The organism is Lactobacillus johnsonii ATCC 33200, assembly GCF_000159355.1.
GTDB lineage: Bacteria > Bacillota > Bacilli > Lactobacillales > Lactobacillaceae > Lactobacillus > Lactobacillus johnsonii.
Window position 1 is genome coordinate 114,702 of the sequence record NZ_GG670121.1, and the last position, 53,949, is coordinate 168,650.

Annotated in this window: 61 protein-coding genes and 2 tRNA genes (1 of these 63 cut by a window edge); 3 read left to right on the forward strand and 60 right to left on the reverse strand. The window is 36.1% G+C overall.

Annotation, left to right across the window (positions count from 1 at the left end):
• From HMPREF0528_RS09590 to HMPREF0528_RS05655, 7 genes are all read right to left on the reverse strand, one after another.
• On the reverse strand, window positions 1-467 hold the 5' portion of the coding sequence (locus HMPREF0528_RS09590) for a transposase (RefSeq protein WP_004895798.1). The gene continues 34 nt to the left of window position 1, outside the view; the window shows 467 of its 501 coding nt (coding positions 1-467); its start codon is at window positions 465-467; its stop codon lies off the left edge, out of view.
• Window positions 468-554: 87 nt separating this feature from the next.
• Complete coding sequence (locus tag HMPREF0528_RS09595; protein ID WP_004895801.1) at window positions 555-917, reverse strand: IS110 family transposase; 363 nt, start codon at window positions 915-917, stop codon at window positions 555-557.
• A gap of 262 nt (window positions 918-1,179) precedes the next feature.
• Window positions 1,180-2,115, reverse strand: coding sequence for an AAA family ATPase (locus HMPREF0528_RS05635; protein WP_004895804.1), 936 nt, complete (start codon window positions 2,113-2,115; stop codon window positions 1,180-1,182).
• Window positions 2,116-2,224: 109 nt separating this feature from the next.
• Window positions 2,225-2,902 carry a 2,3-bisphosphoglycerate-dependent phosphoglycerate mutase gene (locus tag HMPREF0528_RS05640; protein WP_034525268.1) on the reverse strand — a complete coding sequence of 226 codons (678 nt, stop codon included), beginning with the start codon at window positions 2,900-2,902 and terminating at the stop codon, window positions 2,225-2,227.
• A 21-nt stretch (window positions 2,903-2,923) separates the two neighbouring features.
• Entirely contained in the window at window positions 2,924-3,166 is a 243-nt protein-coding gene (locus HMPREF0528_RS05645) for a hypothetical protein (RefSeq protein WP_012845665.1), read from the reverse strand.
• Window position 3,167: 1 nt separating this feature from the next.
• Window positions 3,168-3,425, reverse strand: coding sequence for a hypothetical protein (locus HMPREF0528_RS05650; protein WP_004895810.1), 258 nt, complete (start codon window positions 3,423-3,425; stop codon window positions 3,168-3,170).
• Between the two features lie 63 nt (window positions 3,426-3,488).
• Window positions 3,489-4,373, reverse strand: coding sequence for a cation diffusion facilitator family transporter (locus HMPREF0528_RS05655; RefSeq protein WP_004895812.1), 885 nt, complete (start codon window positions 4,371-4,373; stop codon window positions 3,489-3,491).
• Between the two features lie 95 nt (window positions 4,374-4,468).
• On the opposite strand from HMPREF0528_RS05655, the gene HMPREF0528_RS05660 reads away from it, so the two are divergent.
• Complete coding sequence (locus HMPREF0528_RS05660) at window positions 4,469-4,795, forward strand: ArsR/SmtB family transcription factor (protein ID WP_004895814.1); 327 nt, start codon at window positions 4,469-4,471, stop codon at window positions 4,793-4,795.
• Between the two features lie 26 nt (window positions 4,796-4,821).
• Here HMPREF0528_RS05660 and HMPREF0528_RS05665 read toward each other — a convergent pair whose 3' ends face one another.
• Entirely contained in the window at window positions 4,822-5,511 is a 690-nt protein-coding gene (locus HMPREF0528_RS05665) for a histidine phosphatase family protein (protein WP_004895816.1), read from the reverse strand.
• Window positions 5,512-5,773: 262 nt separating this feature from the next.
• Between HMPREF0528_RS05665 and HMPREF0528_RS05670 the strand changes: the two genes are divergently transcribed.
• Entirely contained in the window at window positions 5,774-6,358 is a 585-nt protein-coding gene (locus tag HMPREF0528_RS05670; protein WP_004895818.1) for a DJ-1 family glyoxalase III, read from the forward strand.
• 233 nt (window positions 6,359-6,591) lie between these two features.
• On the opposite strand, the gene HMPREF0528_RS05675 is transcribed toward HMPREF0528_RS05670, so the two are convergent.
• From HMPREF0528_RS05675 to rpsL, 40 genes are all read right to left on the reverse strand, one after another.
• The gene (locus HMPREF0528_RS05675; RefSeq protein ID WP_004895819.1) at window positions 6,592-7,458 is read right to left on the reverse strand and encodes an NmrA family NAD(P)-binding protein; all 867 of its coding nucleotides are present in this window, start codon (window positions 7,456-7,458) and stop codon (window positions 6,592-6,594) included.
• 195 nt (window positions 7,459-7,653) lie between these two features.
• A complete protein-coding gene (gene rpsI / locus HMPREF0528_RS05680) occupies window positions 7,654-8,049 on the reverse strand; it encodes a 30S ribosomal protein S9 (protein WP_004895822.1) in 396 nt (131 codons plus the stop codon).
• A gap of 13 nt (window positions 8,050-8,062) precedes the next feature.
• Complete coding sequence (gene rplM, locus HMPREF0528_RS05685) at window positions 8,063-8,506, reverse strand: 50S ribosomal protein L13 (protein ID WP_011161528.1); 444 nt, start codon at window positions 8,504-8,506, stop codon at window positions 8,063-8,065.
• A gap of 102 nt (window positions 8,507-8,608) precedes the next feature.
• Window positions 8,609-9,400, reverse strand: a complete 792-nt coding sequence (truA, locus tag HMPREF0528_RS05690) for a tRNA pseudouridine(38-40) synthase TruA (RefSeq protein WP_004895826.1) — start codon at window positions 9,398-9,400, stop codon at window positions 8,609-8,611.
• A 3-nt stretch (window positions 9,401-9,403) separates the two neighbouring features.
• The gene (locus HMPREF0528_RS05695; protein ID WP_004895828.1) at window positions 9,404-10,201 is read right to left on the reverse strand and encodes an energy-coupling factor transporter transmembrane component T family protein; all 798 of its coding nucleotides are present in this window, start codon (window positions 10,199-10,201) and stop codon (window positions 9,404-9,406) included.
• A 190-nt stretch (window positions 10,202-10,391) separates the two neighbouring features.
• Window positions 10,392-11,549: an RNA-guided endonuclease InsQ/TnpB family protein gene (locus HMPREF0528_RS05700; protein WP_004895831.1), complete on the reverse strand. Its 1,158-nt coding sequence runs from the start codon at window positions 11,547-11,549 to the stop codon at window positions 10,392-10,394.
• 142 nt (window positions 11,550-11,691) lie between these two features.
• Window positions 11,692-12,555 carry an energy-coupling factor transporter ATPase gene (locus HMPREF0528_RS05705; RefSeq protein ID WP_004895833.1) on the reverse strand — a complete coding sequence of 288 codons (864 nt, stop codon included), beginning with the start codon at window positions 12,553-12,555 and terminating at the stop codon, window positions 11,692-11,694.
• Window positions 12,531-13,379 carry an energy-coupling factor transporter ATPase gene (locus HMPREF0528_RS05710; protein WP_004895835.1) on the reverse strand — a complete coding sequence of 283 codons (849 nt, stop codon included), beginning with the start codon at window positions 13,377-13,379 and terminating at the stop codon, window positions 12,531-12,533. Before HMPREF0528_RS05710 ends, HMPREF0528_RS05705 begins: the two co-directional genes overlap by 25 nt.
• 185 nt (window positions 13,380-13,564) lie before the next feature.
• Window positions 13,565-13,948 carry a 50S ribosomal protein L17 gene (rplQ, locus tag HMPREF0528_RS05715; RefSeq protein ID WP_003649454.1) on the reverse strand — a complete coding sequence of 128 codons (384 nt, stop codon included), beginning with the start codon at window positions 13,946-13,948 and terminating at the stop codon, window positions 13,565-13,567.
• Window positions 13,949-13,974: 26 nt separating this feature from the next.
• A complete protein-coding gene (locus tag HMPREF0528_RS05720; protein ID WP_004895837.1) occupies window positions 13,975-14,913 on the reverse strand; it encodes a DNA-directed RNA polymerase subunit alpha in 939 nt (312 codons plus the stop codon).
• A 45-nt stretch (window positions 14,914-14,958) separates the two neighbouring features.
• Window positions 14,959-15,348 (reverse strand): 30S ribosomal protein S11, encoded by a 390-nt coding sequence (gene rpsK, locus HMPREF0528_RS05725; RefSeq protein WP_003647813.1) that lies wholly within the window; start codon window positions 15,346-15,348, stop codon window positions 14,959-14,961.
• 24 nt (window positions 15,349-15,372) lie between these two features.
• Window positions 15,373-15,720 carry a 30S ribosomal protein S13 gene (gene rpsM / locus HMPREF0528_RS05730; RefSeq protein ID WP_003647814.1) on the reverse strand — a complete coding sequence of 116 codons (348 nt, stop codon included), beginning with the start codon at window positions 15,718-15,720 and terminating at the stop codon, window positions 15,373-15,375.
• A gap of 33 nt (window positions 15,721-15,753) precedes the next feature.
• Window positions 15,754-15,870: a 50S ribosomal protein L36 gene (rpmJ, locus tag HMPREF0528_RS09085; RefSeq protein ID WP_003647815.1), complete on the reverse strand. Its 117-nt coding sequence runs from the start codon at window positions 15,868-15,870 to the stop codon at window positions 15,754-15,756.
• Window positions 15,871-15,884: 14 nt separating this feature from the next.
• Window positions 15,885-16,106, reverse strand: coding sequence for a translation initiation factor IF-1 (gene infA / locus HMPREF0528_RS05735; protein ID WP_003647816.1), 222 nt, complete (start codon window positions 16,104-16,106; stop codon window positions 15,885-15,887).
• A gap of 73 nt (window positions 16,107-16,179) precedes the next feature.
• Complete coding sequence (locus HMPREF0528_RS05740; protein ID WP_004895847.1) at window positions 16,180-16,833, reverse strand: adenylate kinase; 654 nt, start codon at window positions 16,831-16,833, stop codon at window positions 16,180-16,182.
• Window positions 16,834-16,844: 11 nt separating this feature from the next.
• Entirely contained in the window at window positions 16,845-18,140 is a 1,296-nt protein-coding gene (gene secY, locus HMPREF0528_RS05745; RefSeq protein ID WP_004895849.1) for a preprotein translocase subunit SecY, read from the reverse strand.
• Window positions 18,140-18,580: a 50S ribosomal protein L15 gene (gene rplO, locus HMPREF0528_RS05750; RefSeq protein WP_003649460.1), complete on the reverse strand. Its 441-nt coding sequence runs from the start codon at window positions 18,578-18,580 to the stop codon at window positions 18,140-18,142. The genes secY and rplO overlap by 1 nt, the downstream gene beginning before the upstream one ends.
• 25 nt (window positions 18,581-18,605) lie before the next feature.
• On the reverse strand, window positions 18,606-18,791 hold the full coding sequence (gene rpmD / locus HMPREF0528_RS05755; protein ID WP_024273012.1) for a 50S ribosomal protein L30: 186 nt from the start codon (window positions 18,789-18,791) through the stop codon (window positions 18,606-18,608).
• Window positions 18,792-18,800: 9 nt separating this feature from the next.
• Complete coding sequence (rpsE, locus tag HMPREF0528_RS05760) at window positions 18,801-19,325, reverse strand: 30S ribosomal protein S5 (protein ID WP_003647820.1); 525 nt, start codon at window positions 19,323-19,325, stop codon at window positions 18,801-18,803.
• A gap of 17 nt (window positions 19,326-19,342) precedes the next feature.
• Window positions 19,343-19,702 carry a 50S ribosomal protein L18 gene (rplR, locus tag HMPREF0528_RS05765; protein WP_004895852.1) on the reverse strand — a complete coding sequence of 120 codons (360 nt, stop codon included), beginning with the start codon at window positions 19,700-19,702 and terminating at the stop codon, window positions 19,343-19,345.
• Window positions 19,703-19,729: 27 nt separating this feature from the next.
• A complete protein-coding gene (gene rplF, locus HMPREF0528_RS05770) occupies window positions 19,730-20,260 on the reverse strand; it encodes a 50S ribosomal protein L6 (RefSeq protein ID WP_004895854.1) in 531 nt (176 codons plus the stop codon).
• Between the two features lie 24 nt (window positions 20,261-20,284).
• Window positions 20,285-20,683 (reverse strand): 30S ribosomal protein S8, encoded by a 399-nt coding sequence (gene rpsH / locus HMPREF0528_RS05775; protein ID WP_004895856.1) that lies wholly within the window; start codon window positions 20,681-20,683, stop codon window positions 20,285-20,287.
• Between the two features lie 24 nt (window positions 20,684-20,707).
• Window positions 20,708-20,893, reverse strand: a complete 186-nt coding sequence (locus HMPREF0528_RS05780; RefSeq protein WP_003647824.1) for a type Z 30S ribosomal protein S14 — start codon at window positions 20,891-20,893, stop codon at window positions 20,708-20,710.
• 14 nt (window positions 20,894-20,907) lie between these two features.
• On the reverse strand, window positions 20,908-21,450 hold the full coding sequence (gene rplE, locus HMPREF0528_RS05785; protein WP_004895859.1) for a 50S ribosomal protein L5: 543 nt from the start codon (window positions 21,448-21,450) through the stop codon (window positions 20,908-20,910).
• Window positions 21,451-21,464: 14 nt separating this feature from the next.
• Entirely contained in the window at window positions 21,465-21,704 is a 240-nt protein-coding gene (gene rplX / locus HMPREF0528_RS05790) for a 50S ribosomal protein L24 (RefSeq protein ID WP_004895861.1), read from the reverse strand.
• A gap of 20 nt (window positions 21,705-21,724) precedes the next feature.
• Window positions 21,725-22,093: a 50S ribosomal protein L14 gene (rplN, locus tag HMPREF0528_RS05795; RefSeq protein ID WP_003647826.1), complete on the reverse strand. Its 369-nt coding sequence runs from the start codon at window positions 22,091-22,093 to the stop codon at window positions 21,725-21,727.
• A 33-nt stretch (window positions 22,094-22,126) separates the two neighbouring features.
• Window positions 22,127-22,393: a 30S ribosomal protein S17 gene (gene rpsQ / locus HMPREF0528_RS05800; protein WP_003647827.1), complete on the reverse strand. Its 267-nt coding sequence runs from the start codon at window positions 22,391-22,393 to the stop codon at window positions 22,127-22,129.
• Between the two features lie 22 nt (window positions 22,394-22,415).
• The gene (gene rpmC / locus HMPREF0528_RS05805) at window positions 22,416-22,613 is read right to left on the reverse strand and encodes a 50S ribosomal protein L29 (protein ID WP_003647828.1); all 198 of its coding nucleotides are present in this window, start codon (window positions 22,611-22,613) and stop codon (window positions 22,416-22,418) included.
• Window positions 22,603-23,040, reverse strand: a complete 438-nt coding sequence (gene rplP, locus HMPREF0528_RS05810) for a 50S ribosomal protein L16 (protein ID WP_004895865.1) — start codon at window positions 23,038-23,040, stop codon at window positions 22,603-22,605. Before rplP ends, rpmC begins: the two co-directional genes overlap by 11 nt.
• A gap of 2 nt (window positions 23,041-23,042) precedes the next feature.
• Window positions 23,043-23,711, reverse strand: a complete 669-nt coding sequence (rpsC, locus tag HMPREF0528_RS05815; RefSeq protein WP_004895867.1) for a 30S ribosomal protein S3 — start codon at window positions 23,709-23,711, stop codon at window positions 23,043-23,045.
• Between the two features lie 14 nt (window positions 23,712-23,725).
• Window positions 23,726-24,079, reverse strand: coding sequence for a 50S ribosomal protein L22 (gene rplV / locus HMPREF0528_RS05820; RefSeq protein WP_003649465.1), 354 nt, complete (start codon window positions 24,077-24,079; stop codon window positions 23,726-23,728).
• 20 nt (window positions 24,080-24,099) lie between these two features.
• Window positions 24,100-24,387: a 30S ribosomal protein S19 gene (rpsS, locus tag HMPREF0528_RS05825; RefSeq protein WP_003647831.1), complete on the reverse strand. Its 288-nt coding sequence runs from the start codon at window positions 24,385-24,387 to the stop codon at window positions 24,100-24,102.
• 21 nt (window positions 24,388-24,408) lie between these two features.
• Window positions 24,409-25,245 (reverse strand): 50S ribosomal protein L2, encoded by an 837-nt coding sequence (gene rplB / locus HMPREF0528_RS05830; RefSeq protein WP_004895870.1) that lies wholly within the window; start codon window positions 25,243-25,245, stop codon window positions 24,409-24,411.
• Between the two features lie 19 nt (window positions 25,246-25,264).
• Entirely contained in the window at window positions 25,265-25,561 is a 297-nt protein-coding gene (gene rplW / locus HMPREF0528_RS05835) for a 50S ribosomal protein L23 (RefSeq protein ID WP_004895873.1), read from the reverse strand.
• Entirely contained in the window at window positions 25,561-26,178 is a 618-nt protein-coding gene (gene rplD / locus HMPREF0528_RS05840) for a 50S ribosomal protein L4 (protein ID WP_004895875.1), read from the reverse strand. Before rplD ends, rplW begins: the two co-directional genes overlap by 1 nt.
• Window positions 26,179-26,192: 14 nt before the next feature.
• Window positions 26,193-26,822: a 50S ribosomal protein L3 gene (rplC, locus tag HMPREF0528_RS05845; protein WP_004895877.1), complete on the reverse strand. Its 630-nt coding sequence runs from the start codon at window positions 26,820-26,822 to the stop codon at window positions 26,193-26,195.
• A 26-nt stretch (window positions 26,823-26,848) separates the two neighbouring features.
• Window positions 26,849-27,157, reverse strand: a complete 309-nt coding sequence (gene rpsJ / locus HMPREF0528_RS05850) for a 30S ribosomal protein S10 (RefSeq protein ID WP_004895879.1) — start codon at window positions 27,155-27,157, stop codon at window positions 26,849-26,851.
• A 271-nt stretch (window positions 27,158-27,428) separates the two neighbouring features.
• On the reverse strand, window positions 27,429-29,525 hold the full coding sequence (gene fusA, locus HMPREF0528_RS05855; protein WP_004895883.1) for an elongation factor G: 2,097 nt from the start codon (window positions 29,523-29,525) through the stop codon (window positions 27,429-27,431).
• A 29-nt stretch (window positions 29,526-29,554) separates the two neighbouring features.
• Window positions 29,555-30,025, reverse strand: a complete 471-nt coding sequence (gene rpsG, locus HMPREF0528_RS05860; protein ID WP_004895884.1) for a 30S ribosomal protein S7 — start codon at window positions 30,023-30,025, stop codon at window positions 29,555-29,557.
• 23 nt (window positions 30,026-30,048) lie between these two features.
• On the reverse strand, window positions 30,049-30,456 hold the full coding sequence (gene rpsL, locus HMPREF0528_RS05865; protein WP_003647838.1) for a 30S ribosomal protein S12: 408 nt from the start codon (window positions 30,454-30,456) through the stop codon (window positions 30,049-30,051).
• Window positions 30,457-30,622: 166 nt separating this feature from the next.
• Here rpsL and HMPREF0528_RS05870 point away from each other — a divergent pair, with 166 nt between their 5' ends.
• Window positions 30,623-31,294 (forward strand): prepilin peptidase, encoded by a 672-nt coding sequence (locus HMPREF0528_RS05870; RefSeq protein WP_004895887.1) that lies wholly within the window; start codon window positions 30,623-30,625, stop codon window positions 31,292-31,294.
• Between the two features lie 74 nt (window positions 31,295-31,368).
• Here HMPREF0528_RS05870 and rpoC read toward each other — a convergent pair whose 3' ends face one another.
• The 12 genes from rpoC to HMPREF0528_RS05930 all read right to left on the reverse strand — a co-directional run.
• Window positions 31,369-35,040 (reverse strand): DNA-directed RNA polymerase subunit beta', encoded by a 3,672-nt coding sequence (gene rpoC, locus HMPREF0528_RS05875; RefSeq protein WP_004895890.1) that lies wholly within the window; start codon window positions 35,038-35,040, stop codon window positions 31,369-31,371.
• 17 nt (window positions 35,041-35,057) lie between these two features.
• Window positions 35,058-38,696 carry a DNA-directed RNA polymerase subunit beta gene (gene rpoB, locus HMPREF0528_RS05880; RefSeq protein WP_004895892.1) on the reverse strand — a complete coding sequence of 1,213 codons (3,639 nt, stop codon included), beginning with the start codon at window positions 38,694-38,696 and terminating at the stop codon, window positions 35,058-35,060.
• Between the two features lie 174 nt (window positions 38,697-38,870).
• Window positions 38,871-41,327 carry an ATP-dependent Clp protease ATP-binding subunit gene (locus HMPREF0528_RS05885; protein WP_034525269.1) on the reverse strand — a complete coding sequence of 819 codons (2,457 nt, stop codon included), beginning with the start codon at window positions 41,325-41,327 and terminating at the stop codon, window positions 38,871-38,873.
• Between the two features lie 163 nt (window positions 41,328-41,490).
• Window positions 41,491-41,564: transfer RNA gene (locus HMPREF0528_RS05890), tRNA-Pro, on the reverse strand.
• A 40-nt stretch (window positions 41,565-41,604) separates the two neighbouring features.
• A tRNA-Gly gene (locus HMPREF0528_RS05895) sits at window positions 41,605-41,679 on the reverse strand.
• Window positions 41,680-41,781: 102 nt separating this feature from the next.
• Complete coding sequence (gene lysS / locus HMPREF0528_RS05900) at window positions 41,782-43,326, reverse strand: lysine--tRNA ligase (RefSeq protein WP_004895895.1); 1,545 nt, start codon at window positions 43,324-43,326, stop codon at window positions 41,782-41,784.
• 14 nt (window positions 43,327-43,340) lie between these two features.
• Window positions 43,341-44,348 carry a tRNA dihydrouridine synthase DusB gene (dusB, locus tag HMPREF0528_RS05905; RefSeq protein ID WP_004895896.1) on the reverse strand — a complete coding sequence of 336 codons (1,008 nt, stop codon included), beginning with the start codon at window positions 44,346-44,348 and terminating at the stop codon, window positions 43,341-43,343.
• A 59-nt stretch (window positions 44,349-44,407) separates the two neighbouring features.
• Window positions 44,408-45,283 carry an Hsp33 family molecular chaperone HslO gene (gene hslO / locus HMPREF0528_RS05910; protein ID WP_004895898.1) on the reverse strand — a complete coding sequence of 292 codons (876 nt, stop codon included), beginning with the start codon at window positions 45,281-45,283 and terminating at the stop codon, window positions 44,408-44,410.
• A gap of 53 nt (window positions 45,284-45,336) precedes the next feature.
• Entirely contained in the window at window positions 45,337-47,979 is a 2,643-nt protein-coding gene (locus tag HMPREF0528_RS05915) for a YfhO family protein (RefSeq protein WP_004895900.1), read from the reverse strand.
• A 62-nt stretch (window positions 47,980-48,041) separates the two neighbouring features.
• Window positions 48,042-50,717: a YfhO family protein gene (locus HMPREF0528_RS05920; RefSeq protein ID WP_034525348.1), complete on the reverse strand. Its 2,676-nt coding sequence runs from the start codon at window positions 50,715-50,717 to the stop codon at window positions 48,042-48,044.
• Between the two features lie 82 nt (window positions 50,718-50,799).
• Window positions 50,800-52,926: an ATP-dependent zinc metalloprotease FtsH gene (ftsH, locus tag HMPREF0528_RS05925; RefSeq protein ID WP_004895905.1), complete on the reverse strand. Its 2,127-nt coding sequence runs from the start codon at window positions 52,924-52,926 to the stop codon at window positions 50,800-50,802.
• 83 nt (window positions 52,927-53,009) lie between these two features.
• The coding region (locus HMPREF0528_RS05930) for a PP-loop family protein (RefSeq protein ID WP_034525270.1) at window positions 53,010-53,949 on the reverse strand (940 nt) is incomplete at its 5' end.

Sequence of the window (53,949 nt, forward strand, 5' to 3'; positions counted from 1 at the left end):
AGTCCTAAAAACACATTGAGTTGCTTATAATTATCAAAGCGAGAGATATCTCCTGCAAAGCCCAATAATAAAGCACTATTTAGCTGACCAGCTCCAGGAATACTAGAGATAAATTTAAAATTATCCAAAGAAGCAGCTGTTTTAATCAATTTATTTTGAATATAAGCTATTTCCTTATTGTAGTTTTCTATCTCATCACAATATTCTGAAATAATTTCAACTTCTAGAGAATCTGCTGGAACAGCAGGATAAGAGTTTTTAGCCGTTAACCAAACTTGAGCACAATAATTCTGAATTACATCCTTGTGTATTCGCTTATTAACTGCCTGATAAACCCTGTTAGTCATCTCCTTAAGAGTTAGTCCTACCAAAAAATCAGGATGACAATACATTCTAAACATTTGAAGAGCCAAAACTGCATAAGCATTTTTAAAAATTTGATTTAATTCTGGAAAAGTAATTTCCAATCCAGACCGAAGAAAATTGATTATTCTAGTTCTACACTTAATAAGTTGTCTGTATCTCAAAGACAAAATCCGCAATGAATCATATGGCTAAGTAGATTGCTTATTACAATGATTCTTTATTTCTGACAATTGCGTTGCACCTAATAACGCTAATTTAAAAGAATCATTCTTATCAGTTTTATTTCGTCTTAAAGAAGCCATTCTTAATTTGGCTTCTAAGAGATTTAGTTCATAAAATCGAACCTTTTTACTTTTTAGATAAGCAGTTAATTGTGCTGAATAAACACCTGTAGTTTCAAATATTATTACAGTATCAGACTTAATGTACGAATTTAATATTTGAAAACCACTTTTATTATGTTCGAATTTAAAAGTTACTTTTTCCACTTCTTTTGATATCAAGGTCGCATGATTTTTACCTTGACTAACATCAATACCAATAATATTCACCTAATCACCTCATTTTAAATTAATTGAGGCAAATATTTATTTTTAGCTTAATTTCTTGATTATACGATCTCTCAGATCCACACCCTTAATCTAGTTTTATTAAAAATAAATATTAATGGGCCCGTTTGACAATCGAATTTAACATTCCTTTCTGTTGTCGACCTCAACCTCAATCTAAGTATAAGAAAAAAGGTAGATAAAAACATCGTCATGTTTCTATCTACCTTTATACTTTAGGGTGTTTGACAAAGAGCCTTTTTTATTACCAAATATGTAGCAAACGTGTGGGATCAATCTTACTTAAATTAAATTGATGAACATGCTGGTGTTCATTCTCTGGAAATTCTTTTACAAAATCAGCAATATTATATAGCCCAGTTGAATAAGACCAAACTCCCTTTACTTTTCGAATAGGATCTAACATTTCATTTCGAATTGGATATGCAGAAATTAAAAAGTGCTTATGGTGAAATTTAAATACAAAATATGGAAGCCTAAATTTTTCGATTACTTCTTCTCTAGTTTTACCTAAAGTTATAACGTTTCTATATGTTCCGTATTTCTTAGTAAATTCATCATTAAAAGAAAAGTAAAAGTTAGAAATATGCACATGTGGAAAATCTTCTGGTCTTACCTTATCTGGTACACAAATCACATGTGAATACTGATCTAAATTCTTTTCTTTTTGACTTAAGGCCCGTTCCATTCCATTCGGTAAAATTGAATAAGCCCAAGACGGAACTTCCGGATGAGCTTTATATTGCTCATACATCATTTTAATTACGTCAGGTTTCACCCAATCATAGTGCATTCTAACCTGATTACGCTGCAGTAAGCTTTCTAAAGTGTTATTTTGCATTAAATCGACTACAAATAATTCATAGCGATATTTTTCAACCCATGGACGAAAATGTTCAATTTTATCTGGCGTGATATGAGTTCCATCAACAATGATAGTTTCTCCATAGGCCATCTTATGCTGTACCAAATTATCAACCATTTGCTCTGTACGTACAGTAACATGACGTGGAATAACTTGATGCAGGTGATCTGTACTTTCCTCATAATAAACCGTCAAATCAGCTAATAGCAGCCTAATTTCATCACGAGAAATAGCGTAAGGCTGCAAGTGGTGACGAGCAATAAAGGAAGATTTTCCAGATCCAGGTGCTCCTCTTAGTAAAAATATTTTACGCATTATTTTCTCCTACTCTACAAGAATTTGTTCAAATATACTCGTAAAAAATTTTACCATAAAAATACCTATACAAACTATTAAAAAAAGAGTAGACTAGTCGGCTACTCAATCAATGTAGAATTTCTTTCTTTATAATATGCAAATTAGTATCAAAAGTATAAACAATTGGCTCTGCATTGGGCACCTCTACTTTTACAATATCCTCATTACTGATATCTTCAATTTTTTTAATCAAGGCACGTAAACTTGAGCCATGGGCTACAACCAATTGATCATGACCTGCCATTAATTCAGGTGCAATATGATCCCAAAAATAAGGCATTAATCTCTCCTGCGTTTGATGTAGACTTTCTCCTTGGGGCATTAGACGCATATCATACTTTTGATATCTACGATCTTGCACGGGCTGCGTTAATAAAGGGGGCACACTGTCAAAACCACGTCTCCATTCTAAGACTTGCTTAGTACCAAAAATTTTCTTTGAAACATCCTTATTAATACCGCGAAGTGCTCCATAGTGACGCTCATTTAAACGCCAAGTCTTAGTAATAGGTAAATATAAAAAGCTGCAAACATCCGCAATAATATTAGCTGTCATAATTGCACGCGATAAGACAGAAGTATGAATATGCGTTGGCACAAATCTGGCTATTTTTTCCACCTTAAGACCTGCATTTTTTGCCTGTTCAATCCCCTTTTTACTTAAAGGCACATCATTCCAGCCCGTATAAACATTGTCACGATTAGCTATACTTTCACCATGCCTAACTAAAACTAATTTGGCCAACTTTCTTCTCACCTACTTCATTTAAATCATAAAAAACAAAACAATTCCGGTAATGGTAAAAACGACTCCTAATATTGTAAAGGAAATGATATCAGCTTTACTATCAGATGGAATACCAGTAAGCAATTTTTTTGTTCCATTAATAGAATCACTTTGAATTTCTTTCGTTGCTACTTTATGTTTTTGATAACGATTGTAGGCAGTGTATAAATCCCATAATCCAATTAATAAAACTATGACTGCAACCCAAATATTTACCTTCATTTTATTTATCATCCTTGTGTATGCTTGTGCCATTTACTTTTTGGTCTAAGTTTCGAACTGCTTTCTTAAAAGCTTTAACCGAATTCTGATAAGCTTTGCCACCGTTTTGTTTCAAAAAATCCCCAGCTTGTTGTCCTTTTTCAGTTAAGTGGTCTTTGATATCGGGCCAATCATTTTCAGCAAAATCTTTAAATTGGTCTGTAGCTTTCTTTTGATAATTTTTTAGATTTTCTTTTAGATCATTAGTATCGAATTTCATTTTTTCTCCTTAAAATAAAAGGCTTTGCCCCTATTTTACCAAATAGCAGCAAAACCAGATTAACTAATCTTCTTTATCATCAAAAATCATTTTATCACTAATTCCACGTGTGCATTCTGCTTGAAGTGTCACATGGTTAATTCCAAGCGGCTTTAATTTTTTTGCAATTTCTGTGTATATCTTTTCTAATTGCACAGCATCTAAATTTTTATCCACATTAATATGTGCATCTAACATCGTCACATTATCTGAATATTGCCAAACATGCACATGGTGAATGTTATTCACATGTGGACAAGATAAAACTAATTCATTTATCTTATTTAAATCAATGCTAGGATTCGTTTCCATTAAAATATTAGCTGCTTTAATAGTAACTTCATAAGCTTCTTTAAGTAAAAAGACAGAAGCTGCTATCGTTAAGAATGGATCGACCCAGTAAATTTTCCAAATTGAAATCACAATCGCTCCAATTACAACTGCTACACTAGTTATTGCATCTGAAAGCATATTTAAAAATGTAGCTTTTGCATTAAGACTCGTCTTAGCTTCCTTCATAACTACTAGCATAGAAATTAGGTTAGCAGCTAAGCCAATTAAAGAAACAATTAACATGATTTTTCCTTTAATCGGTTCTGGATGACTAAAGCGTTGAATTCCTTCGATAAATAAATAAATACTGATTACTATTAAAATTATCCCATTAGTAAAAGCTGCTAGTATTTCCGCTCGATCATAGCCAAAAGTCTTGCTATTATTTCGCTTTCTCTTAGCAATTAAATTAGCAACAAAGGCTAAAATAATTGATCCAACATCGCTTAAATTATGTACGGCATCCGAAAGCAGAGCAAGTGAGCCTGAAACTGCTCCACCGATAAATTCCGCAATTGTAATAATAATATTTAATAAAGTTACCCAAAAATAACGTAGTGATGATTTATTCTTCATATTTTTTCTCCATAAATATATCGAATTTGGTATACTTATTACAGAAAGTAATAATATTCCATTTTCGATATATTGTCAATAAGAGGTGCTAAATTATGACACAAACAGATACAAATTTAGTCAGTGAAGCAGCCAAAATCTATAAAGTTTTAAGCAATGGTAGACGAATTTCAATTTTATTTTTTTTACGGAATGCTTCAAAAGAAGTCGACGTCTCAACAATTGCCACTACTCTCGACCTTGCGCAGCCGGTTGTATCAAAACAATTAGGTATTTTAGAAAAATACAATTTGGTTAAACATCATAAACATGGAACTCATGTCTTTTATTTTTTAAATGACCCTGACGTTTTATCAATGATTGATGCCATGATTGAACATGTAGAACATACTGCCAAAGAACATCCCACAAACTTATACTAAAAAAGATGCAACTTGATAGCTGCATCTTATAAATTTGGAATGTCAGTGTTTTTTACACCATAATTAATTATTTTAAATTTTCCATTATCATCAATTATTCCACGTGTCACACTGCCATTATCTGGAAAGGGAATATCGTGATCATGTGTAGTTTGATCCCAGTATTTAATTCCCAAAGTCTTAATAAAGTCTCCGTGAGACACAATTAAAACTCGTCCTAGCCCTTTTGTTTCTTCAGCTAGTTGGCTAACAGCTTGGTCCATTCGATTATTGAGGGCTTCTGCATCTTCTGCTAAATGACGTGGATCAGCTTTCTTAGTTGCTTCACGAAAATCATGGATTCCTAGGGTTTGAATGATTTTTACCACATCATTTGTTGGTTTCATCCCTCCAGCTACAGCAACTTTTTCCCAAGTTTCGTCAATATCGTCACCTTCAAAAGTACCAAAGAATACTTCACGAAAAGCTGGAAGTTTTTTTATTTTACCAATCTCAGAAACTTCATTTGTATCAGCAATTAAGTGAACTGTATCAATGGCTCGTTTTAAGTCAGAACTATACATTTTATCAAAATGAACCTGAGATAAATTAGATGCTGTTATTTTTAAGTCATTAATTCCTTTTACAGTTAGTGGAGAATCAGCCCAGCCTTGAACTTTATTCAACTGATTAAACATTGTTTCCCCATGTCTTACTAAATAAACTTCAGTAGCCATTTTTACCCTCTTTTCTTAAATTGTTTCACAAATTTTCTTTCAATTATCTCAATGTTAACAGAATATTGCGTTAATTCAAGTATTTTTAAAAGCAACCCTATATTTAGTGTTTCACAAAATTCTTAGTACAACATATCTTAGTTTTATCTATAGTTATATACGCAATTGTATGTTTATTTTTTTAATCTTTAAATTAAAAAATACTATTTTAATGGGTTAAAATAAAAGTTGTATAGTACTTAATAAAAAGGAGGACTTTTTTATGACAAAAGTTGCTGTTGTCTTCGCAGATGGCTGTGAAGAAGTTGAAGGACTTAGTGTCGTTGATGTACTACGTCGTTTAGATATTGATTGTGACATGGTCGGTCTTGATAAAAAAGAAATTAACGGAGACCATCGTATCTTACTAACCTGTGATAAAGTTGTGGATGATTCACTTTTAGAGTATGACTTAGTAGCTTTTCCAGGTGGAAGAACTGGAGCTTTAAACCTTAGAAACAATGAAAAACTAGCTAAGCTTATGATTCAAAGAAATAAAGAAGGCAAATGGGATGCAGCAATGTGTGCCGCTCCGATTGCTTTAGGTCACTACGGCTTGCTAGAAGGAGCTAACTACACCTGCTATCCTGGCTTTGAAAAAGAAATTGAAAAAGAATGTCCAAACGGCCACTTTAGCACTGATATTACAGTTGTGGATAAAGAACACAAAATCATCACCAGTCGTGGACCAGCTACAGCCTGGGCATACGCTTATACAATTGCTCAAACCTTAGGTTATGACACCAAAGAATTAGAAAAAGCAATGCTTTATGATTATCTAGCCAAAAATATTAATCAAAGCCTCTAGTTAACCACATCGAAAAAGAGACCAGATTTTATATCTGATCTCTTTTTTCGTATATAACAGCTAAAATAAGCAAATAGCTTTTAATCTATCACTTAAATTAAAAGCTTGTGTAGTTAATATCAAGCTTACGGTCTTGTCTCAGCACTGCACTACACTTAATTACAATTAATTTTTCTCTAAGCACTTATTATACTTAATGTAATATCTTTTATTTTAGATTAAACTAATTTATTTTATAAACGTGCGATTTGATAGCCATTTCTTAAAAAATGCTCCATTTCTTCTGGTTCTCTACCAGTTAAGCGATGAAAGTCATCAGATGTTGCACTAAGAAGTCCCTTAGCTCCTCCAGCATACATTGATGCAAGTTCTTTTCCATCGCCTTCAGCAGCATAAATCTTTGCAAATTCATCAGTTGTTACAGGTGCATAGCCAATTTTATGGTCAGTGATTCGAGACATAATATATGATAATTCAACCATATTATAATTTTTATCCATACTTAACAGATAAGTTTGCCCTTGATCTCGCATTACTGGTTGCATGGCTAAACAAGCAATTGCATGAGCACTATCATTTCTTGTAATAAAGGATAATGGTTCGGCCCCAACTGGATAAATAATATTTTTTCGTTTAATTAGTTCTTCTAGATATGGGACCAGTGGATCCGCATACAAACTATTTTTTATAATACTGTATTCAATTCCTGAGCTAGCAAGTCTTCTTGGTACATATGCATAAAATGGAGACATTACAAATGGATTATTTTCTTGATCTGCAAAAAAACTTACAAAAATCAATTTAGATTTAGCTTCTTTTACAACTTGTAAGACATTTTCAAATTCTGTAATTATTTTCTGCAAGTTATAAGTAATGCTGGGGATATAAATTACCAGATCCATGCCAGCAACTGCTTCTTTAAGGGTGTTGATATCAAAATAGTTTAATTTTACTTTTTCTACCGCAAGATCACTAAATTTATTAGTCTTTTTTAAGTTATGGATTCCAACTCGGATATTCGTTTCCGGAGTCATTGTCCTCAGCCAACGAGTAACTTTTTCTCCTAAATTGCCTGTTGCGCCTGTAATTAAGTATTTCATATAAATAACATAGAACCTTTCTTAAGATTAACTTTCTATATTATTATAGTTCAAAACCTTTAGAAATTCTTAATGTTAGTTTAAATATATAGTTTTAGTTATTGGGCTATTTATTATAAGTTATTGAATTTTAAGCATATAGTAAAAAAGACATCCCTTTCGAGATGTCTTTTGCACAAAACGTAATATAAAATATTAACGCTTTGAGAATTGTGAAGCTTTGCGGGCTTTCTTCAAACCTGGCTTCTTTCTTTCCTTCATTCTTGGGTCACGAGTTAACATGCCAGCCTTCTTAAGAGGACCACGGAAATCTGGGTCAACTTCAAGAAGTGCACGTGCAATACCTAAACGAATTGCACCAGCTTGTCCTGAGAAACCACCACCGTTAACGTTAACTAAAATGTCGTATTGACCTTCAGTTTCAGTTAATGCTAATGGTTGCTTCATATCTTGAACCAAGTTAGGGTATGGAATGTACTTAGTTACGTCTTCTTTGTTAATGGTAATTTGACCGTTACCTGGTACTAAACGTACGCGGGCAACAGAATCTTTACGACGACCAGTTCCAGCGTAAGCTGCTTGTTGTGCCATTATTTAAAACCTCCTAGATTAATTCGTTGATGTCTAACTTTTCAGGCTTTTGTGCTGCGTGTTCGTGGTCTTCACCAGCGTAAACATGCATCTTCATGAATTCTTGGTGACCAAGAGTATTCTTTGGCAACATGCCTTTTACAGATAATTCAACTAATCTTACTGGGTTCTTAGCTAATAATTCACCGGCAGGAGTAGCTCTTAAGCCACCACGGTAATCTGAGTGGCGGTAGTAGATCTTATCAGTTGCTTTTTTACCAGTCAACTTCAATTTAGCTGCGTTAACAACAATAACATAATCACCAGTATCAACATTTGGTGTATATTGAGGCTTATTCTTACCTCTTAAAATTGATGCTACAGCAGTTGATAAACGACCAAGTGAAACATCAGTCGCATCGATAACATACCACTTACGTTTAATATCACTAGTTTTAGCTAATGGGGTAGTACGCACTTTAAATTCCTCCGTTTTTCTTCTGTTTGACAAACAATAAGTTTCCGGGGCCTATCGTGGACAAACATACGTATACTAATTTACGTCGTTTTGCCTGAAAAGTCAATCCTTTTTAAGGTCCAAACGATATTTTTTAGGAATATTTTCATAAAAAACATGTTGTAAATATAATCCACTGGCTGGTGCAGTAGTTCGAACTTCTTGTCGGTCTTTTGTCTTTAAAACTCTTGGTATATCATCAACAGGTCTTTTTTGATTGCCTATTTCTAATAGAGTTCCAACTAGAATTCTTACCATGTTATATAAAAAGCCATTTCCAATAAAATCAAAAATGATCTGCTTTTTATCCGGGTCTGGCGTAATATTCACATAGTAAATTGTTCGCACCTTATCCACAATTTGTCCACCGCTAGCAGCAAAACTAGTAAAATCGTGTTCACCAATCAAATCTCTAGCTGCCTGCTGCATTAATGAAATATCTAAAGGATATGGATAGTGGCCTGTATAAAAACGATTAAAAGGGTCTGTAAAACGATGTTGATCCACTACATATCGATACCATTTTCCTTTAGTTGAATATTGAACATGAAAATCTTCATCAACAATTTCACTTTCAAAAAAAACTGTGTCAATCGGCATGAGGGCATTTAAGGCAAGCATCATATTTTTAGCTGGGATTTCTTTTCCCGGATAGTCAAAGTGAATAACTTGTCCTTTAGCATGAACACCAGCATCAGTTCTTCCAGATCCGTGCACTACCACTCTTTTTCCTTTAGTCATCTTTTTTAATGCTTCTTCAATCACCCCTTGGACAGTTCGTTCATTCGGTTGAATTTGAAACCCATGAAAAAGATGACCATCATAGGCCATGGTTAATTTATATCTTGTAGTCATTAATTAATACGTCCTTGTAAGTAATAAAATTAGCGTCAATAGCGCGAAATAGCCTAAGTTAATCCAATCATACTTTGACCACTTTAAAACGCGATAGCGGGTTCTTTTTGCCCCTTCTCGATAACCTCTTGCTTCCATAGCCGTAGCCAAATCAATTGCAACAGTTAAGGAACTAATAAATAAGGGAATTAAAATTGGGATAATCGAATGAATTCTCTTAATTAAGCCTCCACTATTAAAATCGGCTCCACGTGCTCTCTGAGCATTCATAATTCGTACTGCTTGGTCTAATAAAGTCGGCACAAAACGAAGAGCAATAGACATTACAAGAGCAATTTGAGCTACTGGAACTTTTAGGTAGCCAAGAGGTTTTAAGATCCATTCCATTCCATCTGCAATTTCTAATGATGTGGTCGTCAGCGTAAGAACTGTCGAAGTCAGAATAATCATTACAAAACGAATAAAGATAAAAATAGAATTCTGAATACCATATTCACTAATGTTGAAAACTCCCCAGTGCCAATAAACTTTTCCACCTGTAGTAAAAAATAATTGCAAAACTGAAGTAAATAGAATTAACCAAATTAATGGCTTTACTCCATCCCAAAATACTTTAGGCTTTAATTTTGTTGCCCAAACAGCAAGTAAAGTAAATATCGATAAAAAGAAGTAGGACAACCAATTATTAGCAAGAAAGATAATAACAATAAATAAAAATGTGGCAATTATCTTTCCTCGAGGGTCCATTTTATAAACAATAGAATTACCAGGAATATAACGTCCAATAATAATTTTACTCATCCATGTCTGCTATACAAAACATAGAAATATGTAGAAGAATACGAATTTTCTACATATCAGAAAGATATATTTTTCCTTTCTTTGTTTCATTTACTGTCGTCTTCACTAGTGTTCTGATATTCCAAATAGGAGTAATCACATTGACCAGCTCTTACAGTTTAAGGGCCTAGCCAGCCCCATTTAATTTTCTTTATTTTGCTAAAGCTAAAAGGTTTAAAACCGCATTTTCATCTCGATCATTACTATAGCCGCACTGATAACAAATATACTCATTATGCTTTGTACCATGCTTTTTATTGCCTTGCAAAGTGATTTTTTCATCACCTTTTTTGACATAACCGCATTTAGCACATCTTTGAGTTGATGGGTATCTTTTATCAGCCAAGATCAATTCTTTGCCATACCAATCACACTTGTAAGTTAAGATCTGCCTGAATTTACTAAATAATGATCGCTGCATACCTTTGGAAGCTACATGTGTCATCATCATTTCTTTGACTGCTAAGTCTTCAACTACAATTTGGTCGTAATTATCCACGAGCTTAGTAGTAAATTTTTGTAACAGATCGTTTTGAATGTTGGCTACTTTGCGATAATCTTTTTGCAGTTTGGTTCTCACTGCAAAATAATTATTTGATTTAATAGCTAACTTACCGTTAACTTCTCTTTTACGTGCTAAGACTCTTTGATAATGTTTGATACGCTTATAAAGCTTTTGCAATTTAGCTGGCAAAACATTGATTTGCCCCTCGGTATAGTTAAAATGACCAACATTAACATCAACTGCTGTCTCTTGATGAGTTTTAGCTTTACTTGAAATCTCTTCTTCATAAGGCAAAGCAGCATAATAGCTCCCTTTTTCTTTGAAGATACTTACTACTTTGACTTCACTCATCTTTAAAGACTCATAACTTACTAGATCAAACCAAGACTCTTTTGAGATGCTTCTTGGTTTATCAAGGCAAAGCTTGCCATTAACAATCTTAGCTCTGTCAGTTTTAAAGCCTTGTCTGGGAGCCTTTTTTGATTTAAAACTAGGTGTTCCCCAATCAGGCTGAGCTTTATCAAAGAAGTTCTTCCAAGCATTCGCCAAGTCTTTAACAGCTAGTTGCAAACATCTAGCAGACAAATCATATTGCCAGTCAGCTTTATTAGCAACTAGTTCATCACGGACTCTGCGTTCATTGGGACTTAGATTATCTTGCTTGTTCAAGCTATGGGCTTCATACATTAATTGCCAAGTTTCAAGTCCTTTATTCCAGCAGTATCGGCGATAGTCGCATAAAGCATCAAGATGCTTTTGCATGGTCTTATTAACTTTTAGCTTAACTACTTGAGTTTTAATCATTGCTTCACCTCCTAAAATACAAACATAAGTTTATCTAAGGAAGGAAAGCAAAACAAGTAAGTATTGAATTAAAGCTTATTTTCCATGTTTAGCTTTCTAAATAAGCCTAATCTTCTATAGATTTCTATATTTTGGTTAACAGTTAATTAGCTCCTTTCTTCTTTAGCTCATTTGCAACTTTACTTACTAACGACTCAATAGTTAGTGGCATCTCTGAAAATTGAAAACCACCTTTTTGTAGCTCCCGGGTTAGTCTACTAGTTGCTGGTTCATCGAGATAATGTTTTTTTACCCACTCCTGATCAGAAAAAATCTCTTGTGGGCAAGCATGTTTTATTAAATGACCATGCTCAAGGACTAACATATCATCTGCATATTCACTAATATCGTCCATATTATGTGAAATTAGAATAACTGTATGGCCAGCTCGTTGGTAATCCTTAAATATCTCAAACATTTGCTTCTGTCCTTCAGGATCTAGTCCAGCTGCAGGTTCATCGAGACATAAAATTTCTGGTTCATATGCCATCACACCTGCAATTGCCACGCGACGCATTTGACCTCCAGAAAGTTCAAAAGGAGATTTATCCATCATATCTTCAGAAAGGCCTACTTTTTTAATCCACTCTACTGCTTGCTCTTTTGCCTTTTGTTCTGAAAAGCCAAAATTAAGTGGACCAAACATCACATCTTTAAGCACAGTTTCTTCAAATAGTTGATTTTCAGGAAATTGAAACACTAAGCCTACTTTTTTTCGAATTGCTTTTAGTGACTTGCTTGAAGTATTTGCATTAATCTGCTCACCCGCTACAGTGATTTCACCCTTACTTGGAAGCAATAAGCCATCAAAATGCTGCATGAGAGTAGACTTTCCACTTCCGGTATGACCAGCAATTGCGACAAATGATCCTTTTTCTATTTTAAAAGATATATCTATCAATCCTTGAGTTTGAAATGGAGTTCCAGATGCATAAACATAATCTACATTTTTGAATTCAATTGACACAAATACTTCACCAACTTTTCCTCACTATTGACTTCTCGAGGGATATGAATTTCTTTTTTTATAAGTTCATTTTTAACCTTATAAAATAAAGGGAGCTCTAATCCAGCACTTTTTATTAAAATCTCGTTTTCAAATATCTCTCTTGGAGAGCCACTAGCCAATAATTTTCCTTTATCTAAAACTAACATCTGGTCTGCTTGTACCGCTTCATTAATATCATGAGTAATAGAAAAGATAGTCAGACCATTTTTATTTTGTAAATCTCGTATAAGGCTAAGAATCTTCATTTTACCTGCTGGATCTAACATACTAGTTGATTCGTCTAAAATTATTAATTTTGGTCCAATCGCTAAAATGCCAGCAATAGCTACTCTTTGCTTTTGACCTCCAGACAAATATTGAGGTTCGCTTTTTTGAAAGTCAAGCATATTCACTTGCTCAAGCACATCATGAACAATAGTCTGCATCTTAGAACGAGAAACTTGACGATTCTCAAGACCAAAAGCTACATCATCTTCTACGGTAGCACCAACAAATTGATTATCAGGATTTTGGAATACAATTCCTACACGGTCTCTAATATTCCACATGGTTTTCTCTGTCAGCTCAATACCATCAACGTTAATTACCGTCCTAGGATTATCATTGGGTAAAAAAATGCCATCCAATAAACGGGCAATTGTTGATTTTCCGCTCCCATTATGACCTACTAAAGTAGTCCACGATCCTCTCGGAATTGAGAAACTAATATCATTTACAGCAGGTGCTTTACTATCTTTATAGGTAAAAGAAAGATGCTTAACCGTTACTATATTATCTTTCATAAATATTCACTGCTCTTTTTCCATAATATGTCATTATATCAATTATATATAAAAAAAGAGCAAAAAAAAATCATCCACAAAGAGGGATGATTTAACATCTAAGCTAGACTAGGCAAAAGCCACCATCATCACGCTTATTCTCGCTTTTGTGAAAGATTTATAAAATAATATTATATTTTACCTAATTAAACTAATTCAATGATTACCATTGGAGCAGCGTCACCCTTACGTGGGTTAGCTAACTTGTACATTCTGGTGTAACCACCATTACGATCTTTGTAACGAGGTGCAATGTCACTGAAAAGTTTTTGAAGTGCTGATTTTACAACAACTGCATCTTTTTCTTCATGAATATCAGCAATTTCATTACGAACAAAAGCAGCTGCCTTTCTTCTAGCACTTAAATCACCGCGTTTACCTAAAGTAATCATTTTTTCGGTAGTTTTGCGGATTTCTTTAGCACGGGTTTCAGTAGTAACAATGCGTTCGTTCATGATCAATTGAGTAGTCATTTCTCTAAGCATTGCTTTTCTGTGTGCACTATCGCGACCTAATTTACGGTATGCCATGAGTTTTCCCTCCTTATTATTCCTACTTAGTCATCTTGACGAAGTGATAGACCAAGATCGGCAAGTTTATTCTTTACTTCTTCTAATGACTTACGTCCTAAGTTACGTACGCGCATCATATCTGCTTCAGATTTATCAGTTAATTCTTGAACAGTATTAATTCCTGCACGTTTCAAGCAGTTATAGGAACGAACAGACAAATCAAGCTCTTCAATCGTCATCTCAAGCTTCTTTTCGTTCTTATCGTCCTCTTTTTCTACCATTACATCATCAAACTGCGCATCCATATCAGTAGACATAAATACTTTGAAGTGTTCTACAAGAATCTTCGCAGCGAAACTAAGGGCATCATTAGGTGTGATTGAACCATCAGTCCAAATTTCTAAAGTTAATTTGTCATAGTCATCTCTCTTACCAACACGAGCACTTTCAACTTGGTAGTTAACTTTTTTGATTGGTGAGAAGAGTGAATCAACGGGGATGACACCAATAGGCATGTCATCTGTCTTGTTTTCACTTGCGGGAACATAACCACGACCAGTCTTGATCGCAACGTTCATATGCAAATGGCCACCATCAGCAATACTACAAATATATTGATCTGGATTTAAGACCTCAATATCAGAGTCGACCTTCAAATCAGCAGCAGTTACAATTGCTGGTCCAGTTACATCGATTTCAGCAATTTTTTCTTCATCTGAGAGTGACTTTAACTCTAGTTTCTTCAAATTAAGAATGATCTTCGTGACGTCTTCTCTAACGCCAGGAATTGTTGAAAATTCATGTAACACACCATCAATCTGAATGTAAGAAAGTGCCGTACCTGGAATAGAAGTAAGTAAAACTCGACGGAGTGAGTTACCTAAAGTAGTCCCGAAACCGCGTTCCAGTGGTTCGACAACAAACTTACCGTATGCCTCCTCTTGGTCTACTACGGTAATATTTGGTTTTTCAAATTCAATCATTACTGGGCCCCTTTCAAAACGTAATGTCCTGCACGCAGGAATAAACTAGACACGACGACGTTTTGGTGGTCTGGAACCGTTGTGCGGCACTGGAGTAACGTCGCGAATAGCAGTGATTTCAAGACCTGCAGCTTGAAGTGCTCTAATAGCAGCTTCACGACCTGCACCTGGGCCTTTAACTGAAACTTCAACATGCTTCATGCCTTGATCCATTGCAGACTTTGCAGCTGCTTCTGCGGCCATTTGAGCAGCAAATGGTGTAGACTTACGACTACCCTTAAAACCTAAAGCACCAGCGGAAGACCATGCGACTGCGTTACCTTGTACATCAGTAATCATGACCAAGGTATTGTTAAACGTAGAATGAATATGAGCAACGCCGCTTTCAACATGCTTCTTTACACGGCGTTTACGTGCTGTTTTCTTTGCAGCCATTAACTTAACCTCCTATTTAATAAATTATTTTCTCTTTGAACCCTTACGAGTACGAGCATTATTCTTGGTATTTTGACCACGAACTGGTAAGCCACGACGGTGACGAATACCACGGTATGAGCCAATTTCAACTAAACGCTTGATGTTAAGGCTAACTTCACGACGAAGATCACCTTCAACACGGTACTTGTCTACTTCGCTACGTAATTTTTCTTGATCTTCTGGAGTCAAGTCATTAGTACGAATGTCTTCAGAAATACCAGCATCTTTACAAATCTTTTTTGCAGTTGGTTCACCAATACCATAGATATAAGTTAATGCGACTACAACTCTTTTATTTCTGGGTAAGTCAACACCAGCAATACGTGCCATTAAATTGCACCTCCTAATAAAAATATCTAACTATTAACCTTGACGTTGTTTGTGCTTAGGGTTTGCAGAGCAAATCACCATAACACGACCATGTCTTTTGATAATCTTGCAATGTTCACACATTGGTTTAACAGATGGTCTAACTTTCATGTTTGCCTCCGTAATTACTTAATAAAACGATACGTAATCCTACCCTTAGTTAAATCATATGGTGATAATTCAACTGTTACTCTATCACCAGGTAAAATTCTAATGTAGTGCATTCTAATTTTACCAGACACATGAGCTAAAATAGTTGCACCATTTTCTAATTCAACTTTAAACATAGCATTAGGTAAGGTATCGACTACCTTACCCTCAACTTCGATGACATCTTCTTTTGCCAAAATTGTTCCTCCACATGAACAAATAGTCACACTTAGGCATTATAACACGGAATTGTAAAAAAACAATAACAGACTAGTCTTTACTTAAAATTTTGTCAATGTCTTCAAATACTTTTTCCGGAGTTTGTTCACCGTTAACAGTTGAAAGAATTCCTTTTTCTTCATAAAAATCACGAAGAGGAGTATTCATTTTCTTGTTAACTTCTAAGCGATTTTTAACAACTTCTGGCTTGTCATCCTCACGTTGGAAAAATTCATGTCCTCCGCAACGATCACAAGTACCTTCTACTTTAGTTGGATTTGAAATCTTATTGTAAGTTGCACCACATTTTTTACAGATGTAACGTGCTGATAAACGTTTGATCAAAACATCTTCATCAACATCAATTGCAATTACATTAGTTAACGGTTTTTCCAACCGTTTAGTTATATCTTCAAGAAGTTCTGCTTGAACAGTGGTTCTTGGAAATCCATCCAAGATGAATCCGTTCTTAGTGTCGGGTTGCTTAAGTCGTTCTTCAACTAACTTAGCTGTAACTTCATCTGGGACCAAATTTCCTTTATCAATATAACTTTTAGCTTCCAAACCAACAGGAGTTTCATTAGCCATAGCTTCTCTAAACATATCACCGGTAGAGATATGTGCTAAGTGATACTTATCCACAATGCTTTCAGAAGCTGTTCCTTTGCCTGCACCAGGCAAACCTAAAAGAATTAAATTAATCATTTTTATCCTTACTATCTAATAAATCCAACGTATTCGCGTTTCATTAGTAACCCATCAACTTGACGAGCTAATTCTAAAACAACACCAATAACGATTAAAAGACTTGTTCCACCAAGACCAATTGAACTTGGTAAACCAAAAATATTTGTAGCAAGTTGTGGTAACAAGGCAACTAGACCTAAAAATACCGCACCTACTGTAGATAATCTAATCAAAATTTTAGATACATATTTTTGTGTATCTTTTCCTGGCCAAACGCTAGGAATATAGGCTCCTTGCTTTTGCAAGTTCTCAGCCAACTTTTCTGGATTTACTTGAACAAAGGCATAGAAGAAAGTGAACAAAATAATCAATAGTGTATAAATCAATGCACCAGGGGTAGTTTGTAAACTAAATATTTGATTACAAATCTTAAACCATTGTTCATTTCCATGGGATCTTTGGAAAGCCATCAAAATTGTAGCTGGTGTAATAATAAAGGAACTGGCAAAAATAACTGGAATAACTCCAGACACGTTAACCTTTAATGGTAGGAAACTTTCGGAGCCACTTGTTGCTGCTCTACGAGTATATTGAATAGGTACTCGTAAATCAGCTTGTTGAAACCATGTAACAAATTGAGTTACTAGTAAAATGGCAATAATGATCGCGATGAAGAACAAAATCCCTTGCCAACGATCGCTAGCACTATTATTAATGATGAAATCTTTATATAGTTGATAAATTCCATTTGGAAGGCGAGCAATGATACCTGCAAAAATAATAACAGATACACCATTTCCCAGCCCCTTATCAGTAATTTCATCACCTAGCCAGGTCAAAAGCATTGTCCCAGCAGTCATAATAATGGCAATCTCAATATAGGTTTGGGGAGTTTGCGTTTTAACCAAACCCATTTCAGTTAAAACGTTAAAACCAAGAGTAATTCCTAGACTTTGAACAAAAGCAACGACTAAAGTAAGATAGCGCGTTACCTGATTTGTTTTTCGTCTTCCGACTTCTCCTTGTTTCCCCCACTCAACTAACTTAGGAACAATATCCATTTGGAGTAATTGAATAACAATTTGAGCAGTGATATAAGGTGAAACCCCTAATGAGAAGATTGAATAAGTATCTAATCCACCACCGCTGACTGTATCCAACATTGGGACTAAACCAGTTTGTGCAACCCGTGTAATAGCTTTTGCATTAACACCCGGAACCGTAATATTAGCTCCGATTCGATAAAGCAATAGGATAAAGAGAGTAAAGAAGATTTTTGATCTAATATCTTTATCCTTAAAGGCGTTCTTCAAGGTCGAGAACATTAGATCACCTCAACAGTTCCGCCAGCGGCTTCAACAGCTTTTTTAGCAGCTTCTGAGGCTTTGTTAACTTTTACAGTTAACTTAACCTTTAATTCACCGTTAGCTAACAACTTAACTCCTGCAAGTTCTTTTTTAACTAAACCTGATGATTTTAATGTATCGATAGTTACTTCACTACCATCATCAAATCTGTTTAAATCATTTAAATTAATAATAGCGTATTCTTTGCGGTTAACGTTCTTGAAACCACGCTTAGGCATTCTTCTGAATAATGGCATTTGACCACCTTCGAAACCTAAACGAGTCTTACCACCAGTACGAGCTAATTGACCCTTTTGTCCACGACCAGCAGTTTTACCGTAACCACTAGAAGTACCACGACCAACACGTTTTCTGTTGCGACGTGAACCTTCATTTGGTTTTAATTCATTAAGCTTCATTAATTGGCACCTCCTTGGATTCTAATTACTTATTAACCTCTTCAACTGAGATCAGGTGAGCAATCTTCAATAAAGCGCCACGAGTTGCAGCGTTGTCTGGAAGAACAACAGTGCTATTTACCTTACCAAGACCAAGAGCTTTAACAATTTTTCTTTGTTTTGGAAGACGGTGTGCGACGCTTTTAATTAAGGTAACTTTTAAATCCATTATTTAATCTCCTTAATCTTCTAAGCTTTTTGCTGACTCACGAAGCTTCAAAACATCTTCACGAGTCTTTAATTTACTCAAACCGTCCATAGTAGCACGGATAACATTGATTGGTGTATTTGAACCAAGTGATTTAGAAGTAACATCTGAAATACCAGCTAAATCCATGATAATACGAACAGCACCACCAGCAGCAACACCAGAACCAGCTTCAGCAGGCTTCAACATAATGTTACCAGAACCGTAATGGCCCATAACTTCATGTGGAATAGTAGTACCAACAGTAGGTACCTTAATCATTCTCTTTTTACCAGCTTCAACAGCCTTGCGGATAGCTTCTGGGACTTCTTGAGCCTTACCAGTACCAAAACCTACATGACCTTTTCTATCGCCGACGATTACAACAGCAGCAAATCTCATGCGACGACCACCCTTAACAACCTTGGTGATCCGGTTAATTGCTACTAATTGATCTTCAATATCGTCTTTTTTACGATCTTTACGAGAATCTCTACGAGAATCGTTGCGGTTTGCCATTAGTTAATTCTCCTTTCCTAGAATTCTAATCCGTTTTCACGTGCTGCATCAGCAAGAGCCTGAATACGACCATGGTATAAGTAACCACTTCTGTCAAATACAACACTCTTGATGTTCTTCTTAGCAGCAGTTTCAGCTAAAGCTTTACCTACTTCAGCAGCTTGTTCCATCTTAGAACCTTCTGCTGAAATATTTTTATCATTTGTTGAGGCACTTGCAAGCGTTACACCCTCTACATCATCAATTAATTGAGCGTAGATGTTTTTGTTTGAACGGAAAACACTTAAGCGTGGGCGCTCAGCAGTACCAGAAATCTTTCCACGAATACGTTTATGACGCTTTAAGCGTAATTTGTTTTTATCTGGTTTAGAAATCACAATTTCACCTCAAAAATTTTCTATTTATTATTTACCAGTCTTACCTTCCTTGCGACGTACATATTCGTCTTCATAACGAATACCTTTACCCTTGTAAGGTTCTGGTGGACGAACGTCACGAATTTCTGCCGCAAATTGACCAACAACTTGTTTTGAAATACCTTCGATTTCAATTGAAGTTGCTGATGGAGTTTTAACAGTAATACCTTCTGGTGCTTCAAATTCAACTGGGTGAGAGTAACCAACATTTAAAGTTAATTTCTTACCTTGTGCAACTGCACGGTATCCAACACCAACTAAAGTTAACTTCTTAACATATCCATCACTTACACCTTCAATCATGGAAGCAAGGTTTGCTCTTTCAGTACCGTGAAGAGCTTTGTCAGCTTCACTTGAACGACTAAAATGAATTTCTCCATCTTTTTGTTCAAAGGTAATGCGTGGATCAAAGTATCTAGTTAATTCACCTTTTGGTCCCTTAACAGTGATGTCGTCACCATTCTTGGTAACTGTGACCTTTTCAGGAACCTCGATGACCTTTAAACCAATTCGGCTCATTAATAGTTCTCCTTTCTGTCAAAATTACCAAACGTAAGCAATAACTTCGCCGCCGACGTTCTTTTCTCTAGCTTCTTTATCAGTAATCACACCTGCAGAAGTAGAAATGATAGCAATACCAAGACCATTAAGAACTTTTGGTAAGTTTTCAGCACTTACATAGTTTCTTAAACCAGGCTTAGAAATACGCTTTAAACCTGAAATAACGCGTTCGTTATTAGGACCGTACTTCAAGAAAATCTTGATCATACCTTGTTTGTTATCATCTTCAACTTGGTAATCGCGAATAAAGCCTTCGTTCTTTAAGATTTCACTAAGTGATTTCTTCATTGATGATGCAGGAATCTCAACAGAAGTATGTTTTGCCATGTTGGCATTTCTAATTCTAGTCAAGTAATCTGCAATAGGATCTGTCATGACCATTTAATTTGCCTCCTTTACCGTTAATTACCAACTTGCCTTTTTAACACCAGGAATTTGACCCTTGTGTGCTAAGTCTTTTAAGCAAATACGGCATAATTTGAACTTGCGGTAAACAGAGTGTGGACGGCCACATCTCTCGCAACGAGTGTATTCACGAGATGAAAACTTAGCAGGACGATGATTTCTGACGATTTGTGATGTTTTAGCCATTAATGTCCTCCAAATTATTTAGCAAAAGGCATACCAAACTCAGTAAGAAGCTCACGAGCTTCTTCATCTGTCTTGGCAGTAGTTACAATAACAACGTCCAAACCTCTAACACGGTTTACCTTGTCGTAATCAATTTCTGGGAAAATTAATTGTTCTTTGATACCTAAAGTGTAGTTACCACGACCATCAAATGATCTAGAACTAATTCCACGGAAATCACGAACTCGAGGAAGAGAAACGTTGATTAATTTGTACAAGAAATCGTACATTCTATCGCCTCTAAGAGTTACCTTAGCACCAATAGACATACCTTCACGTAAACGGAAGTTTGCGATTGATTTCTTAGCTTTAGTAATCAAAGGCTTTTGACCTGAGATTAAAGTCAATTCTTCTACAGCTTCATCAAGATTCTTTGCATTAGAAACTGCATCACCGACACCCATGTTTAAAACGATCTTATCAATCTTAGGAATTTCCATAACTGAATCGTAATTAAACTTTTTGTTCATAGCTGGTGCGATTTCATTTGAGTATTTTTCTACTAAACTGTTTGCCATGTGCGTCCTCCCTCCTATTTGTTGTTATCTTCTTTTTTAGCAATAACTTTTACATTAGATGCATGGATAGAACCTTCTTTTTCTACCACACCACCATTAGCGTTGGTTTGTGAAGGTTTCTCATGCTTTTTGATCTTATTAACACCTTTGACAACGATACGGTTAGTCTTGGCGTTGACTGAAAGTACAGTGCCTTCTTTGCCTTTATCTTTACCGGCAATAACTTTTACTTTGTCACCTGTTTTAACAAACATCAGTGCACCTCCCTAAAAAATTATAAGACTTCAGGAGCAAGAGATACGATCTTCATGAAATCGTGCTCACGCAGTTCACGGGCTACAGGCCCAAAAATACGAGTTCCACGAGGACTCTTATCAGCATTAATTACAACTGCTGCATTTTCGTCGAACTTGATGTATGAACCATCTTCACGGCGTGCACCTGATTTTGTTCTAACAATAACTGCTTTTACAACATCACCTTTTTTGACAACGCCACCTGGTGTTGCTTGTTTAACAGCAGCAACTACGATATCACCAATATTACCGGTCTTACGCTTAGAACCACCTAAAATCTTGATAACTAGGAGTTCTCTTGCACCGGAGTTGTCAGCAACCTTTAAACGGCTTTCGTGTTGGATCACTAGTTTATCCTCCCCTCAATAAAATCCGCGTAATTAAATTGACTTCTTAACAATCTTAGTTAGACGGTAACGCTTCGCATGTGATAATGGACGGGTTTCCATGATACGAACAGTATCGCCAATCTTAGCTTCGTTGTTTTCATCGTGAGCGTAATACTTCTTTGAGTACTTGATACGCTTCTTATAAACAGGGTGGTTCTTGTAGGTATCTACAACAACTGTAATAGTCTTATCCATCTTGTCAGAAACAACTCGACCTTGGTATACGTGACGATTATTTCTTTCGTTAGTTTCGCTCAAGTTAATAACTCCCTTCCGTTAACTAATTCTTGCTCAATTCTTTTTCGCTAAGAATTGTCTTAATTCTAGCAATGTTCTTGCGGACTTGTCTCAAGCGAGCGGTGTTCTCTAATTGACCCGTTGCTTGTTGGAAACGCAAATTAAAAAGTTCTTCTTTATATTGCTTTTCCTTTTCTAACATTTGATCAGTGGTTAATGCTCTGATATCTTTAGCCTTCATTAGATTCGCCACCTACTTCCGAACTCTTCTTAACAAACTTAGTCTTAATTGGAAGCTTGTTTGAAGCAAGTCTTAAAGCTTCACGAGCAACGTCTTCTGAAACGCCACCGATTTCAAACATAATCTTGCCTCTTTTAACAACAGCTACCCAACCAGCTGGTGCACCTTTACCGGAACCCATACGAACACCAACACCTTTTGCAGTGTAGGATTTTTGTGGGAAGATTCTAATCCAAACTTTACCGCCACGCTTCATGAAACGAGTCATAGCAATACGAGCAGCTTCGATTTGTCTATTAGTAATCCAGTGAGATTCAACAGCTTCTAAACCATATTCACCAAATGCAATGGTCTTTCCACCTTTGGCTTCACCACGCATTTTACCGCGGAATTCACGACGGTGCTTTACACGCTTAGGTACTAACACTATTAGTTTCCTCCCTTCGCTTTCTTAGAAGGTTTGTTCTTACGTTGTGGTAAAATTTCGCCACGGTTAATCCAAACCTTAACACCAATTTGACCATAAGTAGTTGCAGCTTCTACCCAAGCATAATCAATATCTGCTCTTAAAGTATGAAGTGGAACACTACCTTCAGTATGCCATTCTCTTCTTGCCATATCAGCACCATTCAAACGACCAGCAGTTTGAACCTTGATACCTTTAGCACCAGAACGCATAGATCTTTGAGTTGCTTGACGAGTTGCACGTCTAAATGCAATTCTTGCTTCAAGTTGGCGAGCAATGCCTTCGCCTACTAATTTAGCATCTAAATCAGGTTTCTTAATTTCAACAATATTAATGTGAACGTTCTTGTTAGTTAAAGCACTAAGTTGTTTTCTTAAAGCTTCAACTTCCTTACCACCTTTACCAATAACCATACCAGGCTTAGCAGTGTGGATAGAAATGTTAATTCTGTTTGCAGCACGTTCAATTTCCACAGTGGAAACAGATGCATCAGCTAACTTTTCAGAGATGAACTTTCTAATACGTAAATCTTCATTTAAAGTGTCAGCGTAGTTTTTGTCTGCATACCACTTTGCTTCCCAACCACGGTTAACACCGAGACGGAAACCATTTGGGTTAATCTTTTGACCCATTAAATTTACCTCCCTTAATCGTTCTTCTCAGATACTACAACTACTACGTGGCTAGTTCTCTTATTAATTGGAGAAGCCATACCCTTAGCACGTGGACGGAATCTCTTTAAAGTTGCACCTTCGTTAACGTATGCTTCTGATACGTAAAGGTTTGCACTTTCAAGATCGTAGTTGTGTTCAGCATTTGCAATAGCTGACTTCAATACTTTTTCAACGATTGGGGAAGCAGCTCTTGGCGTAAATTGTAAGATTGCGAGAGCTTCAGCAACACTCTTTCCACGAATAAGGTCTACTACCAAACGGGCTTTTCTAGGAGCGATGCGAACTGTTCTTGCTTCAGCTTTAGCTGAACTAATTTGTTCTGCCATTTAGATGTCTCTCCTTCCTATTATTTACCTACTGTAGTAGTGGCCTTATCAGCGACCTTGTGGCCGCGGAAAGTTCTAGTAGGTACGAATTCACCTAACTTATGACCAACCATATCTTCAGTAATGTATACTGGCACATGTTTTCTTCCATCGTAAACAGCTATTGTGAAACCAACAAAGGAAGGGAAAATAGTTGAACGACGAGACCATGTTTTAATTACTTGTTTCTTTTCGGAACCTTCTTGGGCTTCGATCTTCTTTAAAAGGCTTGCATCAGCAAAAGGACCTTTTTTAATACTACGGCTCATTAATTAACCTCCTTCGTTTAATTATTTGTTACCTTTACGGTGACGAATAATAAGTTTTTCACTTCTAGCCTTAGAGTTTCTAGTCTTAATACCACGAGACTTCTTACCCCATGGAGTCATAGGTTGTGGACGACCAACTGGAGCCTTACCTTCACCACCACCATGTGGGTGATCGTTAGGGTTCATTACGGAACCACGAGATTGTGGACGTTTACCCAACCAACGACTACGACCAGCTTTACCTAATTGAATTAATGAGTGTTGTTCATTACCAACAGAACCGATAGTAGCACGGCAAGTTGATAAAATCTTACGAACTTCACCACTTTGAAGTCTAACTAAAGTGTACTTACCATCATTACCAAGAACTTGTGCAACAGTACCAGCACTTCTTACTAATTGTCCACCTTTACCAGGCTTTAATTCAATATTGTGAATTTCAGTACCAGCTGGAATAGCAGATAATGGTAATGCATTACCTGGCTTAATATCAGCATCTGGACCAGATTCAACAACAGCACCAACTTTTAGACCCTTAGGTGCTAAAATGTAAGCTTTAATACCATCAGTGTAGTGAAGAAGAGCAATATTAGCAGTTCTGTTTGGATCGTATTCGATAGCCTTAACAACTGCTTTTACATCATCCTTGTTACGCTTGAAGTCAATGATACGGTATTTTTGTTTGTGACCACCACCACGGTGTCTAACAGTAATATGACCGTATGAGTTACGACCAGCAGTATGACTTTGAGATTCAAGTAAAGTCTTTTCAGGCTTTTTCTTGGTAATTTCAGCAAAGTCGGAAGAAGTCATATTACGTCTGCCGTTTGTAGTTGGCTTATATTTGATAATTGCCAATTGACTGACCTCCTATTTACTAATTTTCTTTATTATCATTGAAGATCTTAATGTCATTAGAATCTTCAGTTAAAGTAACGATTGCTTTTCTACGGCGAGCAGTCTTACCAGTGTAACGACCAACTCTCTTTTCTTTACCGCGAACGTTCATAATGTTAACATTTTTAACTTTTACATCAAAAATTTCTTCGATTGCATTACGAACTTGAGTCTTGGTAGCTGATACAAGCACATCAAAAGTATACTTTTTATCATCCATTAAGTTCATGGATTTTTCGGTAACTACAGGCCGTAAGATGATATCACGTGCATCCATTATGCCAAAACCTCCTCAATTCTCTTAATAGCGTCTTGAGTTAATACAAGTTTTTGGTAGTCAACCGCATCAACAACATTTAAGCCATTAACAGGTACAACTTTCACTTTTGGAAGGTTCTTACCTGATAATTGAACATTCTTATCATCAGACACAACTAAAACCTTACCAGAAACATTAGCATTATCTAAGATAGCTTTTAATTCTTTAGTCTTAGGTGCTTCTAAAGTTAATTGATCAAGAATGATTAGATCATTGTCAGCAACTTTTTGGGAAAGAACTGACTTCATAGCTAAACGACGTGCTTTACGAGGCATATCCATCTTGTATGAACGAGGAGTTGGGCCAAATACAGTACCACCACCACGCCATTGTGGAGCTCTAATAGAACCTTGACGAGCACGACCAGTACCTTTTTGTCTCCAAGGTTTCTTACCACCGCCACGAACAGCTGATCTGTTCTTTACAGCAGAAGTACCTTGACGCTTACCAGCTCTTTGTCTAATGATAGCATCAAAAACAACACTTTCATTAGGTTCAATACCGAAGATTTCTTCATTTAAATCTACATTACCTGCAGACTTACCTTTTTGATCGATAATTTCTAAATTAGCCATTATAGTCCTCCTTCCTATTTAGCAGCTTTAGCAGCAGATTTTACAAAAATTAATGAGTTCTTTGCACCTGGGACATTACCCTTAATTAAAAGTACGTTCTTTTCAGGTACAACTTTTTCAATTACTAAGTTTTGTACGGTAACTTTCTTGCCACCCATGTGACCAGGTAACTTTTTACCCTTAGGTACACGGTTAATGATTGAACCCATTGAGCCTGGGATTCTGTGGTATCTTGAACCGTGGGTTTCTGGACCTCTTGATTGGCCCCAACGCTTGATGTTACCTTGAGTACCATGACCTCTTGTAGTTCCAGTAACGTCAACTACGTCACCTTCACTAAATGAGTCCACCGTGATTTCTGAGCCGACTTCGTAGTCCTTAAGCTCGACATCGCGGATTTCCCGAATGAAGCGCTTAGGTGAAGTCTTTGCTTTTGCAGCATGACCTTTGGCAGGCTTGTTGCTCAATACTTCACGCATATCTTGGTAACCTACTTGAACTGCTTCGTAACCGTCTGATTCGTTAGTTTTAACTTGTAAAACAACGTTAGGGGTTGCTTCGATAACAGTTACAGGAACCAAAACACCGTTTTTAGTGAAGATTTGAGTCATACCGACCTTTCTTCCTAAGATTCCTTTGGTCATGATTACACCTCCATATATGTTTTAAATTATAATTTAATCTCGATATCAACGCCGCTTGGTAAATCAAGCTTCATTAATGAATCAACAGTCTTAGGTGTTGGATTCAAAATATCAATTAAACGCTTGTGTGTACGGATTTCAAATTGTTCACGTGAATCCTTGTTCATATGTGGTGAACGTAAAACAGTGAATAAAGTTCTTTCCGTAGGTAGTGGAACAGGACCAGAAATTTGTGCGCCTGTTCTTTCAGCAGTAGCTACAATCTTAGCAGCTGATTCATCGAGAATACCATGTTCGTATGACTTTAATCTAATACGAATTTGTTGACTTGCCATCTAATAACCTCCTTCGTCTTCTTTAAAAGATGACTAGCTCGGCAAAAATTACCGACTCACCTCTGTGGCAATGCAGCCTGGTGTGCCGCAACCTTTTGCGTCAAAGCATTGCTTTTGTGCACGGGGTATACCCCTCCAATATTTTCGCACGTTTACTATTGTACTGTGTCTTTCCTTAAATAGCAAGTTTTCTCAGCATTTTATTTTATTTTTTTTGTACAAAAAAAAAGATATCTTTCGATATCTCTTTTCTTTAACTATCTAATTAAAATTATTCAGCGTCTTCGCCACCACGTTTTTTGATGATATCAGCTTGAATAGACTTAGGAGTTGGTGAGTAGTGGTCAAATACCATAGTAAATGTACCACGACCTTGAGTTGATGAACGCAAAGTAGTTGCGTAACCAAACATTTCTGAAAGTGGAACAAATGAGTTGATTACTTTAGCACCAGCTCTATCTTCCATACCTTCCATAGAACCACGGCGTGCAGTGATTGAACCCATTACATCACCTAGGTATTCTTCTGGAGTAGTTACTTGAACTTTCATGATAGGTTCAAGAATAACGGCACCAGCCTTAGAAGCAGCATTTCTCAAAGCAAGAGATGCCGCAACCTTGAAGGCAGCTTCTGATGAGTCGACTTCGTGGTAACTACCATCATATAACTTAGCCTTAACATCAATTAATGGGTAGCCAGCAAGAACACCATTCTTCATAGCTTCTTGTAAACCTTGGTCAACTGAAGGAATAAATTCACGAGGAACTACACCACCAACGATAGCGTCTTCGAATTCGTAACCCTTTCCTTCTTCATTTGGAGTAAATTCGATCCAAACATCACCATATTGACCTTTACCACCAGATTGACGAACAAACTTACCTTGTGCTTTAGCTTCCTTAGTGAAGGTTTCACGGTAAGCAACTTGTGGTTCACCAATAGTTGCTTCAACGTTAAATTCACGTTTCATACGCTCAACCATGATGTCTAAGTGTAATTCACCCATACCAGAAATCAAAGTTTGACCAGTTTCTGGGTTAGTTTCAGCACGGAAAGTTGGGTCTTCTTCAGTAAGCTTTTGTAAAGCAACATCCATCTTATCACGGTCAGCTTTTGACTTAGGTTCAACAGATACTTGGATAACTGGATCTGGAACTTGTAAACTTTCCAAGATAAGTGGGTGAGCTGGATCAGTTAAGGAATCACCAGTAGTAGTGTTCTTCAAACCAATAGCACCAGCGATATCACCTGAGAATACTTCTGGAATTTCAGTTCTTGAGTTAGCGTGCATTTGAAGCAAACGACCAACACGTTCACGAGAGTTCTTTGATGCATTTAATACGTAAGAACCTGATTGAAGTGAACCAGTGTAAACACGGATGAAAGTTAAACGACCAACAAATGGATCAGTTGCAATCTTAAATGCTAAAGCTGCAAATGGTTTCTTATCGTCAGCCATAAGTTCAACTTCGTCACCAGTCTTAGGATCATGAGCAACGTAAGGTTTTACGTCAAGTGGTGATGGTAAGTAATCAACAACACCATCAAGCATCATTTGAACACCCTTGTTCTTGAATGCTGAACCTGCGTAAACTGGGAAGAATTCTAAGTTTAAAGTAGCTTTACGGATAGCTGCCTTTAATTCATCGTTAGAAATTTCTTCACCGCCTAGGTACTTGTCCATGATACCATCATCAACATCAGCAACAGCTTCAATTAATTCGTTACGACGCTTTAAAGCTTCTTCCTTGTATTCATCAGGAACTGGAATAGTATCCCATTTTGAACCAAGTTTATCTTCATCATAAACATCAGCAACCATGTCGATTAAGTCAATAACACCTTCAAAAGTGTCTGCTGAACCAATAGGCATTTGAACAGCTTGTGCGTTTGCATTTAAACGTTCATGTAATGATTTAACAGACTTATCGAAGTCAGCACCGATCTTGTCCATCTTGTTAACAAAAACAATACGAGGAACACCGTAAGTTTCAGCTTGACGCCAAACATTTTCAGTTTGTGGTTCAACACCAGCTTGAGCATCAAGAACAGTTACAGCACCATCAAGAACACGAAGTGAACGTTCTACTTCGATAGTAAAGTCAACGTGTCCTGGGGTATCGATAATGTTAATTCTGTAATCCTTCCATTGAGCAGTAGTAGCTGCGGAAGTAATAGTGATACCACGTTCCTTTTCTTCTTCCATCCAGTCCATTTGTGAGTCACCTTCGTGAGTTTCACCAATTTTGTGGATCTTACCAGTATAGTACAAAATACGTTCAGTAGTAGTAGTTTTACCGGCATCAATGTGGGCCATGATACCAATGTTACGTGTCTTATCCAAAGGGAATTCACGTTTGTTAGCCATAAGATTAATCTCCTTTTACAAACTAACGATTAGAAGCGGTAGTGAGCAAATGCACGGTTTGCTTCTGCCATTCTGTGGACGTCTTCACGTTTCTTAACTGCTGAACCAGTGTTGTTAGCAGCATCCATAATTTCATTTGCAAGACGTTCATCCATAGTATGTTCATTACGTAAGCGTGCGTATGAAACAAGCCATCTTAAGCCAAGAGTAGTTCTTCTTTCTGGACGAACTTCAACTGGGATTTGGTAGTTAGAACCACCGATACGGCGTGCTTTAACTTCCAAAACTGGCATAACGTTGTTCATTGCTTCTTCAAAAACTTCAACTGGTTCCTTACCAGTCTTATCTTGAATAATACCAAAAGCATCGTAAAGAATTGAAGATGCCTTTGCTTTCTTACCATCAATCATTAAGTGGTTAATTAACTTAGTAACCAATTTAGAGTTGTAAACTGGATCTGCTAAAACATCTCTCTTAGCAATATTACCTTTTCTAGGCATTAGTAGTCCCTCCTATTAATTGTTTAACCCTTCTTAGCACCGTACTTAGAACGGCCTTGTTTTCTACCATCAACACCTGCAGTATCCAAAGCACCACGAATGATGTGGTAACGAACACCAGGAAGGTCCTTTACACGACCACCACGAATTAAAACAACGGAGTGTTCTTGTAAGTTGTGACCAATACCAGGGATGTAAGCAGTAACTTCAATTAAGTTTGAAAGACGAACACGAGCGTACTTACGTAAAGCTGAGTTAGGCTTCTTAGGTGTCATAGTACCTACACGAGTTGCAACTCCACGCATTTGAGGTGCTGGGTTGTAGTTCATCTTTTTCTTCATGCTGTTGTAAGCATAGTTTAAAGCTGGTGAATCAGATTTAGTCGTCTTTGAGTGACGGCCTTTTCTAACCAATTGGTTAATTGTTGGCATTAAAATTTCCTCCTAAAATTGTTCACACATCCGGGAGTTTCTTTTCTGACCTCACGGACATCATGTTTTTAATAGCACAATGGCTAGTGTAACACGATTTTTTAATTCAGTAAACAATTTAAAAAACTTTTTTTGATTTTGCGTATATAAATATTGGAGGTAAAAAATGCCAACATTATTCATTTATGGACTTAATTTTATATTCGGAACTATCATCGGTTCCCACTTGTTAGTAATCGTACAACGTTTTGGACAGGAAAATTTTATCTCAGAGAAATCTCACTGTGATAGTTGCAAAATTCCTCTTACCCTTCTTAATCAAATTCCTATATTTTCATTTATACGATATAAGGGACATTGCTTTTTCTGCAATGCAACTATTCCTATAGAAGCATTATATTGTGAATTACTCGGTGGGATTGCATTTTTGCCCTTAAATCCCTATCTTGATCAATCTTCCTATTTATTCATTACCTTTATTTTTCTAATTAGTATCTTTGATTATTTTGACCACTCTTTTCCTATCTCTATCCTTTTCCCCTTAATTTGTATCATCGTTCTTACTCGTGCCTTTTTAAACTACGAGTTAATAGAATGGGGATTAATATTTGCTATAATTTTAATTTTTTTAATAATGAATTTAAAAAATAAATTCGGCTATGGTGATACAATCATTTTTGTTATTCTAATTTTTTACTATGATTTTTATACTGCACAATATATTTTCCTTCTAGCTTCTATTCTTTTACTTATTAATCACATACTTGGTGACAAACGGAACACCTATCCCTTTGTTCCTTTCATTTTTTTAAGTCTTATATTTTATAATTTTCTCTAATAACACAAAAAAGCCTACTCGTTTCTACACGAATAGGCTTTTTTAACACAAATGTTTAAGTTTTGAAAGGACGATTAGTCAGCTGAACCATTGTCTTTCTCTGCATCAGCTGCAGCTAATTTCTTTTCAATATCAGCTATAGAATAAACTGACTTTTTCTTTTCATCTTCAGGAACATCAACTTTAGGTTCCATTTCACGGTAAACTGGCATACCAGTACCTGCAGGAATAATCTTACCAATAATAACATTTTCCTTAAGACCAAGTAATGGATCGTTCTTACCACGAATAGAAGCATCAGTAAGAACACGAGTAGTTTCTTGGAAGGAAGCTGCAGATAAGAAACTATTAGTTTCAAGAGCGGCCTTGGTAATACCAAGAATTACACTTTGCGCAGTAGCAGGAATACCACCGGAAATAATTACTTCACGGTTTCTTGCCTTAAATTCACCAATATCCATCAATTCACCTGGTAAGATATCAGTTTCACCTGGGTCAAGAATGCGAACCTTTTGAAGCATTTGACGTGCCATAACTTCAACGTGTTTGTCGGCAATTTCTACACCCTGCATTCTATAAGCTTTTTGAATTTCACTTAGAATGTATTTTTCGGTAGTCAATGCATCACGTACACGAATTAATTCCTTAGGATCGATAGAACCAAGAGTCAACTTATCTCCACGTACAACATGATCACCTTCAGCAACTGCTACTGAAGCAGTATATGGTACGTCATAAGTACGAGTATCAGTTTGTCCCTTAACGGTAATTTGACGAGTGTGTTCGGCTGGATCTTCTTCAATTGAAGTTACTTCACCAGTTACTTCAGAAATTGTAGCACGACCCTTAGGATTACGAGCTTCAAACAATTCTTGAACACGAGGTAAACCTTGAGTAATATCTGCAGCACCGGCAACACCACCGTTGTGGAAGTTACGCATAGTTAACTGAGTACCAGGTTCACCAATTGATTGAGCGGCAACAGTACCAACTGCTTCACCAACTTCAACGTCGTCACCAGTAGCAAGGTTCATACCGTAACATTTCTTACATACACCATGTTGAGTGTTGCAAGTAAATACGGAACGAATTGTTACTTCAGTAACTCCGGCATCAACGATCTTATGAGCCATATCTTCGTCCATTAAGACATCAGCTGGACAAATTACTTCATGAGTTTCTGGATCGTAAACACTCTTAGAAGTGTAGCGACCAACTAAACGGTCAAATAATGGTTCAATCATTTCATCGCCTTCAGTAATTGCGTGAACAGTTAAACCACGATCAGTGCCACAATCTTCTTCACGAATAATAACATCTTGAGCTACGTCTACCAAACGACGAGTTAAGTAACCAGAGTTGGCAGTCTTCAAGGCGGTATCCGTCATACCCTTACGAGCACCGTGAGTGGACATGAACATTTCCAAAACAGACAAACCTTCACGGAAGTTTGAAGTAACAGGAATTTCCATCATTCCTCCGTTAGGAGCGGCCATCAAACCACGCATACCAGCAAGCTGAGTAAAGTTAGAAATGTTACCACGAGCACCAGAATCGGCCATGATTGTAATTGGATTTCTTGGTGCATGAATTTGAGCAATTTCATTTTGAACAATTTCTTTACAGTTATTCCAAATACTAATTACTCGATCATGTCTTTCTTCATCAGTGATTAAACCACGACGGTATTGCTTAGACACAACATCAACTTTCTTACGAGCTTCTGCTACAATATCATCTTTATCACTAATTGTAGGGATATCTTCAACACCGATAGTTAAACCAGAAGTGGTACATACAGTGTAGCCTAGTTCCTTCAAATCATCCAAGAAATCAGAAGTTCTTTGAACTTTGTAATCCTTGTAAATTTGAGCAATAGAATCTGATAAGAATCCCTTCTTAAAGGCTTGACCAAGTTTCATATTGTCAAGCTTTTCATGGATATCTTCACCAGGTTGTAAGAAGTATCTTTCATCTACTGGGTGAGTAAGATTTTCTTGAGTAGGATCGTTAATGTAGTAGAAATCTTTAGGGAAAATTTGGTTGAATACTAACTTACCGTAAGTAGTTACAAAAATTCCATGTTCGTAGCCCTTTGGCCATGGCTTTTCTGGCATTGAGTCAGCTGCTAAACCAATACGAGTATGATAGTGAATATCACCATTTGCATATGCAATAGCTGCTTCAGCTGGTGAATCAAAGATCATTCCTTCACCTTCACGACCACGCTCTGCTTGAGTTAACCAGTAGTTACCCAAAACAATATCCTGAGAAGGTGTAACGATTGGCTTACCATCCTTAGGAGCCAAGATATGGTGAGCAGCAAGCATCAGCAAACGTGATTCTGCTACAGCTTCATCAGATAACGGAACGTGAATGGCCATCTGGTCACCATCAAAGTCGGCATTGTAAGCTTCACAGGCAAGTGGGTGAAGACGAATTGATTTACCAGGTACCAAAACTGGTTCAAAGGCTTGAATACCTAAACGGTGAAGAGTAGGTGCACGGTTTAAAAGCACTGGTCTTTCTTTAATTACATCTTCTAAGATATCCCAGATATCATCATCTTCACGATCAATCTTACGCTTAGCATTCTTAATGTTAGATGCTAAACCACGTTTTACTAATTCGTGCATTACAAATGGCTTAAATAATTCTAGAGCCATTGGACGTGGCACACCACATTGGTAAAACTTCAATTCAGGTGAAACATCGATAACTGAACGACCTGAGTAGTCAACACGTTTACCAAGTAAGTTTTGACGGAAACGTCCTTGCTTACCTTTCAACATGTGAGAAAGAGATTTAAGAGGACGATTACCTGGTCCGACAACTGGACGTCCACGTCTACCGTTGTCAATTAATGCGTCAACTGCTTCTTGAAGCATACGCTTTTCGTTTTGAACGATAATTCTTGGTGCATTTAAGTCTAACAATCTCTTTAAACGATTGTTACGGTTGATTACACGTCTGTATAAATCGTTCAAGTCAGAAGTTGCGAAACGTCCACCATCAAGTTGAACCATTGGTCTCAAGTCTGGTGGAATAACAGGAATACAATCCATAACCATCCATGAAGGCTTGTTACCTGAATTCTTAAAGGCATCCAAGATGTCTAATCTTCTGATAGCCCGAGTTCTCTTTTGACCAGTAGCAGTCTTTAATTCTTCTTTTAGTTCATGAACTTCTTTATCAATATCTACTTGTTCTAGAAGTTCTTTTACAGCTTCAGCACCCATTTTAGCTTCAAAACGGTCACCGAATTTTGCTTTCTTTTCACGATATTCAGCTTCTGTTAAAAGTTGCTTATCTTCAAGATCAGTATCACCTGCATCAATAACAATGTAAGCAGCAAAATAAATTACTTCTTCCAATGCACGAGGTGAAATATCTAAGACTAATCCCATACGAGAAGGGATACCTTTGAAATACCAGATATGTGAAACCGGTGCAGCTAGTTCAATGTGACCCATACGTTCTCTTCTAACTTTAGCAGAAGTAACTTCAACACCACATCTATCACAAACAATGCCACGGTAACGAATACCCTTGTACTTACCACAAGCACAAGACCAGTCCTTAGTTGGTCCGAAGATTCTTTCATCGAACAAACCATCTTTTTCTGGTTTCAAAGTACGATAGTTGATAGTTTCTGGTTTTTTAACTTCACCATAAGACCAACTTCTGATCTTGTTTGGAGAAGCCAAACCGATTTGCATACTTTCAAACTTATTTACGTCGATCAAAAGTTTAACCTCCTATATTACTTAGAAACCTTATCATCAGATGAAGTTGAAGAATCACTTTCATCTACAGGTTCATCTGGCTTATCATCCTTTTTTGCAGCTTCTTCAGCTAACTTCTTCTTTTCTTGTTGTTCAGCAAGTTTAGATAAAGTATCGATATTGAAATGATCGTTAGAGTCATCATCCATATCACGTAACTCAATTTCTTTATGATCCATATCCAACACCTTGATATCTAAACCAAGAGATTGTAGTTCTTTAACAAGAACGCGGAATGATTCTGGAACACCAGGTTTTGGAATTCTTTCGCCCTTAACAATAGCTTCATAAGCCTTAACACGGCCTACAACGTCATCTGACTTGTAAGTTAAGATTTCTTGTAGTGTGTAAGCAGCACCATAAGCTTCAAGAGCCCAAACTTCCATTTCACCGAAACGCTGACCACCAAATTGTGCTTTACCACCAAGTGGTTGTTGAGTAACAAGTGAGTAAGGCCCAATTGAACGTGCGTGGATCTTATCATCAACCATGTGAGTCAACTTCAAGTAGTACATAATACCTACTGAAACACGGTTGTGGAATGGTTCACCAGTACGTCCATCATAAAGAACAGTCTTACCATCTTTACCAATACCAGCTTCACGAACCATATTCCACATATCATCTTCAGAAGCACCATCAAATACTGGAGTAGCAACGTGAATACCTAGTTGCTTAGCAGCAATACCCAAGTGTAATTCAAGAACCTGTCCAATGTTCATACGTGAAGGCACACCCATTGGGTTCAAACAAATATCTACTGGACGACCATCTGGTAAGTATGGCATATCTTCTTCAGGACAAACTAAGGCAATAGTACCCTTGTTTCCGTGACGACCAGACATCTTGTCACCGACTTGAATCTTACGTTTTTGAACGATGTAAACACGAACCATCTTATTTACACCAGGTGGCAATTCGTCGCCTGCTTCACGAGTAAATACTTGAACGTTTTGAACAATACCGCCACCACCGTGAGGTACACGCAAGGAAGTATCACGAACTTCACGAGCTTTTTCACCAAAAATAGCGTGAAGTAAACGTTCTTCAGCTGATAATTCAGTTACACCCTTAGGGGTTACTTTACCAACTAAGATGTCACCATCTTGAACTTCAGCACCGATGCGGACAATACCTTCTTCATCAAGGTCTTTAAGTGCATCATCACCAACATTTGGAATTTCACGTGTGATTTCTTCAGGTCCTAACTTAGTATCACGAGCTTCTGATTCATAATCTTCAATATGGATAGAAGTGTAGACATCATCTTTAACCATACGTTCAGAAATCATAACGGCATCTTCATAGTTGTACATGTTCCAAGTCAAGAATGCAATGATTGGGTTTTGACCTAGAGCTAATTCGCCGTTTTTCATTGCTGGACCATCAGCAATAACTTCATCTGCAACTACTCGTTCACCTTGCTTAACAGCTGGAGTTTGATTGTAGTTCTTAGTTGCGTTTGAACGACGGAATTTTTCAAGAACATACTTATCTAAAGTATCATCGTCTCTTCTAATTCTAATTTCGTTTGCATCAACATATTCAACTACACCAGGAGCTTTAGCAACTAATGCATCCCCAGAGTCATGTGCTGCACGGTATTCCATACCAGTACCAACAATTGGTGCATGTGGATTAATCAATGGAACAGCTTGACGTTGGTGGTTAGCCCCCATCAAAGCACGGTTAGAGTCATCGTTTTCAAGGAAAGGAATACATGCAGAAGTTACTGAAACTACTTGCTTAGGAATAACGTCCATGTAGTCAATCTTATCAGGGGTAACTTCTAGGTTATCTTCCTTATGACGGGCTAAAACAATCTTATCTTTGAAAGAACCATCTTCATTTAAGCGAGCGTTAGCACCGGCAATAATGTAATTATCTTCTACATCAGCAGTTAAGTAGTCGATCTTATCAGTAACCTTGTGAGTATCCCAAGAAACACGACGATATGGTGTTTCAATGAAACCATACTTGTTAACAATAGCGTAAGTTGCTAAAGAGTTAATCAAACCAATGTTAGGTCCTTCAGGAGTTTCAATAGGACATAAACGACCATAGTGAGTATAGTGCACGTCACGAACTTCATATCCAGCACGGTCACGAGACAAACCACCAGGTCCTAAGGCTGACATACGACGCTTGTGAGTTAACTCGCCAAGTGGATTGTTTTGATCCATAAATTGTGATAATTGTGATGAACCAAAGAATTCCTTAACTGAAGCAACAACAGGACGAATATTGATTAATTGTTGTGGTGTAACAGTAGAAATGTCTTGGATTGACATTCTTTCACGTACAACACGTTCCATTCTTGCTAAACCAATTCTAAATTGGTTTTGAAGTAATTCACCTACACGACGAATACGACGGTTACCTAAGTGGTCAATATCATCAGTAGTACCAATATTATCTTGAAGGTCGAAGAAGTAGTTAAGTGATGCCAATACATCAGCAGGAGTTAAATGTTTAACATCATCTGCAATGTGGCCGTTAGACATTAACTTAACTACACGTTCAGGATCAACTTTAGAATATACCTTAATTTCTTGAACTGTTACTGGATCAGGTAACACACCTTCCTTTGAAGGTTCATAAGTTACCATCTTAAAGTCATCACGATCTAAGTAAGGTGATAATTTATCAAGAAGTTCGTGGGTAACAACGTCACCCTTTTTAGCAATGATTTCACCAGTATCAGGATCAGCTAAAGTTTCAGCCAAAGTTTGTCTTAGTAAACGATTCTTTAAAGAAAGTTTCTTATTGATCTTATAACGACCAACTGGAGCTAAATCATATCTTCTTGGATCAAAGAATCTAGCATATAAAAGTGAACGAGATGAATCAGTTGTCTTAGGTTCACCTGGACGTAGTCTTTCATAAATATCCTTTAATGCTTCTGCAACGCGAGAATCAGCAGGATTCTTGTGGATATCTTTTTCTAAAGTGAAACGAAGTGAGTCACTTTCACCAAACATATCCGCAATTTCACTATCGGAACCAAATCCTAAAGCACGAATTAAAACAGTTAAAGGAAGCTTACGAGTACGATCGATACGAACATAAGCTAAATCTTTAGCATCAGTTTCATATTCAAGCCATGCACCACGGTTAGGAATAACTGTAGCACCGAAAATTTGGCGACCATTTTTATCAAAATCTGAATGGTAGTAAACACCAGGAGATCTAACAAGCTGAGAAACAATAACTCTCTCAGCACCATTAATAACGAAAGTTCCTGAATCAGTCATTAATGGGAATTCTCCAAAGAAGACGTCTTGAGTCTTAATTTCTCCGGTCTCATGGTTGGTTAACTTCAAAGTTACATGAAGAGGAGCAGAGTAATTAGCATCGTGATCACGTGCTTCTTCAAGAGTATATTTTGGCTTCAAGAGCTTGTAATCAACAAACTCTAAAGAAAGTTTTCCTGAAAAGTCTGAAATCGGCATAATGTCGTCAAACATTTCACGAATACCTTCATTAAGAAACCACTTGTAAGATTGCGTTTGTACATCAGTCAAGTTAGGTAACTTCAATACTTCTTTAATTCGAGAGAAGCTACGTCTTGTCCGGTGACTACCGTAGTTCACAGCGTGTCCTAACAAAGAAAACATCCTTTCTTATATAAGAATCTAAATATTACATTTGTGTTACAAATTGCAAAAAGCCAAAATTTGGGTACAAAAAAACAAAAACAACGTAAATGTTGTTTTTGTTTTATCATCTCGCTGGACAATAGATCAGCGAAATCCTGAATTTCAGCCTTTTAAACGTTTAGTAGTTTACACTTATATTACTAATTCGTCAAGAATTGTAAATTTTAATTTACCTTGATGAGCTCCAACTTTTACAATTTGGTCAGTCTTAATTTTTTCACTAATTAAATCTTCAGCAATTACATCTTCAAGTTCATGTTGAATTGCACGACGTAATGGACGAGCGCCCATCTCTGGATCAAATCCATCTTTAGCTAATACATCTAAAGCCGCTGGTGAAATCTTTAAGGTTACGTCTTTTTTAGCTAAGCGATCTACCAAATGACCAGTCATTAAGCTAACAATTTCACGCAATTGTTTTTTAGTTAAGCTATCAAAGACCACGGTCTCATCAATTCTATTTAAAAATTCTGGTCTGAAGAATTGTTTAACAGCTGCCGTAACTTTTTCTTGTTGAAGTTTATTTTTATCGGCATTATCAGCTGCAAATCCAACTGTCTTATCTTCTTGTAAACTACGTGAGCCAAGGTTAGAAGTCATGATAATAATTGTATTTCTAAAATCGACTTTTCTACCTTTAGAATCAGTTAAAAATCCTTCATCCAAAACTTGAAGCAATAAATTAAACACATCCGGATGAGCTTTTTCTACTTCATCCAATAAAATTACTGAATATGGATTACGTCTTACACGTTCTGAGAGCTGACCACCCTCTTCATATCCTACATATCCTGGTGCCGAACCAATTAATTTGCTTGTTGCAATCTGATCCATGTATTCAGACATGTCTACACGAATAATATTCCGTTCTGAGCCAAAGACTGCTGCAGCAAGAGCCTTAGCTAATTCTGTCTTACCAACACCAGTAGGTCCTAAGAATAAGAACGAACCGATTGGACGATTTTCATCCTTAATTCCGCTTCTACTTCGTCTAATTGCTCGACTTACGGCACTGATAGCTTCGTCCTGTCCAATTACACGTTCATGCAAAATACTTTCTAAATGAGCTAAACGTTTAGTTTCACTCTTCTTCATTCTAGTAACGGGCACACCAGTCCATTCAGATACAATTTGAGCGATCTTATCAGAATCAACAATCGACTTTTTAGAGTTTTTATTCTCTACTTTTTCGATTAATTTATCCCGATCCTGTGTAAGCTTATTTTCCTCATCCCGTAACTTAGCTGCTTGAACAAAATTTTGATTTTCTGCAGCTTGTTCTTTCTGATGAATAACATCATTAATTTGTGTATCCAATTTAGTTAGACGAGGATCACTTTTACCGATTGCTTGAATTTTTACAGCTGCACTTGCTTCATCAATCAAATCAATTGCTTTATCAGGTAAGAATCGGTTAGCAATATAACGTGTTGAAAATTCAACTGCATCATTAATTGCCTCATCTTCAATTTTTACATTGTGGAATTTTTCATATTTAGGGCGCAAGCCTTTTAAAATATCCACAGTTTCTTCTTTTGAAGGTTCACCAATTTTTACTTGTTGAAAACGTCTTGCTAAAGCTTGATCTTTTTCAATATATTTTTGGTACTCATCAAAAGTAGTAGCACCAATCATTTGAATATCGCCACGTGCTAATGAAGGCTTTAAGATATTTGAAGCATCAATTGCACCTTCCGCGCCACCTGCACCAATCAAAGTATGCATTTCATCAACAAATAAGATAACTGAACCATCCTGTTGAATTTCTTTTAGAATCTTCTTCATTCTATCTTCAAATTCACCACGATATTTAGTTCCAGCAATTAAACTCCCCATGTCCAAGGCCATAACTCGTTTTTTAGCTAGAGTATCTGGAACTTCATGATTTACAATTGCGGCTGCTATTCCTTGTGCAACTGCAGTCTTACCAACGCCAGGTTCTCCTACCAAAACGGGATTGTTTTTGGTTCTTCGAGATAAGATTTGAATTACTCTTTTTATTTCTTTATCTCTACCAATTACCGGGTCAATTGCCCCTTCACGGGCTCTTTTATTTAGATTCACACTAACTTTATCTAAATTTGGAGTCAATGACTTACCTTTTTTCATGCCAGTGGCTGAAGAAATACCAAGAACATTATCTTCTTCCCCAGAACCATCCATGAAACTATCATTTACATCCTGACTTAAATCTCGTGGATCTACACCAATATTTTTCAAAATTAAACTTGCTAAAATTTGATCACTAGCTAACAAACCTAGCAAAATATGTTTTGTCTCAATTTGAGCAATCCCTAATTCGTCAGCCTTTTGTTTAGCAAAATTCAAAACTAAACTTAAGCGTGGGGACATTTCCATATATGTGGCCTTTGGACTTGAACCATAGCCAGTATATCTTTCAATTTCTTCTCGCACTAAGGTTGGTGTTACATTTCTTTCACGCAAAAGTTTTCCAGCATCCCCATTAGCTTCAATTACTAAAGCAAGCAGAACATGCTCTGTTCCAATAATTCGATGGTGAAAGTTTTGTGCTTGCTCTTTAGCAATTTCAAGAACATTTTTTGCACTATCACTATATGATTTTTCCATTTTGCACCGCCTTGCTTCTTTTAAGATCATACTACAATCTTTAGACAAATATCTTATCACTTACAATTAGTAAATGTAAACCTTTTGATATTTCATGAACATTATATACAAAAAAGTTCGTCTTTCTAACCCAAGACGAACTTTTTAATAAAATAATATTCAATCGGGATGACAGGATTTGAACCTGCGACTTCTACGTCCCGAACGTAGCGCTCTACCAAGCTGAGCCACATCCCGAATAACAAAAAAGACTCACGCTTCGGTGAGTCTTTTATACTGGAGCGGAAGACGGGATTCGAACCCGCGACCCCCACCATGGCAAGGTGATGTTCTACCACTGAACTACTTCCGCAGTACATTTATTAGTATAGCAAAACATCTTTTTATTGCAAGCATTTTTTTGAAAAAATATAAAAAAAAATAGACCGTCCTCTACGACAGTCTATTTAAAAAATTATTTATTCTTTTTATTCTTCAAATCTTCTTGAACTTCAGCTTCAACACTTTCCACCTTTTCAGGGCGCATTGTTGGGAAGAGTAAGACATCACGAATAGCAGGAGCATCAGTTAAAAGCATTACCAAACGATCAATACCAATCCCTAAACCACCTGTAGGAGGCATACCGAATTCCATAGCACGAAGGTAATCTTCATCAATCATATCAGCTTCATCATTACCAGCTTCTCTTTCAGCCATTTGGTCTTCGAAACGATGACGTTGATCATCTGGATCATTTAATTCTGAGAATGCATTACCATATTCAGCACCCATAATGAAGATTTCAAAACGATCGGTAAATCTTGGATCATCAGCATTCTTCTTAGCAAGTGGTGATACTTCTACTGGGTGTCCATAAACAAAAGTAGGTTGAACAATTGATCCTTCACCGAATTCTTCAAAGAAGGCATTAATAATGTGACCAACCTTCCAGTAGCTTTCATAGTGAACGTTGTGTTCATCAGCAACTTTTCTTGCTTCTTCAATAGTCATTGGCTTCCAGAAGTCAACACCAGTCTTTTCCTTGATTAAATCAACCATGTGAACACGGCGGAATGGCTTACCTAAGTCAATATCAGTTCCTTGGTAAGTAATCTTACCATCTGGTGAAACAACTTTAGCAGCTGCTCTAATAATTCCTTCTGCCTCATCCATTACATCATGGAAGTCCCAGTAAGCTGCATAAGTTTCAAGTTCAGTAAATTCTGGGTTGTGCTTAGTATCAAGACCTTCATTTCTAAATACACGGCCGATTTCATAAACACGTTCCATACCACCAACAATTAATCGCTTCAATGGAAGTTCCAAAGCAATTCTCATGTAAAGATCAATATCCAAAGCATTGTGGTGAGTAATAAATGGACGGGCTTCAGCACCACCAGGAATATTGTGGAGAACTGGAGTTTCAACTTCTAAGAAATCTCTATTATTTAAATAATCACGAATAGCTTGAATAATTTGAGTACGGTGAACAAAACGCATGTAACTATCATGATTTGTAATTAAGTCAAGGTAGCGCTGACGATAAATTTGTTCAACATCCTTTAAACCATCCCATTTATTAGGTAATGGACGAAGAGCCTTAGACAAGAAAGTAATGTGAGTAGCACGAATAGTCAACTCACCAGTATCGGTCTTCATTACTTCACCATCAATACCTAAAAAGTCACCAATATCAGACTTCTTAAAAATCTTGTAGTTATCTTCACCAACGATATCTTTACGTACGTAAATTTGAATTTTACCAGTACGGTCATAAAGATCTGCAAATCCAACTTTACCTTTACCACGTTTTGCAAGCATACGACCTGCAATCTTAGTCATAGGCATATCAGCATTTAATTCATCTTTATCTTCATTACTATACTTTTCATTCAAAGTACGAGCTAAGTCTTGACGATCAAATTTTCTTACGCCAAAAGGTTCAATACCGTTTTCACGCATTTCGTCCATTTTTTCACGACGAGCGATTAGTTGGTCGTTCATTTCATTCTTTGCCACTCTAAAAACTCCTTTTATTGGTTAATTTGCTTTTGTCTCGCTTCATATTTTTCCACAAAATCATCTAACAAGTCAAAAACTTCTTTTTTCGTCCAAACATCATTTATTTTAGCACGGGTTCGAGCTGAACGGGGAATTCCTTTTAAATAATAAGCTGCTTGTCTTCTAAATTCAGGAACAGCAATTTTTTCTCCCTTAAGATCAATTAATCCATTTAATTGATCTTTAGCAGTTTCTACTTTTTCTTCAACAGTTTGCGGACGTAGTTTCTCTCCGGTATCCAAATAGTGGACCATATCTTTAATAATCCATGGATTCCCTAAAGCCGCTCTACCAACCATTACTGCATCTGCTCCAACATCTTCTAACATTGCTTTTGCCTTTTCAGGAGTAGTAACATCCCCATTACCAACAAAAGGAATAGTCAAAGCATCTGCTACATCCTTCAAAGTTTCCCAGTCAGCTTCGCCCATGTACATTTGCTTTCTAGTTCGGCCATGCATAGCAACAGCACTAGCACCAGCTTCTTGAGCAGCTAAAGCATTTTCAACAGCAAAAATATGTTTTTGATCCCAGCCTGTTCTCATTTTAACAGTAACTGGTTTACTTACATTACGAACAACTGCATGGACCATTTGATAGATCTTATTTGGATCTAATAGCCAACGAGCTCCGGCATCAGTTTTTGTTACCTTTGGTACCGGACAACCCATATTAATATTGATAATATCAGCTGCTGTATGAGTATCAACATAATGAGCAGCTTCAACTAAAGTTTCTTCACTACCACCAAAAATTTGAATACTCATTGGATGTTCACGAGGATCAACCGTTAACATTTCCAAGGTCTTTTTATTGCGATAAATAATTCCATGATCTGAAATCATTTCACACACTACTAGGCCTGCGCCAAATTCTTTACATACTACTCGGAAAGCAGCATTTGAAATTCCAGCCATCGGTGCAACTACTACACGATTAGGAATTTCAACATCCCTAATTTTCCAACTATCTTTTTTCACACTTGCTCACCCTTTCAAATACCCTAATATCATAGCAAAACTATTCATTACACACCACTTTAATTTGCCTTCTTAAGGACATCTTTTAACTCATCTTCAGTAAAATGATATTTTTCCTTACAAAAGCGGCAAACTAACTCTGCACCATGATCCTTCTCAATCATTTCTTTTAATTGTGCTGGTTTTAAGGTAGCCAAGATTTGACTATATTTTTCTTTCGAACAATCACAAGCGAAAGAAACATCTTCTTTAGCTAAAATTTTACAATCAGTCCCTAAGATTCTCTCTGCCAAATTTTCAGGTGTCATTCCATCTAAAAATAAAGTAGAAAGATTAGGAAGAGCCTTGATTCTCTTTTCAACTTCAGCCAATTGCTCATCAGTAGCTCCAGGTAATGCTTGTAAAATAAATCCGCCAGCAGCCCCAATCTCATTATTAGGCTCAACAAATACTGATAGACCAACAGCTGAAGGAATTTGCTCTGATTTGGCTAGATAATATGTAAAATCTTCTGCAATCTCCCCACTAACAATTGGAACTTGACCTGTATATGGTTCCTTCAAACCTTGATCCTTGGTTACCTCAAGCCAACCTTTTCCAACGGCTTTTGCCACATCGATATGTCCATCTTTTTTAGGTGGAAGGGCTATATGAGGATTTTGGATATATCCTTTAATTGTTAGATCAGCTTTTGCTGTTACAATAGTTGCTCCCACTGGACCATTTCCAAGTAACCTAACAGTTAATTCATCTTTATCTTTCAATAAAGTTGCTGACAAGAGCAATCCTCCAATAAGTGTTCTTCCAAGCACAGCTGAAGATGCACTCCAAGTATCATGTCTTTTTTGTGCTTCACTTACTAAATCTTTAGCATCAACCGTAATTAATCGTAAATTCTTAGTTTTATCAATTGCTTTTACTAAATAATCTTTCATTTTTTCCTTCTCCTAAAAAATAAAGCCTATAAATTATAGACTTTATTCTTTGACTAATATTTTTTCTTTTCCAAGTACCCATTAAATACCACTAGTAAGATTATACCTATGATACTTGTTATAACTCCAATAAGCAATCCAGGAGTCCTATATCTCATTACTACCGTATGTTTACCAGGTTTCATATCTAAACCAATAAATACATCCAGAGTTCGGCTCACCTTAACTGGTTTACCGTCTACTTTTACTTTCCAGCCCCTACTGTATGGAATAGTAGTTACCAGATTTTCGTTTTTAGTGGTATTTATTTTTCCTGATAGATAATTATCTCTAAAAGTTGTTAAGTGCATCTGTTTTTTATTATTAACTTGTGAAACTTTAGATCGCAATAAAGTTGAATTAATATTTACTAAGCGTGGCATTTCACTAGTCAGAATTCGTTTATTTTCTGCTAGTCTCCACTTAATTTGGACCTGTCCTTTTTGATTTGCTCGAACACCAATTAGTTGTTTAACTTGTGGTTGAAGTCGAACATCCTTTTTATCAATGGTAATACTTAATTCAGGCTTATTGTTTCCATCCTGCGTTGCATGATAAGTAGTTAGTGGATCCGCAAATCCCATTAAATCTTTACCAAATTGGACATAGGCCGTTTCTTTTGGTTTCAAACCGTCAAAAGTAAAAGTTACACTTCCCGCTTTATCAGATGTCCGAGTTACTGTAAACTTCTTCTTTTCTTGATTCAACTTACTATCAGTTACTTTAATTTTTGCAACTTTTGGACTATAAGTTAAGACATTTCCTTGAGTTTGAGTTAACGAATTTAAAACTAGATTTTGATTATAAACAGGATCATTACTCTTAAATTTTAAATTATTAGATAAGTTACCAGCAAAAATAAGTGGTAATGTATCAGTTCGATATGCTGTGTACTGCTTTTCTTTTAATAAAATTTGATTATTTTTCAAATCATCTCTCAGCCCATAACTAATATATTCAGGAGAGATACTCTGACTTGGTAAGGAATTATCAATAACACCGCCAATATTTAAAATAGCATCAGTCACTACTGTTCCGGTTTTATAGAAATAATAATAACCATATGCTGATAATCCTAAGTTAGCATATAATTTACTAATTTTTGGATCATTATTAGAAGAAAAAATCTCTGCTCCTTTGTAGTTAAATGCATAGCTTTCACCACGATCATTATTTAAAAAATAATTTTTGGCTATTCTTTTACTTTTAACACCGGCTGGCAAATGATCAAATAACTCTTGGTTTTCTGTTACATAATTAGAGTATATGTTACTTCTCATCCCTATTCGATCCAACATCAGATAACTACTAATAGCAATCTCTACTACTCCTACCATCACAAGAGCAAAACGAAATGATTTATGGTCTGAAAAATAAAGTAAAAGACTAAATAAAATAATTAAGCCCAGCGAAACCAACATATACATATCGTATTTTCCATAGTGCAATCTTAAGACAGTCACTACAAGTCCAACAACGAAATAGATTCCTGATGCTAATAGAAGTTGTTCTTTCTTTAAATCGAAACTTGCTAATTCTTTTGCAGCTAATAATAAAATCCAAAAGATAATAATAAAACTAAATCTATATGGAAAACCAACTGGTTTTTGTCCTCCATGCCAGAAAAGATAAATTTTTGTTTGAACCAAACTTAGTAGAAAAACTAGACCAATCACTAAGTTAATAATTCTTTCTTTTTTTGAATTCTTATTATCAATAAAGTACAAAATAAAAATAATTATTGTCAAAGTACCAATAAATAAAAGGGGCGATCCATTAAAGGTATTTTTCATAAAGAGAGCAGATATACTTTTGGCAATTGAAGAAACGGGACTTAGTCTAAAACCTTCATTGATAGTATGTTCAGCAAATTTATTATTAGATAAATTCATCCAGGTTGGTAAAGTAACAACCGCACTAATTAGCCCACTAATTAGTGAACTTATTACAAAATCAATTATCTGCTGGATGAATATTTTTTTATCCTTAAAATTATTGATTGTATAAGCACAAAAGGCAATTACCATGAAGATACAAATCATGTAGCCAATATAATAGTTAAAAATTATGGCACATGCTAGCAAGACAATATAAAGAGTCCAGTGTCTTTTAACTAAACCTTTGATCAGAGCATAAATAATTAATGGTAATAAGATTACCCCATCGAGCCACATTAAATTTGCTCCATATCCGATGCAGTATCCACTTAATCCATAAATAATCCCCAGAAAAACTGAATAGATCTGATTTTTAAAATTGAAAAAATTTAAGATTAAAAATGTAAATGCTGCACTAGCTAAACCTAATTTGATAATAATTATTACATAAAGTGCTAAATTTATTTGACTAGCTGGGAATAATAAAATTAGTAAATTAAATGGGCTAGCAAGATAGTAACTAATGTTTCCAGCCATATCCGCGCCTAACCCATTAGCAAAACTAAATTGCAAACTGTTCCAGTTTCCTAAAATCAAACGACGAAGATATTGAAAAAATGATAGATATTCATCTGGTAAATCTCCGCCCCATAAAACTCCACCTAAAAACGGATTACAATTTGCCAAACTAGATACAATTAGGAAAATCGCTATAGTTATTCCGAAACTTATCAAACACAGTTTCAGAATATTTTTCTTTTCTTTACTCAACTTTTTCATTATTATCCTTAATTCTAAATACACCCCTCTAATTTTAGAGGGGTGTACAATCTTTATTTCACCTATTTATTAGTTTTCTGACTAATAGATGTTTTATTTTTCTTTAGATAGACCGTATATATAGCTAAGGCAATAATACCGATAATGCTTAGTAAAGCACCGATGACGAAACCAGGTGTTCTATATTTGAAAGTTATTTGATGAGTTCCCGGCTTTAATTTTAAGCCAATAAATACTTTCAAAGTTCGATTAATTTTAACTGGTTTTCCGTCAACTTCTGCTCGCCATCCTTTACTGTAAGGAATGGTGGTTGCTAAGTTTTCATTTTTATCAGTCTTTACTGTTCCAGCTATATAGCTATCCCTAAACGCAGAAAACTTCATGCGATTATTTTGAGCTTTTTTAACCTTATCTTCTAATGCAGTCTGATCAATATTCACAAAACGTGGATATTTAAACTCAACTTCATTTGACTTTCCGTCTAAAGTCATCTTCACTACCAGTTTTCCGTCTTTATCAGCTTGAACTCCAATAAGTTGATCTGTGTATTGTTGAAGATGAACATCTTTTCCATTAATTGAGACAGTAAATGGTAAACGGTAATCCGGCTTTTGCTTCATTTGATAGCTATTTAAAACCACAATCTGCTCCATTAAATTCTTACTAAAGCGGATGTACCCAACTTGATCAGGTTTCAAATTGTTATATGTAAAGGTTATAGTACCAGGATTTTCGGAAGTTCTCTTAGCTTTAAACTTACCTTTCTTAAATTTAAGATTTATATTCTTAGAATTAATTTCAGCATTTTTAGAGCTATAGCTCAAAACATCTTTTTTAGTTTGAGTTAAAGAATTTAAAACCAAATTTTGATTATATACTGGATTTTCTTCTTTAAACTTCAGCTTATTAGCTAAACCACCTGCAAAGGCAAAAGGTAAAGTTTCATTTCGATAGGCCGTCTTATCACCCTGTTTTAGAATTACAGGGTGGTTCTTTAAATCATTTCTCAAACCATAGCTAATGTATTCTGGTGAAACGCTTTGATTAGAAAGCGAACTATTAATAAATGTTTTTACATTAAAAATAGCATCTGTTACTACGGTACCTGTTTGATAATAGTAGAAATAACGAAAAGTTGAAAAACCAAGATCTGTCATTAATGAACTAATGCGAGAATCATTATTTGATGAAAATTCTTCCATCCCCCGGTAATTAAAAGTGTATCCCTCACCGCGATCATTATTTAGTTCATAGTTTTTAGCCAATCTACCCGTTTTATCAGAATTTGGAATTCGAGAAATAATACTCTGATTCTCAGACACATAAGATGGATATGCTCCACTTTTCATTCCGAGATGATTCAACCCAATATAGGCATTACCAGCTAATTCAACTAATCCTACCAATAATAAAGTTATACGAACAAATCGTTTATCAGAGAAATAAACCAAGATTCCAAATATAATTACTAGGACAACTGCCAGCCAAGCATAACCGTTCCATGGTCCAATTCTACGACGAATATATACAGCTGCTAAACTAATAAGTAAGTAAATTCCAGCAGCAATAAGTCTTTCGTTTTTACTTTCTTTTCGATACTCACTTAAATTAGAGAGTTCCTTTGCTGCCAAAAGTAAAAACCAGAATACAATAATAAATCCAAAACGATATGGATAAGCAATAGTTTGTTGACCACCATGCCAAAAGAGATAGATTTTTGGCACAGTAATACTCAACACAAAAAATAGTCCAATAACTAGATTAGTAATTCTTTCTTTGATAGAGTTACGTCCATCAATAAAGTAAAGAATAAATACAATTAAAACTAACGTACCAACAAAAATTGGTGCCCAATCATTGTAAGTATCACCAATAAATAATCTTGAAACAGCTTTTCCGCCACTAATTAAAGTTTTAATTTCAAAATTAGAATTAAAGTCTGCCTGAGATAACTTATTGCTAGAAAGGTTAAAGAAAGTTGGCAGGATAACTACTGCGCTGATTAACCCACTAATGATTGAACTAATTGCAAAACCGGTAAATTGATGAAGAAAAGTTTTGCGATTTTCAAAATTGTTAACTGTATATGCCAAAAACAATATTACTAAAAAGATACAAATCATGTAGCCAATATAGTAATTAAAAATAATAGCACATGCTAGTAAAACACTGTAAGCCAGCCAAACATTCTTCCGGATTCCTCTGATCAGTGCATAGGAAATTAACGGAAGTAAGACTAAACCATCAAACCACATTACATTTCCAGCATACGCAATCGAATATCCGCTCAAGCCATAAGCAATTCCTAAAAAGACAGGATATGCTTGATACTTAAACTTAAACAATTTCAAAGTCAGCCAAGTAAAGGTTCCACTCATTAAACCTAATTTGATCAGGATAATAATATACACAGCAATATTCATTTTACTTGCTGGGAAAAGGAACACAATAAAATTGAGTGGGCTAAGAAGATAATAGCCAATATTTCCGGCCATATCTCCACCCAAACCATTGAGAAAACTAAATCCTGCACTACTCCAATTACCGAGCATTAAATGACGATAATATTGAAAGAAGGACAAATATTGATTTGGTAAATCCCCACTATACAGAACTCCCCCAAAGATTGGATTACAATCTGTCAAAGTAGATAAAAGGAAAAAGAAAACTATAGTTGTTAAACAACTTATTAGGCTTATCTTTAAAATCTTTTTTTCTTTTTTACTTAAATATTTCATTCTTAATACCAAAAAACTCCTTTCTAAAATCTGTAATTTCAGTATTAGAAAGGAGTTTAAACATCACTCTTACAATAAACTCTTAATCATCCTTATTTTCATCTGAACTATGATCCTCAGAATCATTCTTTTCAGATGGTGGATTAAGTGGAATATTATCAATATTCTTATGATCATCAGGAAGTGGATGAATATCTTCTTTATCATCCTTGTTTTCAGTTTCTTCTCTTTGTTGATCCTTCTTTTCCATTGCGGCTTTTGCCTCTTCATAAGTTGAAGCTTTAGACTCACTTGGAAATTCATTTTCATCATTTTCAGGCATTTTACCAGTCTTGAATAATGAAAGAATTTGTTTTTCGTTTAAAGTTTCATACTTGAGTAAAGCTTCTGCAATAATCTTATGAGTTTCACGGTGACTCTTAATGATATCAACTGCTTGTTTATGACCTTCATCAAGAATTTCTTTAACTGCTTCATCAATCTTAGCAGCTGTAGCTTCACTATATGGCTTAGTTCCATAAGGTGATTGCATACTTGGGGATTCAAGCTCAGTCATACCAACATCAGTCATACCATATTGAGTAACCATGCCCCGAGCGATGTTAGTTGCTTGTTCAAAGTCATTTGAAGCACCAGTAGACTTATCGCCCACAACTACTTCTTCACCAGCACGACCACCCATTAAACCAGCAACTTGTTCCATCAACTGCTTCTTAGTAATGATGTTTTCATCTTCTTTTGGAAGCATGATGTTATATCCACCAGCACGGCCTCTAGGAACAATTGTAACCTTACGAACAGTTCTTGAATCACTAAGAACCAATCCAACAATTGCGTGTCCTGCTTCGTGGTAGGCAACACGTTTTCTTTCTTCTGGAGAAATAACAGTATCTTTCTTAGCTGGGCCGGCAATAACTCTATCTTCAGCTTCATCAATATCAGAAGCTGTAATTTCAGTCTTATTACGACGAGCAGCAACTAAAGCAGCTTCGTTTAAAACATTTTCAAGATCAGCACCAACGAAGCCAGGAGTTTGACGTGCTACTTCCTTTAAATCAACATCAGGAGCTAAAGGTTTATTCTTAGCATGAACCTTTAAAATAGCTTCACGGCCTTTAACATCTGGGCGACCAACTAAAACTTTACGGTCAAAACGACCTGGACGAAGAAGTGCGGGATCAAGAACATCAGAACGGTTAGTAGCTGCCATAACAATGACACCTTCATCACCTTCGAAACCATCCATTTCAACCAGTAATTGGTTTAAAGTTTGTTCTCTTTCGTCATGGCCACCACTTACGCCATTACCACGTTTACGCCCAACAGCATCAATTTCATCAATAAAGATGATACTTGGTGCATTTTTCTTAGCTGTTTCAAACAGATCACGTACACGAGATGCACCAACACCGACAAACATTTCTACAAAGTCTGAACCAGAAATTGAATAAAATGGTACACCGGCTTCACCTGCAACTGCACGTGCAAGTAAAGTTTTACCAGTACCTGGAGGACCCTCAAGAAGAACACCAGCCGGAATTCTAGCACCTAATTTAGTATATTTTGCTGGATTCTTTAAGAACTCAACAATTTCAACCAATTCTTGCTTTTCTTCTTCTTCGCCAGCTACATCTGAGAATCTAACCTTGTTTTTACTTGGATCTTGTGGCTTAACATGTGACTTACCAAAGTTCATCATACCGCCGCCACGGCCTTGTCCACCCTGATTCATCATCATCCAAAGCATGACAATAAAAATCAAAGTTGGGACAAGCATCACAATCGTAGAGATCCAGGTTCCAGATTGAGATTCACCTTGTCCAGAAATAGATGCCCCACTCTTTTGGGCAAGATCGGAAATTGTCTTAACCATTGAGTCATTTTGAAGCATCGTAGTACTGAACCGGGTTACTTCATTACTACTTTGTGAACTTGGAATTAGTCCAAATCCATTATTATTTTGATTATTTGACTTTTGAGCTTTCTTATAAGATCCAGTAACCGTATATACACCATTAGATGGTTGTACATTGATACTCTTGACTTTACCCGCTTTTAAATCTTTTACTAATTGAGAATAACGGATATTTTCTGTGGAACCATTACTACCGGAGCCTCCCACGGCCCAATTGATTCCAGCCAAGAGGATCACGAATACTATGATATAGAAAAGACCGTTAGAAAGCAGTCTATTTCTTCTATTTTTCATCTATTAACCTCCGCGACACTTCTTGGAATTACTTCAACGATTTTACCACAAATTATGCTTTTACCATAGAACTTTGCATAAACTTAAAAATAAATATATACATTATAGCGTACAAAATTGGGGTTATATTCTTGATTTTGATAAATACTTTCAACATAGACTGGATTTTCCTCTTGCCAGACTGTCAAACAATACGGCCTTAAAGCTAAAGGAATCCCATTTTCAGCAAATTTTTTCTTGGCCTTAGTTTGTTTTCCTGTAGCTAACTTTAATGTACTACCTTGTGGCAAGCTCCCTACCTCTAAATACTTTGCTTTTTCGCCATAAAAATAACCAGCCAATTTTTGTGACTTTTCATCCTGGGTAATTAAATATTTTTTTCCGTTCAAAGAAAATTTTTCATTTAATTTAACTAGTTTTTTTTTAGGATCAATTACAGCTAATTCATTTCTATTAATCAAATAGTAATATTTTTGATAAAAAAGTAATTGAAAATTTTCTTTATTGAAAATCACATTTTTATTCAAGTCAATTTCATCAAAATGGATTCTTTGATGCCACTTTTTATAGATTAAATAATCGAAAAAAGCTGCCGCTTCATGTGTATTTAACCGAGCTAAATCTTCCTTTTTACCTCGTAGCGCTTTACTAAAATTTATTGGAGAAGGTAAACTATCAAAGAAATCACTCTGACACTTTGAAAGTAACGCTACACTCTCACTAAAATGGTTAGCATTTTTAACTAGATGAGTTGTCTCTTTCTTTAATAATGGAACAACGTGATGTCTCAAACGATTTCTTAAAGTGTCATCTTCAAAATTAGTTTTATCTTCAATGAAATCAAGATGATGGTCCTCATCATATTTCAATAATTCATCTTTGGAATATTTAACTAAAGGACGCAACAATTTCATTGAACCGAGATTTCCCACAATTTGAAGACTATTCATTTCAGCTACATCCCCAGAGCGAATAAACTTCAATAAAATATTTTCAATTAAATCATCCCCGTGATGTGCTGTT

Excerpts from the sequence above, each read along its gene's own strand:
- HMPREF0528_RS05635 (WP_004895804.1), bottom strand. The coding sequence starts at position 2,115 with ATGCGTAAAATATTTTTACTAAGAGGAGCACCTGGATCTGGAAAATCT.
- HMPREF0528_RS05645 (WP_012845665.1), bottom strand. The coding sequence starts at position 3,166 with ATGAAGGTAAATATTTGGGTTGCAGTCATAGTTTTATTAATTGGATTA.
- HMPREF0528_RS05650 (WP_004895810.1), bottom strand. The coding sequence starts at position 3,425 with ATGAAATTCGATACTAATGATCTAAAAGAAAATCTAAAAAATTATCAA.
- HMPREF0528_RS05655 (WP_004895812.1), bottom strand. The coding sequence starts at position 4,373 with ATGAAGAATAAATCATCACTACGTTATTTTTGGGTAACTTTATTAAAT.
- HMPREF0528_RS05660 (WP_004895814.1), top strand. The coding sequence starts at position 4,469 with ATGACACAAACAGATACAAATTTAGTCAGTGAAGCAGCCAAAATCTAT.
- HMPREF0528_RS05665 (WP_004895816.1), bottom strand. The coding sequence starts at position 5,511 with ATGGCTACTGAAGTTTATTTAGTAAGACATGGGGAAACAATGTTTAAT.
- HMPREF0528_RS05670 (WP_004895818.1), top strand. The coding sequence starts at position 5,774 with ATGACAAAAGTTGCTGTTGTCTTCGCAGATGGCTGTGAAGAAGTTGAA.
- HMPREF0528_RS05675 (WP_004895819.1), bottom strand. The coding sequence starts at position 7,458 with ATGAAATACTTAATTACAGGCGCAACAGGCAATTTAGGAGAAAAAGTT.
- rpsI (WP_004895822.1), bottom strand. The coding sequence starts at position 8,049 with ATGGCACAACAAGCAGCTTACGCTGGAACTGGTCGTCGTAAAGATTCT.
- truA (WP_004895826.1), bottom strand. The coding sequence starts at position 9,400 with ATGACTACAAGATATAAATTAACCATGGCCTATGATGGTCATCTTTTT.
- HMPREF0528_RS05695 (WP_004895828.1), bottom strand. The coding sequence starts at position 10,201 with ATGAGTAAAATTATTATTGGACGTTATATTCCTGGTAATTCTATTGTT.
- HMPREF0528_RS05700 (WP_004895831.1), bottom strand. The coding sequence starts at position 11,549 with ATGATTAAAACTCAAGTAGTTAAGCTAAAAGTTAATAAGACCATGCAA.
- HMPREF0528_RS05710 (WP_004895835.1), bottom strand. The coding sequence starts at position 13,379 with ATGAAAGATAATATAGTAACGGTTAAGCATCTTTCTTTTACCTATAAA.
- rplQ (WP_003649454.1), bottom strand. The coding sequence starts at position 13,948 with ATGGCATACCGTAAATTAGGTCGCGATAGTGCACACAGAAAAGCAATG.
- HMPREF0528_RS05720 (WP_004895837.1), bottom strand. The coding sequence starts at position 14,913 with ATGATTGAATTTGAAAAACCAAATATTACCGTAGTAGACCAAGAGGAG.
- rpsK (WP_003647813.1), bottom strand. The coding sequence starts at position 15,348 with ATGGCTGCAAAGAAAACAGCACGTAAACGCCGTGTAAAGAAGCATGTT.
- rpsM (WP_003647814.1), bottom strand. The coding sequence starts at position 15,720 with ATGGCACGTATTGCTGGTGTTGACTTACCCAGAAATAAAAGAGTTGTA.
- rpmJ (WP_003647815.1), bottom strand. The coding sequence starts at position 15,870 with ATGAAAGTTAGACCATCTGTTAAACCAATGTGTGAACATTGCAAGATT.
- HMPREF0528_RS05740 (WP_004895847.1), bottom strand. The coding sequence starts at position 16,833 with ATGATTAATTTAATTCTTTTAGGTTTGCCTGGTGCAGGCAAAGGAACA.
- secY (WP_004895849.1), bottom strand. The coding sequence starts at position 18,140 with ATGTTCTCGACCTTGAAGAACGCCTTTAAGGATAAAGATATTAGATCA.
- rplO (WP_003649460.1), bottom strand. The coding sequence starts at position 18,580 with ATGAAGCTTAATGAATTAAAACCAAATGAAGGTTCACGTCGCAACAGA.
- rpsE (WP_003647820.1), bottom strand. The coding sequence starts at position 19,325 with ATGGCAAACCGCAACGATTCTCGTAGAGATTCTCGTAAAGATCGTAAA.
- rplF (WP_004895854.1), bottom strand. The coding sequence starts at position 20,260 with ATGAGCCGAATTGGTTTAAAGGTCATCGAGGTTCCTGAAAAGGTCACA.
- rpsH (WP_004895856.1), bottom strand. The coding sequence starts at position 20,683 with ATGGTCATGACAGATCCTATTGCAGATTACTTGACTAGAATTAGAAAT.
- HMPREF0528_RS05780 (WP_003647824.1), bottom strand. The coding sequence starts at position 20,893 with ATGGCTAAAACATCACAAATCGTCAGAAATCATCGTCCTGCTAAGTTT.
- rplE (WP_004895859.1), bottom strand. The coding sequence starts at position 21,450 with ATGGCAAACAGTTTAGTAGAAAAATACTCAAATGAAATCGCACCAGCT.
- rplX (WP_004895861.1), bottom strand. The coding sequence starts at position 21,704 with ATGTTTGTTAAAACAGGTGACAAAGTAAAAGTTATTGCCGGTAAAGAT.
- rpmC (WP_003647828.1), bottom strand. The coding sequence starts at position 22,613 with ATGAAGGCTAAAGATATCAGAGCATTAACCACTGATCAAATGTTAGAA.
- rpsC (WP_004895867.1), bottom strand. The coding sequence starts at position 23,711 with ATGGGTCAAAAGATTAACCCAAATGGTTTCCGTCTCGGTGTTAACCGT.
- rplV (WP_003649465.1), bottom strand. The coding sequence starts at position 24,079 with ATGGCAGAACAAATTAGTTCAGCTAAAGCTGAAGCAAGAACAGTTCGC.
- rpsS (WP_003647831.1), bottom strand. The coding sequence starts at position 24,387 with ATGAGCCGTAGTATTAAAAAAGGTCCTTTTGCTGATGCAAGCCTTTTA.
- rplW (WP_004895873.1), bottom strand. The coding sequence starts at position 25,561 with ATGGATGCACGTGATATCATCTTACGGCCTGTAGTTACCGAAAAATCC.
- rplD (WP_004895875.1), bottom strand. The coding sequence starts at position 26,178 with ATGGCTAATTTAGAAATTATCGATCAAAAAGGTAAGTCTGCAGGTAAT.
- rplC (WP_004895877.1), bottom strand. The coding sequence starts at position 26,822 with ATGACCAAAGGAATCTTAGGAAGAAAGGTCGGTATGACTCAAATCTTC.
- rpsJ (WP_004895879.1), bottom strand. The coding sequence starts at position 27,157 with ATGGCAAGTCAACAAATTCGTATTAGATTAAAGTCATACGAACATGGT.
- fusA (WP_004895883.1), bottom strand. The coding sequence starts at position 29,525 with ATGGCTAACAAACGTGAATTCCCTTTGGATAAGACACGTAACATTGGT.
- rpsG (WP_004895884.1), bottom strand. The coding sequence starts at position 30,025 with ATGCCTAGAAAAGGTAATATTGCTAAGAGAGATGTTTTAGCAGATCCA.
- rpsL (WP_003647838.1), bottom strand. The coding sequence starts at position 30,456 with ATGCCAACAATTAACCAATTGGTTAGAAAAGGCCGTCACTCAAAGACG.
- HMPREF0528_RS05870 (WP_004895887.1), top strand. The coding sequence starts at position 30,623 with ATGCCAACATTATTCATTTATGGACTTAATTTTATATTCGGAACTATC.
- rpoB (WP_004895892.1), bottom strand. The coding sequence starts at position 38,696 with ATGTTTTCTTTGTTAGGACACGCTGTGAACTACGGTAGTCACCGGACA.
- HMPREF0528_RS05885 (WP_034525269.1), bottom strand. The coding sequence starts at position 41,327 with ATGGAAAAATCATATAGTGATAGTGCAAAAAATGTTCTTGAAATTGCT.
- hslO (WP_004895898.1), bottom strand. The coding sequence starts at position 45,283 with ATGAAAGATTATTTAGTAAAAGCAATTGATAAAACTAAGAATTTACGA.
- HMPREF0528_RS05915 (WP_004895900.1), bottom strand. The coding sequence starts at position 47,979 with ATGAAAAAGTTGAGTAAAGAAAAGAAAAATATTCTGAAACTGTGTTTG.
- HMPREF0528_RS05920 (WP_034525348.1), bottom strand. The coding sequence starts at position 50,717 with ATGAAATATTTAAGTAAAAAAGAAAAAAAGATTTTAAAGATAAGCCTA.
- ftsH (WP_004895905.1), bottom strand. The coding sequence starts at position 52,926 with ATGAAAAATAGAAGAAATAGACTGCTTTCTAACGGTCTTTTCTATATC.